The organism is Saccharothrix sp. S26 (assembly GCF_021390395.1).
Lineage (GTDB): Bacteria > Actinomycetota > Actinomycetes > Mycobacteriales > Pseudonocardiaceae > Actinosynnema.
Window position 1 is genome coordinate 115,048 of the sequence record NZ_JAJUWT010000005.1, and the last position, 57,671, is coordinate 172,718.

The window sequence follows — 57,671 nt, forward strand, 5'->3', positions numbered from 1 at the left end:
CGAGTGGTGGGTGGTCGACCCCGCCGAGGGCAACGTCAACCACCTGCGCGGCCTGCCGGACTGGGCGGTCACCGCCACCCTGGTGCGCGACAACCAGCCCGTGCTCACCGCGGTCCACGTGCCGACGACCGGTGAGACCTACACCGCGCTCGCGGGCGGCGGCGCGCACGTCGACGGCCGCCCGTTGCGCGTGTCCGACACCGCGGACCTCGGCCTGGCCGTCGTCGCCACCAGCCAGGCCAGGCCGGACGAGGCCGAGGAGGTCGTGCGGCGGGTCGGCGCCTCGATCACCTCGATGCTGCGCGACGCGCTCGTCGTGCGCACGTCCGTGCCCGCGACCCTGCACCTGCTGACCGTGGCGGCCGGCCGGGTCGACGCCTTCTGGCAGTTCGCCGGCGCCCGCGCGGACCTGCTGCCCGGCGCGTTGCTCGTGGCCGAGGCGGGCGGGCGGATCTCCGATGCGCAAGGCCGACCGTGGACCCCGGACGCCGAGGGCTTCCTCGCCGCCGCGCCGGGCGTGCACGCCGCGGCCGTCACCACGCTCTCCCGTTGAGCACCCGTGAACACCGGAAAGGACCACCGATCATGACCACGATCGCCGTGCTCGGGAACGGCCGCGTCGGCGGCGCGCTCGCCGCCGCCCTCACCGACGCCGGCCACGAGGTGGCGGTGGTCGGCCGGGGCGCGGCCGCCAGAGCCGTCGCCGGCGCACAGGTCGTCATCAACGCCACCCCCGGTGCGGGCTCGCTCGACCGGCTCGCCGCGCTGCGCGCGCAGTTGCGGGACAAGGTGCTGGTCGACGTCTCCAACGCCACCACCGACGGACCGGACGGGCTGCCGGCCGACCTGATCTACCCGGGGTCGAGCCTGGCGGAGCACCTGCAGGACGCGCTGCCCGACACGCGGGTGGTCAAGACCCTCAACACGATGCTGCACCCCGTGATGACCGCGCCCGCCTCGCTCGCCCAACCGCCGACCGCGTTCCTCTCCGGTGACGACCCGGGGGCCAAGCGGGTCGTGCGCGGCCTCCTGGCCGACCTCGGCTGGCGCGAGGAGTGGATCACCGACCTCGGTCCGATCACGACCGCGCGGGCCACCGAAGCCGCGATCCTGTTCGTGCCGCACGTGATCCGGTCCGCCGGCCTGAGCCCCTTCGCGATCTCGATCGCCCGCTGACGGGGGCGCGGTGTGACACGGGCGACAGGGCTAATTTTGATTAATTCCAGTCTTGGGCTCTAAGGTCGTGGTGTGACACCCGACTTCGAGGCGCAGCTCCGGGCGGTCTCGTTGCGCGTGACCCGGCCTCGATTGGCGGTGCTCGCCGCGCTGCGCGACCACCCGCACGTCGACACCGAGACGGTCATCTCCCTGGTGCGGGCGGACCTGCCCGCGGTGTCGCACCAGGCCGTCTACGACGTGCTGCGGGCGTTGACCAACGCCGGCCTGGTGCGGCGCATCGAGCCCGCCGGCGCGACCGCCCGCTACGAGACCCGGGTCGGGGACAACCACCACCACGTCGTGTGCCGCTCGTGCGGCGCCATCGCGGACGTCGACTGCGTCGTCGGTCACAGCCCTTGTCTCACCGCCTCGAACGACCACGGCTTCGCGGTCGACGAGGCGGAGGTCGTCTTTTGGGGCACCTGCCCCGACTGCGCGGCCGAACACACCGCCCATGAACCGCCAGTTGGAAGGAAGTAGATGAGCGACCTCAGGACAACGCCCGGCTCCGATGCTCAGGGCGTGGACCAGAAGGCCGCGGTCGGCTGCCCGGTCGCGCACGACTCCGTGACCGCGCACGGCAGCGAGAGCGAGAACCCGGCGATCGACTCGCCGACCCCGAAGACCGGTGGACGGCCGCGCAGCAACCGGGACTGGTGGCCCAACCAGCTGGACCTCTCGGTGCTGCACGCCCACTCGCCCAAGGGCAACCCGCTCGGCGAGAACTTCAACTACGCCAAGGAGTTCGCCAAGCTCGACGTCGAGGCCCTCAAGCGCGACATCATCGAGGTCCTCACCACCTCGCAGAGCTGGTGGCCCGCCGACTTCGGCCACTACGGCGGCCTGATGATCCGGCTGAGCTGGCACGCCGCGGGCACCTACCGCACCCACGACGGCCGCGGTGGCGCGGGCGACGGCGGTCAGCGCTTCGCCCCGCTCAACAGCTGGCCCGACAACGCCAACCTGGACAAGGCCCGCCGGCTGCTGTGGCCGGTCAAGCAGAAGTACGGCCAGAAGATCTCGTGGGCCGACCTGCTCGTGCTGGCCGGCAACGTCGCCCTGGAGTCGATGGGCTTCAAGACCTTCGGCTTCGCCTTCGGCCGCGAGGACGTCTGGGAGCCCGAGGAGATCTTCTGGGGCCCGGAGGACACCTGGCTGGGTGACGAGCGCTACGTCAGCGAGACCGAGATGGCCCCTGAGGTCGGCGCGACCGAGATGGGCCTGATCTACGTCAACCCCGAGGGTCCGCGCGGCAGCGCCGACCCGCTGGCCGCGGCGCACTTCATCCGCGAGACCTTCGGCCGGATGGCGATGAACGACGAGGAGACCGTCGCCCTCATCGCCGGCGGCCACACGTTCGGCAAGACGCACGGCGCGGGCGTCGCCGACGGCCACGTGGGTGCGGAGCCGGAAGGCGCTCCCCTGGAGGCGCAGGGCCTGGGCTGGCTGAGCACCTACGGCAGCGGCAAGGGCGCCGACACGATCACCAGCGGGCTCGAGGTGACGTGGACGGACAAGCCGACGCAGTGGAGCAACCGCTTCTTCGAGATCCTCTTCGGCTACGAGTGGGAGCTCACCACGAGCCCCGGCGGCGCGAAGCAGTGGGTCGCCAAGGACGCCGAGGCGATCATCCCGGACGCGCACGACCCGGCCAAGAAGCACAAGCCGACCATGCTCACGACGGACCTGTCGCTGCGCGTCGACCCGGCGTACGAGAAGATCTCGCGCCGCTTCCTGGAGCACCCGGACGAGTTCGCGCTGGCGTTCGCCAAGGCCTGGTACAAGCTGCTGCACCGCGACATGGGTCCGGTCAGCCGCTTCCTGGGCCCGTGGGTGCCCGAGGTCCAGCTGTGGCAGGACCCGGTGCCGGCCGTCGACCACGAGCTGGTGGGCGAGGCCGAGATCGCCGCGCTCAAGGCGAAGGTGCTCGACAGCGGGCTGACGACCGCCGAGCTGGTCACCACCGCGTGGGCGTCGGCCGCGAGCTTCCGGTCCACCGACAAGCGCGGTGGCGCCAACGGCGCGCGGATCCGCCTGGAGCCGCAGCGCAACTGGGAGGTCAACCAGCCCGACCAGCTCGCGAAGGTGCTGGAGGTCCTGGAGGGCGTCCGGCGCGACTTCAACGAGGCGGGCGGCGCGAAGATCTCGCTGGCAGACCTGATCGTGCTGGCCGGGTCCGCCGCGGTGGAGAAGGCGGCGCGTGACGCCGGCTTCGACGTGACCGTGCCGTTCCGCCCGGGTCGCACCGACGCCACGCAGGAGCAGACTGACGTCGAGTCGTTCCAGTTCCTGGAGCCGCGCGCGGACGGGTTCCGCAACTACCTGCGTGCCGACGAGAAGCGCCAGCCGGAGGTGCTGCTGGTCGACCGCGCGTACATGCTCGACCTGACCGCGCCGGAGATGACCGTCCTCGTCGGCGGCCTGCGCTCCCTCGGGGCCAACCACGGCGGTGCGCAGCACGGCGTGCTCACCGACCGGCCCGGCCTGCTCACCAACGACTTCTTCACCAACCTGCTCTCGCCGGGCACCCGGTGGCAGGCGTCGAAGTCCGAGGAGCACGTCTACGAGATCCGCGACGCGGAGACCGACGAGCTGAAGTGGACCGCCACCGCGGTCGACCTCGTGTTCGGCTCCAACTCGCAGCTGCGGGCCCTGTCCGAGGTCTACGCCAGCGACGACGCCCGCGAGAAGTTCGTGGCCGACTTCGTCTCGGCGTGGACGAAGGTCATGGAGCTCGACCGGTTCGACCTCGCCTGATCACCTCGCGAGCAGTGGGAGAGCCCGGCCGGTCCGTTGGTGGGCCGGCCGGGCTCTCCCCGCTCCACCGTCACCTGGCGTGACCCCGGTGATGCGCGGTCCGGTGATCACCTGCACTATCGGGGTATGCGCAGCTCACTGTTCCACCACGCCGAGCGGTCCGTCGAGCCCGGCAGCTTCCAGCTCCAGAACGACCGCATGCTGAAGGTGGACCTCACCGGCAGCGGCGGGTTCTTCTTCGCCAAGCAGGGGTCGATGGTCGCCTACCAGGGTGACGTCGACTTCGCCTACGAGGGCGCGGGCGGCCTCGGCAAGCTGTTCAAGAAGGCGTTCACCGGCGAGGGCATGTCGTTGATGAAGGTGTCGGGCAGCGGGGACGTGTTCCTCGCCCAGGACGCCGACGAGATCTTCGTGCTCTACCTGGAGGACGAGAGCGTGACCGTCAACGGCAAGAACGTCCTCGCCTTCGAGTCCACCCTGAAGTGGGACATCAACCGCGTCGAAGGCGCCTCCATGCTGACCGGCGGCCTGTTCAACACCACCTTCACCGGCACGGGAGCCCTCGCCGTGACCGCCTACGGCACCCCGGTCGTGCTGAACGTCGACGTGCCGACCTACGTCGACATGCAGGCCGCCGTCCTGTGGTCCACCACCCTCCAGTCCTCGATCCGCAAGACCGCCAAACTGGGCGCCGTCATCGGCCGCGGCTCGGGCGAGGCCTACCAGCTCGCGCTGTCGGGTCAGGGCATCGTCGTCGTCCAAGCCTCCGAGGGCCACCCCACGCCACAGGCGCAGTGACCACGTCCCAGGCGGTCACGGCGTGCACCACACTCAGGCACGCCGTGACCGCCTGCGATACGCGGCCCGCGTCCGACGACAAGTCGCCGTACGGGGTGGTGGTCGCCTCGGTCAGGAGGGGTACCGGTCGCCGTGGAGCCGCAACCCCGACACCGCGGATGCCCCCTCGGCCTCGCGCCACAGGTACTCGATGAGCGTCGCGCCCACCACGACCGGTTCCTCATCGCCCTCGGTGTAGAGGAAGACCTCGCCCGGGTGGTCCCGGTCGAAGAAGTAGAACTGGTAACCCTGGTGCATCGCGAAGAAGAACCGGCCCTCCGTGCGCAGGTCCGGTGCGGCGTCGGCGATGAACTCCGCCGTCGCCGCGGGCACCCGCAGCACGTCCGGGTAGAAGAAGGTGGTGCCCAGGAGCAACCGCCCGGCTTCCCGGCCGAGCCTGCGCAGGAACGCGAGGTAGTGCTCCGGCAGGGGGAAGCCGTTCGCCGACTCGACCACCTGGGCGACATCGTCCTCGCCGCACCCACGCAGCTGGTGCGGGTAGGCCAGCTTCATCTCCACCAGCGCGGTGGCGAACTCCTCGACGTCCACCGTCGGCTCACCCATACGTCATGACCACCTTGATGCCGGTAGCTTCCTCGAACTGGCGCCCAACGCTGACGCACGCGGCGCAGTTCTCGGTCGCGTGGTCCGCGTGGATCCTAATCGTCCCCGTCGCGCCGGGCGGGAGATCCTTGGCGAGCTGCTCGAGGATCTTGTACTCGGCGTCGTACGGGCGCACGACGGCTCCCGCCTGCGGGGTGAACCGCGGGTTGTCGGGTGCACCGACGGTGCCCTCTTTGGACTTCGCGCCGCTGTGCGCGATCAGCCTGCCCTCTTCCCCGTTGATCTCGAACCTGGCGACCGCGACGGTGGCATCAGAGCGGACCGTCCGCCCGGTTCTGGCCAGTTCCGCACGCACCTCCCGTACCTCGGCCGCGCCGTCCCAGTCTTTCAGCCACTTCGGCATGCCGCCCTTGCCCACGAGCTTGCCCAGCTTCGGCAGCTTGGCCACCAGACCGCCGCCGCCGACGATCTCCACCGCGGCCCACAGGCTGCGGCCGATGGCCCGTCCGTAGTTGCCCTGCGCCAGCTCGTCCTCGGTGGGCTTGGTGATGGCACCCCAGAGCGCCCAGGCGGAACCGAGGGGATCGCTGAGGATCGATTGGGCCGTGCTCGCCGCTCCGAGACCGCATTCCAACAGATCTCCGACGCACTCCCGAGCCGAGTCGTACGCCGCCACGGCGCTGTCCTTCGCCGCCTCGCCGAACCCCATCACGACCCCGCCGGCCTGGCAGACCCACGTCCAGGCCCAGCAGTCCGAGCTCGACTGCTGCGTCAGCCAGGCCGGCGACTGCAACGTCGCCGACACGTTCTGGATCACGGAGCCGTTCTGCTCCAGCAGGTTCGCGTACACCGCCGAGTACGAGCTGTTCACGTCATCGACCGGGTTGGCGTAGACGGCCACTTGTTGGGAAGCGACGTTCGGGGACGACGACACCGGCGGGGTGTTGTCGGTGCCGTACAGCGGTTGGGTCAGGGCCTGGGGCACGGGCAGCGGGTTCTTGCTCCCGAACTCCTTGGCCTGCTGGCGGGCGATGTCGGTCGGGCTGGGGCCGGCCTGGGCCGAGCCGCCCGGCTTGCCGCCACCGGGCTTGCCGCTGCCACCCGGCTTCACGGTCCCACCGACCTGCGACGTCTGCCCCGGCGGCGGTGGTGTGTAGCCCTGCGACGGTGAGTCGCCGTCGGGCTTCATCCCGCACCGCGAGCAGGGCGAGAACCGCTCCGGCTGCGGGGCGGGCCCTGCCTTCCCGGCCACGTAGGACGAGCCGACGGCGATGCCGACGACAGCGGCCACCACGCCGACGATGAGCCACGGGAAGTGACCGTCCGGGTCGGCGTAGTCCAGAGGTGAGCCCAGGCCGTAGGCGTAGCGGTTGGACAGGCCGGACGGGGAGCTGGACAGCGGGTAGTCGTCGCGGGAGGCGAAGGTGCCGCTGCCCGGGCTGTACCAGCGAGCGGTCATGTTGACCTGGCCCGAGTCCGGGTCGGTCCAGTCGCCCTGGAAGCCGATGGACTGCTTGGTGCCCGTGGTGGCGACCGGGCGGCCGAACGGGTCGAAGGTCGCGGTGTCCGCGGGCGCGGTCATCGGGCCGGTCGGGTCCAGCGTGGCGACCAGGTCGCCGTGCCGGTCGCTCACGGTCAGGCGTTCGACCTCGCCCCGGCCGATGGCCAGCAGTTGGTCGCCCCCGCCGCGCGAGTAGGTCGACGTGCCGTCGGAGACCAGTTCGTTGGACCGGCCGCCGTAGGTGAAGACCTGGCCGTTGCGGGTGGCAACGCGGTCGAGGCCGTCGTAGGCGTAGTTCCGCGCGCCCTGCCGGGTCATGCGGTCGAACGCGTCGAAGGAGAACGTCTCGCCGCCCGCCTTCGACGCCAGGGTGCCCCGCGCGCTGTGGGTGTAGGACTGCGAGCCCTCGGTCAGCAGGCGGTTGCGCTCGTCGTAGGTGGACGTCTGGTCGCCCGCCTTCATGCGGTTGCCCGCCGCGTCCCACTCGTAGGCGACCGTGCCGGTGGGCGAGGTCCACGACGTGAGCCGGTTCGCGTGGTCGTAGCCGTAGGTGTTCGCGCCGGCCGGGGTGGTCTTGGCGGTCAGCCGGTTCTTCTTGTCGTAGCCGTAGGTGGTCTGGCGGCCGGCGACGGTGTCGGACGCGAGGCGGCCGGCGTCGTCGTAGCCGAACACCCGCTCGCGCCCCGCGCCGTACCCGATCTTCTCCAGTTGGTCGGCGGCGTTGTAGCCGTAGGTCTGGGTCAGGCCGGTCAGGCCGTCGGTGACGGTCGCCGGACGTCCCTTGTCGTAGGTCGTCACGGTGGTGCCCGACGCGTCGGTGCGGGAGGTGGGCAGGCCGTCCGCGTCGTACTGGCGCGTCGACGCGCCACCGGGCCCGGCCGCGGTGAGCAGCGCGCCGCGGTCGTTGTAGGTGAAGGTGTTCTCGCCGCCGACGCCCTGCACGCCGACCAGGCGGCCCAGCACGTCGTAGCGGAACGCGCGGTCGGCGGTGGCGGCCTCGGCGCCCGCGCCGGTCTCCAGGGTCAGCCTGCCCAGCGCGTCGAACGTGCGCGCACGCGTGACGCCGCCGGGCGCCCGCAGGCCCACCGCGTCGCCGGCCGCGTTGTAGGTGGTCGTCCACGTCCGGTCCGCCGGGTCCGGGTGGGCCGCGGTGGCGGGCTCGACCACGGACTCGTTCAGACCCAGTGCGTTCACCGTGTAGACGGTCTTGTTGCCGCGACCGTCGGTGAACCGGGTGGTGTGGCCCGCCGCGTCGTAGCCGAACGTGGTGGTGATCGCCTGCCCGTCGGCGACCGGCTCGACCTGCCGCACGAGCCGTCCGAGGGCGTCACGGGTGTAGGTGGTCTGCCGGTTCAACGGGTCGGTGGACGTGACGAGGTTGTCGTCGGCGTCGTAGCCGAACGAGCTGCGGCCGATCAGCGTGCCGCTCGCGCCGAGCTGCCGGGTGGACGTGAGCCGGCCCGCGGTGTCGTAACCGGACCGGGAGGTGCGGCCGAGCGCGTCGGAGACGCGGACCACCCGACCCGTCAGGTCGTAGCCGTACTGCGTGGTCACGCCCGCCGCCGTGGTGGAGCGGACCACCTGCCCGAGCACGTCGTACTCCAGCGTCGCCGCGTTGCGCCCCGGCGAGGTGACCTTGACCGGCCGCCCGGCGTCGTCGTACTCGTAGTCGCTGGTCAGCGTGGTCGCCGGGTACCGCTCCAGCACGCTGGAGGTGATCCGGCGGCCGAAGCCGTCGTAGGTGGACTCGGTGCGCCCGCCGGACGGGTCCACCGTGGACAGCGGCTCGCCGGTGCGGGTGTAGGTGTGCAGCCACGAGCCGGCGGACTCGGTGGGCGCGTCGGCCTTCGGCTGGGTCCGCTCGACCAGGCGGTCGAGCTGGTCGTAGCGGAACCGCGTGACCGCGCCACGGGGGTCGGTGGTGCGGACCACGTTGCCCACCGGGTCGTAGGCGATCTCGCTGGAGGCGGTGATCGCCGTGGTCTGGCCCGGCGGCGTGTAGCCGGGGCTGTGGGCGCGCACCACGCGGCCGAGGCGGTCGACCTCGAACCGGGTGACGTTGCCGTTGGCGTCACGCGACTCGGTGACCTGGCCGAACGCGTTGTACCCGGTCTTGGACTCCGGACGGGTGACGACCGGGTCGCCGCCGCCGGACTCCACCGCCACCGGCGGCTGCTGGACGCCGACCAGCCGGCTGGCCGCGTCGTAGCTGAACGAGGTGGTGTACGCGGCCGGGTCGGCGCCGGTCTCGTTGCCGCGCGGCGAGGTCACCGACGTGATCAGGCCGCGCTGGTCGTAGCCGTACCTGGTGACCAGCGAGGAGGTGCCCAGCCGGGTGGCCTCGCCGGTGCGGCGGCCCGCGATGTCGTAGGTGTAGTCGACGACCTCGGCCTCGCCGCTGCCGGTGGTGCCGGTGTTGGAGTCGTTGCCGGTGCGGGTGACCCGCTTGACCTTGCCGTTGCGGTCGTACTCCAGCGCCGTGCGCCGGTTGAGCCCGGTCGGGTCGGCGGTGGACGCGGTCCGGCGGCCCACCGCGTCGTACTCATAGGTCGTCACCAGGCCGCCGGCCACGCGCTGCTCGGTCAGGTTGCCGGCGGCGTCGTAGGTGTTGCGCTCGAGCTCGATCTGGGGCTTGGTGCCGCCGGGCGGTGCGTAGCCGAGGATCTTGCGCGAGCGGAGCAGGTCGTCGTCGTAGTACTCGCGGACCTCGGTGCGCTGCATGGCGTCGGTGGTGCGCACCAGCCTGCCCGCGCCGTCGTAGGTGCGGGACTCCAGCACGAGGTAGCCGTCCGGCAGGGCCGGCGCGCCTTCGGGGTCGCCGTTCCAGCCGCGCAGGCGCACCTCCGACAGCGCGTTGCGGGCGGTGTAGGCGAACTCGTGGCGCACGCCGTTGGCGTTGACGGTCCAGGTGACGTTGCCGAACGCGTCGTAGCCGTGGCTGGTCTCACCGCCCGCCGGGTCGGTGATCCGCTCGACCCGGCCGTGCCGGTCGTAGGAGACGGTGTTGACGCGGGGCTCGTCGCCCCCGCTGAGGTCGCTGACCTCGATGCGGACCTGGCGGCCGTCGGCGTCGTACTCGACGTCGGTGCGGCGGGTGTGGGTGACGCCGGTGATCGCGTTGACCGTCGGCGGCTCGGTGACGCGGACCACGCGCGACAGCTCGTCGTAGACGTGGGTGGCGGTCACGCCCTGCGGGTGGGCGTCGGAGAACACCTTGGTGGTGAGCAGCCGCCCCACGGCGTCGTAGGTGTGCACGGTCCGCAGCCCGGACGGCGCGCGGACCTCGGCCAGGTCACCGGTGCGGTAGTAGGAGTAGCGGGTCTCGCCGCCCTCGGCGTCGCGGCTGGTCTTGACCAGGCCGGGCGGCTGGTTGCCGCCGTCGAAGCCCGGTTCGCCGCCGTCGGTGTAGGTGTGGGACACCACGCCGCCGTCCGCGGTGGTCTGCGAGACCAGGTCGCCGCGCGTGGTGTAGGCGTAGGCGGTGCGATAGCGGTTGTCGGTCGGGCCCGACGAGCGGGCGTCGCGGTGTTCGAGCAGGCGGTCGTTGCGGGGGTCGGTGGCGTCGTTGGGGTTCAGGTAGTAGCTGTAGTGCGCGGTCTGGCAGTTGCCGATGGCGCGGCAGGTCTTGCGGGACTTGACGTTGCCGCGGTCGTCGTGGGCCAGCACGATCTGCCGGCCGGTCTCGTCGGTGATCGTGGTCTGGAAGCCGGACTCGTCGTAGCCGAAGGTGCGCACGCCCTGGAACTCGACGTCGACGAACCCGCCGCCACCGCCGATGGGGACGTCGCAGAAGCTGCCGCCCGGCACCGGCGCGCACGTCGTCGTGGTGGTGGGTGGCGCGGTGGTGTCGGGCGGGGTGTCCTCGGACCTGGTGGAGATGCCCAACGGTGAGAGCTGGCGCAGGACGCGGCCGCGCAGCGGGTCGAAGTCGTAGAAGTGGTTGCGGTTGCCCGGGTCGGTCACCCGCACGGTGCGCACCAGGTTGGTGTCGTTGCCGGTGATGACCGGTGTGCCGAACTTCCAGGTGCCGCCGTCGCCGTCGAGGTACTCGACCACGCGGTCCTGCGCGGTGTCGTAGCGCAGCTCGGCCGCGACCCGCCCGGTCGGCAGCGTCACCTTGGCGACCTGGTCGGCGGCGGCGCGGGCGGCGTGGTGCGCGCGGACCTGGTCGAGGCCCAGCGGTTGCGCGTAGACGGCCGCCTCGTCGATGTCGCCCTGGAAGAACCACTTCGACCCGGTGCTCCAGGCGGGCCAGTCCGCGGCCGGGCTGAACGAGATGCCCGCGCCGAGCTGGCCGTGGGTGAGGTCGAGGTTGTTCACGACGCCGGCCAGGTCGCCGACCTTCGCGCCGTCGAGGTACAGCGCCTGCGAGCCGACCTGCGCCGACAGCACCACGTGGTGCCACTGGCCGTCGTTGACCGCCCCCGCGGTGGTGATGGGCGGGATCCGGGTGGTGCGGTCGGTCCAGAACTGGCCGCGCAGCTTGCCGTCGGTGCCCACGTAGAGCACGGGGACGGTGGCGGTGTGGCCGGTCTGGTCGAAGGCCTTGTTCTGGAACGCGGCCAGCGGACCGGAACCGGTGGTGCGGAACCACAGCTCCAGGCTGGCGTTGCGGTTCTTGCTGATCGCGTGGTCGGGCAGGGTGAGGCGCGACTTCACCCCGTCGAACCCGGCGGCCGTGTCGGCGGACCCGGCGAGCGCGCCGGGCCTGCTCTGCTGGACGTCGACGTAGGTGCCGAAGTCCTTGCCCACGTTGACGCCGACCTGGCTGGCGGCCTTGCCGCCGGTGTCGCCCAGCGGCCAGTACGACGACGGCCGGCTGTCCAGCACCGCGGTGCGGTAGTGCGAACCGGTGGTGTGGTCGTAGGTCGCGCACCCGTTGCGCGGGTCGCAGACCTTGGTCAGCTTGTCGCCGTCGTAGGTGTAGCGCCACGTCGGCGTGGTGCCGTTGACCGGGTTCGTGCTGACGGCGGTGACGTGCGCGCCGGTCCAGGTGAACGTCAGGTAGCGGCCGGTGACCGGGCTGCGGGCCTGGCTCAGCTTGCCCGCGGTGTCGTAGACCAGCTCGACCGAGCGCAGCGCGTTGTCGGTGATGCGGGTGAGCTTGCCGTCGGCGCGGAAGTGGTAACCGGTGGCGTTCTTGTCCACCAGCGTCCAGCCGTTGTCGGCGTTGCGGAACAGCGTGGCGTACCGGCCGGGCGGCGGGGCGTAGGTGCCGTCGCCGTGGTGGCCGAAGCGGACCTGCCCGCCGTCGGGGTAGGTGACGACGACGTTGCCGGTGCCGTCCTGGTCCTGCACCGCGCGCATGTCGAACTGGCTGGTCCAGCCCGTGCCGAACAGCAGGTCACGGCGCGGGTCGAGGCTGTTGTAGGTGCGGGTCACCGTCAGCGGCGGCCCGGTGTTGCCCACGGAGGCGTCGATGGCGCTGGTGCGGTAGTTGGCGACCTGGGCGTCCACGTCGCCGGCCTTGCCGCTGTAGGGGGCGTTGCCCAGGTGCGCGGTGATCTCCGGCTGCGGCACCGCGGTCAACAGGGCGCTGGCCTGCACCGGCGCGCTCTCCGCGCCACCGGAGTCCTTCACGTACGCGTTCCACTGGTAGGTCTTGCTCCACCGCAACGACCCGGCCGGGACCGTCCACGACGGACTGGCCTGGTAACCGGAGTCCACACAGGACGTCGTGTTGGCCTTGTCGCACACGACGAACCGGTAGGACAGGCCCGCGCCGCCGTTGTCGATGTCGAGGCCGTTGGCCCACAACGTCGGCGTCAACGTCGGCGTCGAGTAGCCGTTGGGCGGGTACTGGGCGCGCAGCACCGGCGGCACGTTCTTCATCTCCAGCACCAGCGCCGCGGGCGCGATCTGCTCGTCCACGAAGTAGGCGTGGCCCTTGCGGTGCATGCTGAACTCGAACGTGTATTGCCCCCAGTCCGCCGGCGGCAGGATCGACGCCTCCAACGACACCGAGTGCCCGCGCGGCACCTCGTTCGGCAGGAACGCGGAGTCGTTGACCTGCACCATCGGCGCGCCGTTGGCCGAGAACTGCCGGTAGGACAGCACGTACTCGCCCGGCGTCCACGTCGTCGCGCCGTGGTTGGTCACCGTGATGCCGACCTTGCCCGGCTGGCCGCCCTTGAGCAGCGGCGGCTGCGGCGTGGGCCGGTCGATCCGGTAGGACGCGTCGTAGGGGGTGTGGGTGATGAACAGGCGCGGCTTGTTCGCCGTGCCGTGGCCGTAGAACTTCTTCCAGCCGAACTGGTCGCTCTCCGACGCCCGCACCGTCAGGCCGTAGTTGGCCTGCTGACCGCTCACCCACCGCTGCACCAGGTCGCGCCCCTTGGCACCCAACTGGATGCCGGCCGTGGCCTGCGGGCAGTTCGACCGCGTCTGCCCCGGCGCGATGTAGCCGTAGGCGAACGAGGAACTCTCCAGCTCCTCCCCGTAGGACGGACCCGGGAACGTGTGCCCGCCGCTCGCCGTCCACGGCACCGTGACCGGGTGCACGGTCACCGGCCGGGGGTTGCAGGAGTAGGAGTGGAAGTTGGTCAGCGCCAACGACGCGCCGAAGATCTTGTGGTGGGCCAACGAGTTCTCGATGCCGGGGAACGACAGGTAGCTCGCCGTGTGGATGGTCACGCTGCCGTCGCGGACGGTGCCCACGCGCAGTTCCTGCCCGGCGGCGTTGCTGAAGTTCTGGTTGTTGCTCTGCCGCTGCACGTACATGCTCGCCGGTGACTCCACCGTGGTCACCGTCGGGTCCACCAGCACCGGGTAGCGCCGCGCCGGGTCGGCCAGCCAGTCGCGGTCCAGGTGGACCCGCAGCACGCCGTCCACCAGCTCGTAGCGCACGCCCGCCGAGTACGCCGGACCCGCCGGGCCGTCGTGGGAGTCCTCCATGTGCCCGGCCGGGATCACCCCGCGCCGCTCGCCCGCCGCGTCGACCAGCTCGACCCCGCCGTCGACCAGCTTCGCGGTCAAGCCCTCGAGGTGCAACGGGAAGTCGAACGAGCGGGGTGTGTCCGCCGAGTGCAGGACCAGCGTCTCCTTGATCCCGCCGGACTGGAGGTCCAACCGCAGGTCCACGTTCGGCCGCACCGCCGGGTACGTGACCCGCGAGCCCTCCGCCTGGCCGGTGCCGCGTGCCGCGTCCTTGAGCGAGAACCCGAAAACGGCCTTGTCCCCCAACGCCATCCGCACCAACGGCGAGGCGTCGGCGGTGTTCGCCAGCCGCACGTCCACGCGGTCGGACTTGTTGCGCCACCCGTCGCCGTCGGGCACCGCGGTCGGGTCCACCGGCGTCCACGAACCGTCCGGACCCCGGTGGTACAAGGGATCCTGGCTCACCTCGGTGGTCAACGTGCCGTCACCGTTGGCGAAGGTCCGCGACCGGTCGGTGCGGCGCTCCACCAACTCGCGGCTGGAACCTTCCTCGAAGCCCCGCACCTGCCGGGGCTCGGGCTCGGCGACCCGGACCTCGTTGGTCGGCGGGTTCGGCTCCGCCTGCCCCTCGATCTTCGGGAACTGCGACTGCAACGACACGGGCTCGGCCTTGTTGACCGCCTTGGCGTCCACCGATCCCGGTGCGTCACCCCACTGCTGCGCCGGGCCGTGGCCGGGCAGCGCGGCACCGGACTGCTGCCGTTGGCGCTGCTCCACGAACACGACCGCGAGCGCGGTACCCATCAGGCCGAGGACCAGGGCACCGACGAGCGCCAACGTGAGGCTACGACGGGACAGGCGCAGAGCAGCACGACGTGGTCTCACCACGTGATCCTTCCCCTGAGGGACCGCCCGGAGAGCCCGGTCCCCCTCGGACCGGTGGCGAGCCGGCGCAAGTATGTGGGCCGGATTTCGCGGGCGGCAAGGATTTGTCCCGCCGCAGGACAGCCCGCACTTCGGATCCTTGCGCGCACCGCCCACGGCGCTCATGCTTCGCCCCGGCAGCGACCGGGCTGCCCGACCTCCTTGGGGGAGCGATGCGACACAGACCCGCGCACGGCAGGCTCCTGCCCGCCGTGCTGGCGTTGACCGCCGCGCTGACGGCGACCTCCGCCGTCATCGACCCGATCACCGCGCAGGCGGCCGACTCCCTGCAGTGCCGCACCACGGCGTCGATCTTCACCGTCGTGCCCGACAGCCGGTTGTTCCTGTGGGGCCACCACGAGCCGGAGACCGGCGTGGCGAGCTGGCAGACCGGTCAGGAACTCGGGTCGGGGTGGGGGCAGTCGACGTGGGGCGGTCCCGACGGCCGGATCTACACCGTCAGCGAGACCGGTGAGCTGCACCGGCGCCGGTGGGCGAACGGTGCCTGGGAGGGCGGCGGGCCCAGCGCCTACACCGTGATCGGGACGGGGTTCACCACCTATCGCAATGCGGCTTACCGCAACAAGTTCACCGTCGACTCGCTCGGCCACTTCTACGCCGTCGACCCCAGTGGTTTCCTGCGGTGGCGCAGCTACAACGAGACCACCGGCACCTGGCAGGAGGCCGTGCTCGACGCCGGCTGGGACCAGTACGACATGATCACGGCCGCCGGCAACGGGATCCTCTACGCCCGCACGACCAGCGGCTTCCTGTACCGCTACGAGTACCACGCCGGGTCGCAGCGCCTGTCCGGTTCCACGATGGTCGGCAGCGGCGACTGGGGCGGGTTCGTCAAGATCTTCTCGCCCGGCGGCGACGTGCTGTACGCCGTGCGACCCACCGGGCAGATGCTCTGGTACCGCTACGTCGTCGGTTCCGGGTTGGCCACCGGTTCCGGCCGGGAGATCGGCAACGGCGGGTGGGCGGCCGACCCCGCCACCGTCGCCACGACCGACGACTGCAAGCTGACGACGACGAACGAACCGCAGCGCCCCGCGGTGACCGCGGACCGGGCCGCGCCCGCCGTGTTGGCCAAGACCGGCAACGGCTACCTCCAGTACGGCTACGTCAACACCGAGGGCCGGCTGGTGCACGGCGAGATCCGCGACCTGTACAACGTCAACCCCAACGGGTTCGCCGTGATCCCCGGGTACGCGGGCTTCACCGGCAAGCCGTCGTACGCGGAGAACGAGAACGGGCAGCTCCGCCTCTACGCGCACGGCACGGACGCCGACGCCCGCGGCTCCTTGCAGACCTCCCCCGGCGTGTGGAACGGGTTGTCCTACTTCGCCGGCCGGATGAAGACCAGCCCCCGCCTCGTGCGCACGACCAACGACCTGGTGACGTTCGTGGCGCTGGACGAGCAGGGCTACATCTGGGTCAAGCCGCAGCGGGTGCTCAACGCCTCGATCCACGCCTGGCGCAGGCACACCTACCAGAACCCGTTGCCGGTCGCCCCGGCCGGACCGCTGGAGGCCCGCGCCGACGGCAGCGGCATCCGGCTCACGGCGCTGGGCGTCAACGGCGTGACCTACACCTACTGGATCTCGGCCTCGGCCGAGGTGACCCTGCGCGTGCCGCCGTCGCCGTGGACCTCGCTCGGCAACCCGGCCGGCGCGCTGGCGACGAGCGTGCCGCTGCCCGACGGCGCCGGCGAGGTGTGGTTCACCCGCGCCGACGACGGCCAGGTCTGGACCAAGCGGACGGGTGCCACCGCGTGGACGGTGCTGCCGGCCACGACGCCGCCGGGCGTCACGGCGGTCGGCACGCCCAGCGCGATCATGGCCCCGAACGGCACGCTCCAGGTCGCGGTGCGCGGCTCGGACGGCTTCGTCTACCGCACCGGCCAGGCCAACCCCGGCAGCGGCACGTGGCTGCCGTGGACGGAGATCACGCAGTACGAGTACGAGAGCGCGGTGGACCCCACGCTCTCCCTCGCGGCCGACACGTGGGTAGTCGCCTTCCGCACGCCCGCCGGTGACCCGAAGCTGCGGCGCTTCCAACCCACCACCACCGCCGCCCGCACCGCCGACGCGGCCGGGACGTTCGTCGAGGTCCCGTTGGTCGTGGCGAAGTGACAGCGCGGGTCGGGGTGCCCGGTCCGCCCGGCACCCCGACCCGCCCTGCCGAGGGCTGATCTGCCCACAGCAGCGCGACGCGCGCACGGCACCGGCGAGTCGGCATCGTCGAAGGCATGAGCGACTACGACAAGCCACCCCTGTTCGACCACCGGCTCCGGGAGCGGTTCTTCAGCCGGCGGGTGCTCGTGCTCGACGGACCGCTGGACGACGACAACGGGACCGTGCTGGCCACCCAACTGCTGTCCCTGGCCGCCGAGGACCCCGACAAGGACGTCGCGCTGTGGATCCACTCACCGGGCGGGTCGGTCCCGGCGATGCTGGCGATCCGGGACGTGATGCGGCTCGTGCCGTGCGACGTGGCCACGTTCGCGTTGGGGCTCGCGTGCAGCGCGGGCCAGTTCCTGCTGTCGGCGGGCACGCCCGGCAAGCGCTTCGCCCTGCCCCACGCGAGGATCCTGATGCACCAGGGCTCCGCGGGGATCGGCGGGTCGGCGGTCGAGGTGCAGGTGCAGGCCGACGACCTGCGGCACACCCGCGACACGGTGCTCGGGCTGATCGCGCAGGACACCGGGCAGCCGATCGACCGGATCTTCGCCGACTCGTTGCACGACCGCTGGTTCACCACCGCGCAGGCGCTGGAGTACGGCTTCATCGACCACGTCGTCGACCGCCTCGACCAGGTCGTGCCGGTGCGCGCGCACGAACTCGGCCTCGGCCCGCGGACGGGGGTCCGCGCATGAGCACCTACACGATCCCCAACGTGATCACCCGCAGCGTCAACGGCGAGCGGATCATGGACGTCTACTCGCACCTGCTCGCCGAGCGGATCGTCTACCTCGGCACGGCGATCGACTCCGGCGTGGCCAACGCGCTGATCGCCCAGCTGCTGCACCTGGAGGCGGACAACCCGGACCGCGAGATCAACCTCTACATCAACAGCGAAGGCGGCGACCCGTCGGCGATGCTCGCGCTGTACGACACCATGCGCTACATCAAGGCACCGGTGGCCACGACGTGCGTCGGCCAGGCGGTCGCGGCGGGCGCGGTGCTGCTGGCGGCGGGCCGGCCCGGGCACCGCTTCGTGCTGCCCCACACCAGGGTGGTGCTGCACCAGCCGGCGGCGCAGGGCCGCGGCACGATCCCGGACCTCATCCTGCAAGCCGACGAGGTGGTGCGGGTGCGCGCCCAGTTGGAGGAGATCCTCTCCCTGCACACCGGTCGTGACGTCGAGCAGCTACGGCACGACACCGACCGCGACCGCGTGTTCGACGCGGCGGGCGCGGTCGCGTACGGGCTCGCCGACCACGTCCTGGAGCACCGCGCCTGAGGCGTCAGGCGGCCATGAGCACGGGTCCCGCCGGACGTCGCCCGACCGCGGGACCCGCGCCGGGCCGCCGCCGCACGTCGCCCGCGATGTCGGCGAGCAGGTCGCCGAGCCCGACGCCGAGCGCGCCGGTCACCGCCGCGATCATCTCGCTGGACGGCTCCTTGCGCCCGCGTTCGATCTCCGACAGGTACTGCGGCGAGATGCCCGCCCGTTCGGCGACGTCGACCAGGCGGCTGCCGCGCTCCTCGCGGGCCGCGCGCAGGCTGCGGCCCAGGACCTCGCGCCACAGCGGTTCCGGCTCGGGGTCGGGGGTGCGGGCGCGGGTGCGGTCGAAGGGGAGGACGTCGGCCATGCCGCCATCCTGACGCACGTCGGCCGGCCGTGGGCAGCGGTTCCGCTCCGAGCGGAACCCGGTCACCGGCGCGATCCGACGCTGACGAAGGCGACGGCGGCGAGCACCACGAGGCAGCCGACGAGCTGCGGCGCGCTCGGCCGCTCGTGCAGCAGCACCACACCCATGAGGATCGCGCCGACCGGTTGCAGCAGCATCATCGTCGCGCCCGTGGCGCTGGACAGCCGGGGCAGCGCCGTGGAGATCAGCAGCCAGCCCACGATCTGCCCGATCAGCGCCAGCGCGACCAGCCAGCCCAGCGCGGGCCACCCCGGTGACAGGTCCAGCCGGTCGGTCGGCACGCCGATCGCCACCGCGACCACCCCCGCAGACGCGGTGGCCAGCAACAACGTGTGGTCGCGCGCGCCGGGGCCCGTGCTGCGCCGCATCAGCACCAGGTAGGCGGCGAACCCCACGCCCGCGCCCAGCGCGAGCACCGCGCCCAGGACCGGGTCGGGCCCGAACGCGGGCGTGCCCGCCAGACCACCCGCGAGCACGATCCCGCCCAGCAGCACGGGTGCGGCGTACAGGAACCGGTTCGAGGGCCGCTCCCGGAACAGCAGGTACGCCACCGCGGGCACGATCACCACCTGCACGGACAGCAGCACGGTCGCGATGCCCGCGCCGACCAGCCCGATCGCGTCGCCCCACAGCACGAAGTCCACGCCGAGCCCGACGCCCGCCAGCAGCGGCAGCAGCACGCGCCGCCGCGTCGTGCCCCGACGGCGTTCCCACCACACCAGGACGGCCAGCACGGGCAGCGAGAACAGGCAGCGCCAGAACGCGCTCGTGCTGCCGGTCGTGCCGGACACCTTGATGAACACCGACGACAACGCGATGCAGAAGCTGCCCGCCAGGGCGAGCAGCGCCGGGTTGACCCTCGTGGCGGCGGGCGGCGCGGGACGGAGTGCGGTCGTGGTCACCGATCCACCCTCGGTGCTGCGACCATCAAGGACAAGCGAATGTTCGTGAGCGGAACCCGGTAGCATCGCTGATGTGTTCGGCTTGGAGCGGATGCGTGCCCTGCACGCCGTGGCGACCCACGGGACGGTCGCGGCGGCGGCGACGGCGCTGCACGTGACGCCGTCCGGCGTGTCGCAGCAGTTGGCGAAGCTGGAACGGGAGGCCGGGCAGCGCCTGCTGGAACCCCACGGCCGCACGGTCCGCCTCACCACCGCCGGGCACGTGCTGGCGGGTCACGCGGCGGCGATCCTGGCCCGGGTCGAGCAGGCCAGGTCCGACCTGGAGCTGCTGCGCGAGGACGTCACCGGTCCCCTGCGCGTCGGCGCCATCCCCACCACCGTGCACGCCCTGTTGCCGCCCGTGCTCGCCACGCTGCGCGCCCAGCACCCCGGCCTGGACGTGACCCTGCACGAGGGCGAGGCCGAGGAGACCCTGCCGCTGGTGGTCGACGGCAGGCTGGACGTGGCGGTGCTGGAGAGCTGGGAGCATCGGCCCACCACCGTGCCGCCGTCGACGTCGCGGACCACGCTGCTGTCCGACGTCGCCGACCTCGCCCTGCCCGCGGGCCACCGCCTGGCGCACCGCAAGGTCGTCGACCTGGCCGAGGTGGACGACCTGCCGTGGATCGCCTGGAGCGCCGGGTCGAGCTGCCACGACTGGCTCACGCACGTGCTGCGGCAGGAGGGCGTGGGCACGCGGGTCAGCTGCACCGTCGGCAGCTACCCGACGCAGCTGGCCCTGGTGGCGGGCAACGTGGGCGTGGCCGCGATCCCCCGCCTCGGCCGCGACTCCGTGCCCGAGGGTGTGCGGTTCGTCGCCACCCGCCCGGCCCTCAACCGCACGATCTACGCCGTCAACCGCGCCGAGGACGACGACCGGGGCGCGATCAGGGCGTGCGTGGACGCGTTGACCGCGGCGGCGTCCCGGTTCCACCACCTCGCGTGACGGTCGGCCGGGTCAGGACCCGGTGGCGGCGGCCGCGACGAGGTGGGCCAGCTCGACCGGCCGGGTGATCATCGGCCAGTGGCCCGAGTCGAGGTCGACGTAGTCGACGTGCCGGGCCTCGGCCAGCTCCGGCACCTCGCCCGCGTCGATCCACCCCTTGGCCTGGGCCGGGCTGTACTCGGGGCACACCAGCAGGACGGGCACGGCGAAGCGGCGGTCGTCGGTCAGCCGCACCACGCCCCGCGCCACCCCTTCGGGGACAGCGATCGCGGCGTCCGCGAAGGCGCGCTTGGCGTCGTCGTCCAGGTCGGCGGAGTCGGGCCCGTCGAACGGTGCCCAGCCGGGGAACGGCATGACGCCGTCGCGCACCTCGAAGAAGTCGGCGTACGGCGTGCCGTCGCGCGCCGGGAAGCCGCCGACGAGCACCAGCCCGGCGACCCGGTCCGGTCGGGCGTCGGCGGCCAGCCACGCCAGCGTGCACGCGGCGGAGTGGCCCACCACCAGCACCTCGCCGGGTGACGCGTCCACGGCGGCGAGCACGACGGCCACCTGGTCGTCCAGCGTGGCGGACGCGTCGCCGTCGCCCTGGCCCGGCAGGGTGAGCGGCACGGGGCGGTGGCCGAGCGCCTCCAGCGCGGGCACGACGTCGTCCCACGCGGAGCCGTCGAGCCAGAGGCCGGCGATGAGCAGGATGTCCACGGTGAGGTCTTCCTCCGGGTCGGGTGCGGTCTGGTCGGCGCACGGTATGCCCGCATCCGGACGATCCGCGTCCGGTTCGCCTCGCCGCCACCCGGCGCACCCGGATGATCCGCGCCTGCTATCGTGGGGTGGCGGATAGCCGCTCAAGGGAGACTCGACGTGATTGGTGAAGACGACATCTCCGGGTGAGCCCCGGATGTGATCGGTCACCGGCGTGTGCCGTGGCCGGCTGAGTCGTCCACCTTTCCGCTGCTGCGCGCCGTCGTGCCGCACCGCACCCGAGGTCTTTCACCCATGTCCGAAACCTGCGTCGTCGTGTCCGGTCTGTCCTTCTCCTGGCCCGACGACACCCCCGTGTTCGACGGGCTGTCCTTCACCGTCCCGAGCGGCCGCACCGGGCTCGTCGCGCCCAACGGAGCCGGCAAGACGACCCTGCTCAAGCTGATCGCGGGCGAGCTGCGGCCCTCGGCGGGCAGCGTCACCGTCGACGGCGTGCTCGGCTACCTGCCCCAGGACCTGCCGTTGAGCGGCGAACCGACCGTCGCCGAGGTGCTGGGCATCGCCCCGGTCCTGCGCGCCCTGGCGGCCGTCGAGTCCGGTGACGTCGACGAGGAGCACTTCACCACCATCGGCAACGACTGGGACGTCGAGGAGCGCACCCGCGCCCAGCTCGACCGGCTGGGCCTGGGCGACCTGGCCCTGGACCGCCGCCTGCACACGCTCAGCGGCGGCCAGGTCGTCTCCCTCGGCCTGGCCGCGCAGTTGCTCAAGCGGCCGGACGTGCTGCTGCTGGACGAGCCGACCAACAACCTGGACCTCGACGCGCGCGGCAGGCTCTACGCCGTGCTGGACGACTGGCCGGGCTGCCTGCTCGTGGTCAGCCACGACCGCGCCCTGCTCGACCGGGTGGACCGCGTCGCCGAGATCGAGGGCGGCCAAGTGCGCTACTACGGCGGCAACTTCACCGAGTACGAACGCGCGGTCGAGGCGGCGCGGGAGGTCGCCGAGAAGAACGTCCGCAGCGTCGAGCAGGAGCTCAAGCGCGAGAAGCGGGAGATGCAGCAGGCCCGGGAACGCGCCGCGCGCCGGGCGAGCACCGCGGCGCGCAACCTGGGCAACGCGGGGCTGCCGCGGATCTTCGCCGGGACCATGAAGCGCAACGCGCAGGAGTCGGCGGGCAAGGCGAGCGGCACGCACGCGGCACGGGTGAGCGCGGCCAAGGCCAAGCTGGACGAGGCCGAGCGCGCGTTGCGCGACGACCAGAAGATCGTGCTGGAGCTGCCGCAGACCGCCGTGCCCGCCGGGCGCACGCTGTTCCTGGGCGAACGCCTGCGGGCGAGCTACGGCGACCGGGAGCTGTTCGCGGGCGAGGGCGCGGACCTGGCGATCCGGGGCCCCGAGCGGATCGCGCTCACCGGCGGCAACGGCGTCGGCAAGTCCACCCTGCTGCGGATCATCCACGGCGACCGGGAACCCGACGGCGGCGACGTCAAGCGGGCCGACGGCCGCATCGCCTACCTGTCCCAGCGGCTGGACCTGCTCGACGCCACCCTCACCGTCGCCGAGAACCTGGCCGCGTCCGCCCCGACGATGCCGCCCGCGGACCGGATGAACCTGCTGGCCCGCTTCCTGTTCCGCGGCGCGCGGGCACACCTCCCGGTCGGCGTCCTGTCCGGCGGGGAACGGCTGCGCGCGACCCTGGCGTGCGTCCTGTTCGCCGAACCCGCGCCCCAACTGCTGCTGCTGGACGAGCCGACGAACAACCTCGACCTGGTCAGCGCCGGGCAGCTGGAGCGGGCGCTCAACGCCTACCGCGGCGCGTTCGTCGTCGTGAGCCACGACGAGCGGTTCCTGGCCGAGATCAACATCGACCGCCGCCTCCGCCTGGAAGACGGCCGGCTGCGGGAGACCTCCACGACCTGACGCGGCCCGCCTGGTACGCGTTCGGGGTCGAGGGTGACCGGATCACCCGCGTCCGGGCTCCCGGTGTTCACAACTCGTTGTTCAGTGCGCGAAGACCGAACCTGAACACCCGCCGCGCGGCTTGACTCGGGACCGTTCACCGAGCCCGTGCCGCGCACACCGTCCGCGGCACGGGCTCTCCCACGAACAGGGAGGTTCCGTGGCGCGAAGAGCAGTGGCGCTGGCGTTGACCGCCGTGCTGGCGGCGACGGCGGCGCCCGCCCACGCCGCACCGGGCACGACCGGTCCACCCGCCGACGTCCCGGGCGACCGGGCGACGGTCACGCTCGTCACCGGCGACCGGGTCGTGCTCGCCGGCGACCGGCTCGTCTCGATCACCCCCGGCGAGCACCGCGAGGGCGTCTCCTTCCAGGTCACCCGGCACGGCGGTCGGCTGCGGGTCGTCCCCACCGACGTGGCCGCGGCCCTGGCCGAGGGCCGGGTGGACCACCGGCTGTTCGACGTCACCGGGCTGGTCCTGGCCGGTTACGACGACGCGCGGCGCGACACCGTGCCGGTGATCGTCGCCGGTGGCCGCCCGCCGTCGGGTGCACGGGTGGCCGAGGCGCTGCCCGCGGTGGACGCGGTGGCGGCCGAGGTGCCGAAGGCGACCGGGTGGCGGGAGGTGCCCACCGGTCCCGGGAAGGTGTGGCTGGACGGGGTGGCCCGGCCGCTGTTGGACCGCAGCACCGCGCAGGTCGGCGCGCCGGCGGCGTGGGCGGCGGGGCTGACCGGCGCGGGCGTGACCGTCGCCGTCGTCGACACCGGCGTCGACGGCGAGCACCCCGACCTGGTCGGCGGCGTGGCCGCCGAGCGCGACTTCACCGCCGAAGGGGACGGGGTCGACCACTACGGCCACGGCACGCACGTCGCCGCCACCATCGCGGGCCGCCGCGCGCCGTACCGGGGTGTCGCGCCGGACGCGCGGCTGCTCGACGCGAAGGTGTGCGACCGGGCGGGGTTCTGCCCGGAGTCGGCGATCATCGAGGGGATGCGCTGGGCCGCGGAGCAGGGCGCGGACGTGGTGAACGTCAGCCTGGGCCTGACCCCGACCGACGACGTCGACCCGGTGGAAGCGGCCGTGGACGCCCTGTCCGCGAGCCACGGCACGTTGTTCGTCGTCTCGGCGGGCAACGCCGGGCCCGAGGCGGGCACCGTGCTGTCCCCCGGCACCGCCGACTCGGCGCTGACGGTCGGCGCGGTGGACCGCGAGGACGCCCTGGCCGACTTCTCCAGCCGGGGCCCGAGGCCGGGCGACGGCGCGGTCAAGCCCGACCTGACCGCGCCCGGCGTCGACATCGTCGCGGCCAGGTCGAGCGCGGGCCCACCCCTGGGCACGCCGGTCGGTGAGCACCACATGGCCCTGTCCGGCACGTCGATGGCCTCGCCGCACGTGGCCGGCGCCGCGGCGCTGCTCGCGCAACGGCACCCGGACTGGACCGGCGCGCGGCTCAAGTCGGCGTTGACCGCCTCCGCCCGCCCCAACCCGGCGCTGGGCCTGTCCGAGCAGGGTTCGGGCCGGCTGGACATCGCGGCGGCACTGACCACCACGGTCACCAGCGAGCCGTCGTCGGTGGTGCTGGGCAGGCACGAGTGGCCGCACGACGACGACGTGCCCGCCACCAAGCCGCTGGTCTACCGCAACGACGGCGCGCAACCCGTCACGCTGGACCTCGCGGTGCCCGCGGAGCACCCCGTGTTCTCCGTGTCCCCCACCCGGGTCACCGTCCCGGCCGGCGGCACCGCCGAGGTCGCCGTCACGGGTGATGCGAGGCTCAGCGGCGCGGACGGCGCGTACTCCGCCTCGGTGGTCGCCACCGCGGACGGCGCGGAGGTGCTGCGCACACCGGTCGGGCTCAACCGCGAGCCGGAGAGCTACCCGGTCACCTTCGACCACCCGGGCGCGCCCGAGGGCAGGCGGCTCACGCTGCTGGTGAACGTGGCCACCGGCGCGCACAGCTACGTGCGGGACGGCCACGCGCGGCTGCCCGCGGGCGACTACCTGGTGCAGTCGCTGCTGGGCCCGGAGCAGGGCCCGCACACCATCGTCACGCGGCCCGACCTGCGGGTGCGCGCGGCGACGCGCGTGGTGCTCGACGCCCGTCCGGCGGGGCCGATCGAGGTCGTCGCACCCGACCCGGCGGCCGTCCCCGGCGGGCACGGCCTGGTGGTCGAACGCAGGCTCGGCGCGCACACCGCGAGCGTGGCCGTGCACCACCCCGGCGGTTTCCCACCCGGCACGCGGGTGGGTCACGCCGGACCGTCGCTGCCCGCCGGCGAGCTGGACGTGTTCGTGTACGCGCAGTCCACGGGCCCGTCGGGCGACTACTGGCTGGGGTGGGCCGAACAGGGCCGCGTGCCCGACGGGTTCGTGCGCCAGCCGCGTGCCTCCGACCTGGCGACGGTGCGCACCACGATCGCCTTGAAGGACGTGGGCGGGCCGCGCGACCTGGCGGGCCACGTGGTGTCGCGGTCCGGGACGCCCGGCCCGTACTTCTACACCGACGTCACCGCCAGGCCCACCTCGACCAGGCACACCACCGCGGACGTCGGCTGGCGGACGTTGTTCTTCGACGAAGGAGCGCTGATGAGTGGACAGCAGGAGCGGTACGGCGCGGGCCGGACCTACGACCGGTCGTTCGGCGCGCCCGTCATCGGCCCGGTGATGTACTCCGGCGACTACCCGAACCTGACCCGCGCCGGGAACGAGATCGCGGTGTCGCTGTCGTTGTTCGGCGACCGGGACGGCAACGAGGGGTACTCCCGGACCACGTCCGCCCGCACGGCGCTGTACCGCGACGGGAAGCTGGTCGGCGAGAACGACAGCAGCGGGCACGGTGTGTTCGCGGTGCCGTCGGGGTCGGCGTCGTTCCGGGTGCGGACCGAGGTGACGCGCGCGCCGGAGGTGTCGGACTTCAGCACCCGCATCGAGGTGGACTGGACGTTCCGCTCGGGCACGACCACCCGCGAACGGCGGCTGCCGATGTCGGTGGTGCGGTTCACCCCGGAGCTGGACGGCACGGGCAGCACGCCCGCGCACCGGCCGCTGACCGTGCCGCTCGTGGTGGACCAGCAACGGGGCGTGGACAACCCGCCCTTGCGCAACTTCCGGGTGGACGTGTCCTACGACGACGGGGTGAGCTGGACGAGCCTGCCGGTGCTCGGCCGGGCGGCGCTGGTCGGCAACCGCGCCGAGCCCGGGACGTTCGTCTCGCTGCGCGTGCACGCCGACGACGGCGGTGACCGCGCGTTGAGCCAGACCGTGATCCGGGCCTACCGGCTCGGGTGACGGTCCACCGCAGGCGTCGGGCGGGTGTCCGCCCTCCCGCCCGACGCCGTCACGGGCACAGCGGTGGCCGCCGCAGACCCGGGAAGTGCGCCGCCCAGTCGACGTCGACCGGATCGGCGCACACCTCGCGGATCACGCGGTCGACGTCCGGCGTGAGCCGCCACAACGCGCCCCGCGACTCCACCATCAGCAGTTCCCCGCGCTCGTAGCGCACCCAGTTGAACTCCGCCCCCTGCGCGCGCAACGCCAACGGCGCACCGCCGCCGAGATCCCACAGCCACACCGAGTCGCGGTGCACCGCGGTGACGGCCCGGCCGTCGCGGGAGAACTCGACCACCGCCCGTTCCGGCACCGCGTCCGCCTCCAGCAGCGTCGTGGCGCCGTCGAGCACGACGAGGCGCTCGGCGTCCACATCGGACACCGCGAGCAGCCGTCCGGGGCCTGCCACCAGCCCCAACCGGGCGGGGCGGCTGAGCACCGGGGTCGCCCGGCCGTCCAGCGACCACACCTCCACGTGGCGGAGGTCGCCGTCACGGCGGGACAGGACCACGCCGGTGCCGTCGTCCAGCGGCACGACGTTCTCCACGCCTTCGACGGGCAGGCGGGTGCGGGTGGTGTCACCGGGCCGCCAGTGGACCGCGCCGCCGTCCTCGACGGCCGCCATGAGGGTGCCCGCCGCGTCCACGCCCTGGGGCAGCGGCCACCCGGTCAGCGTGGCGGTGCGGCGCGGGGCGTCGGGGTCGCGCAGGTCCCAGAGGTGGAGCTCGCCGGGGCCCGCCACCGCGAGCGCGGTGCGCCCGTCCGCGCTGAGCAGGGTCAGGAAGCCGTCACGCGGCACGGTCACCGCACCGGCCCGCCGTTGCTCCGGGCCGACCCAGAGGCGGTAGGTGAACTCCGTGGACCTGGCGTCGGGGCCGAGTTCGTGGGTGACCGAGACGGGGCCGGGCGGCAACGCGTAGCCGTCGCCCAGCTTGGTGGCGGTGCCCGCCGCACGGGCGAGCAGGAGCGCGTCACGGGCCTGGGTGGTGGGTGCGACGCGGTACGCGGCCAGGGCGAGCGCCGCCGCGTCGCGGGGGCGGGCCAGCAGGCCCAGGGCGGTGTCGGCGGCGCGCAACGACAGCGCCTGGTTGCGCTCGCGGGTGGCCGCGCGCTGCGCCGTGACCGCGTAGGCGGCGGTGGCGGCGAGCAGCAGGGCGAGCGCGGCCAGGCAGGCGACGAGTCGCCGCAACCTGCGCACGCCCCGCCGGCGCGTCACCTCCCGGTCCCGTTCGGCGGCCAGGCCCGCCTCGACGAACTCGCGCTCGGCCTCGTTGAGGCGGGGCAGCAGGCGGCGCGCCTGGTCGAGGTGGGCGCCGCGGTAGAGGGCGTCCGGGTCGCGGCCGTGCGCGCGCCAGGCGTCGGCGGCGCCGGTGAGCCTGCGCAGGGCCCGCAGCGCGTCGCGGTCCTCGTCCAGCCAGGACACGAGCCTCGGCCACGCGCGCAGCAGCGCTTCGTGGGTCAGCTCGACGGTGTCGCGGTCGAGGGTGAGCAGCCTGGCGGCGGCGAGCCGGTCGAGCAGCGCGTCGCTCGCCTCCAGCTCGGCGCGGGCGGCCCGGCGGCGGGTGTCCTCGGTGCCGTCGCCGGGTGCGACCAGGCGCTGGAACACCTGCCGTGCCACCGGTTTCTCGTGCTCGGGCAACGCGTCGTAGACCTGTTCGGCGGTGCGGGCCAGGGCGTGCTCGACGCCGCCCGCGTCCTCGTAACCCGCCAGCGTCAGCACCGCTCCACGGCGGCGTCGCCACGTCTCGACCAGCACGTGCGAGGCCAACGGCAGCGCGCCCGGCTGGGCGGCGACGTCCGCGATCAGCCGTGCCACCAACGCGTTCTCCAGCGAAGCACCCCGGCGGGCGGCGGGTTCGACGACCGCGCGGCGCAACTGCTCGGCGTTCATCGGGCCGACGAGGGCCTGGGAGAGGTGCAGCGCCTCGAGCAGCTCCGGGTGACGCGCGCAGTGGCCGTAGAAGTCGGCGCGCACGCCGATCACGACGCGGGCCGCGCCGGCGGCGTGGGTGAGCGCCCGCACCAGCCACCGGCGGTCGGTCTCCTCGCAGAGCGTGAAGACCTCCTCGAACTGGTCGACCACGAGCAGCAGGTCGTCGGCGGACCGGCGCAGCAGCACGCGCAGGTGCTCGGGGTCGGCGGCCAGCTCGGCGCGGACCTCGACCGCGGACCGGCCGTCGGCCAGCGCCGCGGCCAGCTCGGTGATCGGGTCCGAGCCGGGCGTGACGATGAGGTGCGCACCCCACCGGGCGGCCAGGCCCGCGCGCAGCAGGGACGACTTGCCCGCGCCGGACGCGCCGAACACCCCGACGAACGGCCGTTCGCGCACCAAGGTGAGCAGCCTGCCCACCTCCGCCTCCCGGCCGAAGAACCGGTCGGCGTCGGCGACCTGGTAGGCGGCCAGCCCCACGTAGGGCGCGTCGCCCCGGTCGGGGCCGTCGGCGGCCAGCTCGCGCCACCGGGCGGTCCACTCCTCGACGTCTCCCCCGCAGGCGCGCACGAACGCCTTCGTGACCGCGAGGCTCGGCAACCTGCGCCCCGCCACCGCCTCCGACAGCGCGGCGGGCGAGTAGTTCGCCAGGCGACCGAGCTCGCGGTAGGACGGCAGCCCGGCGTCGCGCCGCAACCGCCGCAGGTCCCCCGCGAACTTCCGCACCGGCGTGTCCTCCTCGACCAGCGGACGTTCCAGACGCGGCACCCGTGCTCCCCCTTCCGACACCCCGATTCTCCCGGTGCGGCTCGCGGCACGGCGGCCGCCGTCCGGACCAGGCCGGTGCGGCACGTGGCTGCGGGTTCCTCCGGCGCGACGACGCCCCCGTCGTGCTCGAAGGCGGTGCGCAAGCTTGCGCAAGGCCCCGGAAGGCCGCACCGGTTGCACCCGATCCGCCCCGCGCGGGCCCGGCACTCGGCCGCTTTGCCGAACCGTAACCCGAATGGCGGATGCCGACCGGGTGGCGTCCACGGAGACTGGCAACGCTCTGGGAGCGCTCCCAGAGGCTGCGGGAGCGCCCGCCCACGCGACCGGCCCTGCCCATCGTCGATCAACGAGGATTTGGCGGTACACATGCTTCGCTTCACGGACAACCCGGCTCACCGACCGGGGACGTCGAGGCCGCCCGCGCGGCCGCGCGCCAAGGCCTGGCGGGCCTCGGCGATCTTCGGCGCCTGCCTGACGCTGCTGACGACCGTGCTCGCGGTGACCTTCGGCGCGGGCAACGCCTCGGCGCACGGCGCGGTGAGCGACCCGCCGTCGCGCCACTACGGCTGCTACCAGCGCTGGCCCAACGGCCCGTCGCAGCAGATGGCCACCGAAGACCCCATGTGCTACCAGGCGTGGCAGGCCGACCCGTCGGCGATGTACAACTGGAACGGCCTGTTCCGCGAGGGCGTCGCCGGCAACCACCAGGGAGCCATCCCCGACGGGCAGCTGTGCAGCGGCGGCCTGACCTTCAACGGCCGCTACGCCGCGATGGACAAGCCCGGCGCGTGGGTCGCCCCGAGCCGGCCCAGCCGGTTCACCCTCAACCTCAACGACACCTCGTCGCACGGCGCGGACTACATCCGCGTCTACGCCACCAAGCAGGGCTTCGACCCGAAGACCCAGCCCCTGAAGTGGAGCGACCTGGAGCTGGTCGGCCAGACCGGCAAGATCCCCACGGGCACCCGCACGCCGGTCGAGGTCAACGCGCCCGGCCGCACCGGCCACCACGTGCTGTTCACGGTGTGGCAGGCCAGCCACCTCGACCAGAGCTACTACGCGTGCAGCGACGTGAACTTCACCGATGGTGGCACCACGACCACCACGACCACGTCCACGACGACCACCACCACGACAACCACGTCCAACAACCCGTCCGCGGGCTGCTCGGCCACCTTCCGGGTCACGTCGCAGTGGTCCGGCGGCTTCCAGGTCGAGGCGCGCGTGACGGCGGGCGCGACGCCGATCACCGGCTGGACGGTGAGCTGGACGTTCACCAGCGGTGAGCGGATCAACTCCTCGTGGAGCGCGACGCTGACCACGAGCGGGTCCACCGTCACCGCCCGCAACGCCGCCTACAACGGCTCGGTGGGCGCGGGGGCCAGTACGACGTTCGGCTTCGTCGCCTCGGGGACCGCGGGTTCGCCGACCCTCACCTGCACCGCGTCCTGATCGGCCGCCGGTCCGCCCACCGCCGTGCGTCGGCGGTGGGCGGACCTGGGTCGCTACGGGTGCATCCGGGCCCCTTTGAGCACCTTGTCCACCGCGTTGCGCGGCCCGTGCACGCCGATGCCGACGAGGTCGAGGGCGTCACGCGGCACGGCCCGCACCGCAGCGCGGTTGTCCACGTCGTTGCCGGTGGCGAACAGGTCGGAGGTGAACACCGCCAACGCCAGCCCGCGCGCGACGGCTTTGGCGTGCGCGGCGGTCAGCACCTCCTTGCCGCCGGCCAGGACGAGCACGGGTTGGCCGAGCATCGGCAGGTACGGGGTGCCGTCCGCGTCCTCGTAGGGCGCGCCGACGGCCTCGGGCACCGCCGCCGCCAGGCCGCTGGCCAGGAAGGCGGTCACGTTCAGCGCCTGCCACGGCGCCAGGTCGTCGCGGAGCAGGACGGCGAACTTCGTCTCGAATCGTTGCACCCCGACACCGTCGCCGCCGGGTGCGGTCGGCGTCTTGTACGTTCTTGACCGTGGGCCCCGACATCTCCGCGTGGCGGCCCGCCGTGCCCGGCATCGTCGAGGTGCTGCACGCGCGCTTCACCGACCACGCCTACCCCGCGCACACGCACGACGCGTGGACGCTGCTGCTGGTCGACACCGGCACGGTGACCTACGGCCTGGACCACCGCGAGCACGGCGCGCCGCCCGCCTCGGTCACGCTGCTGCCGCCGCACGTCCCGCACGACGGTCGCAACGCGACCTCCGAGGGCTTCCGCAAGCGCGTCCTGTACCTGGACACGTCGGTCCTGGGCACGGACCTGGTCGGGGCCGCGGTCGACCACCCGGCGTTCGCCGACCCGGCGCTGCGGCTGCGGGTGCACCAACTGCACGGCGTGCTGCGCGGCGGCGACGAGTGGGAGGCCGAGTCCCGGCTGGCCCTGGTCCGCGACCGGCTGCGCGCCCACCTCACCCGCCGCCCAGGCCCCACGCCGACCGCGGAGCCGGGCCTGGCCCACCGGCTGCGCGACCTGCTCGACGCGCACGTGACGGACAACCTGACGCTGGCCGATGCCGCCACCCGCCTGACCGCCGCCCCGGAACGCCTGGTCCGCGCCTTCACCCGCGAGTTCGGCCTGCCACCCCACCGCTACCTGACGGGCCGCCGCGTGGACCTGGCCCGCCGCCTGCTGCTCGACGGCCACCCGCCGGCCCACGTCGCCCCGGCCGTCGGCTTCTACGACCAGTCCCACCTGACCCGCCACTTCCGGCGGATGCTCGGCACCGCGCCGGGCGCTTACGCGCGTTCGGCCACCTCACGTGCCGCGCGTTGACGCACCTGCCCCCTGCTGGTTCTCGACCGATCGCACCTCCTCGCCGGGCCGAGTGGTCGCGTCGGACCCGGCGGATCCCCCGCGCTGACACCTCGCAGGCGCGCGATCCCGACCCCGCGGGCACCTCGAACCCCCGCTGGAGCCGGTCGTCCGGCGACCCGTCGTGCCTGGTCAGAAGCGCCCATCGGCGGCGGGGTCCGGTTCGCGTTAGGTTCGACGTGGGCGGTCGCATGTGGTCCGGGGTCGGTGGTGGCGCGGTGCGCCTCAAGTGGTGACGACGAGGACGGTTGGTGGACGGGCGGCGTCGAGAGTTCCTGGCGCGGGTGGTCGCGGAGTGCGAGCCGGGTCGCGGCGGTTGGGCGCGGTCGGTCTGCGTGGCGTGCGCCGGCGCCGTGGCCGGGGTGGACGGCGCGGCGTTGACGCTGCGCAGCGCGTCGTCGCGGGCGGAGGAGGTGCTCGGGGCCAGCGATCCCTGGGCCGCTGGACTGGAGGAGATCCAGTACACCCTCGGCGAGGGGCCGGCGGTGGAGGCGTTCGCGGTGGGCCGACCGGTCCTCGTCGCGGACGTCCGGCGCGAGCAGGTGCGCTGGCCGGGGTTCGCCGACGCGGGCACGGCGGCGGGCGTGGCGGCGGTGTTCGCGTTCCCGCTGCGGGTCGGGGACATCGCCTTGGGCACGTTGGACCTCTACCGCCGCCGTCCGGGCGGCCTGTCCGCCGACGCGGAGGCCGACGCGGCGGCGCTGGCCCACCTGGTCACGCTCACCCTGCTCACCCACGTCGAACGCGCGGGCGACGACGAGCTGCACCGGGTGATCTCCTACCAGGACGTCAACATGGCCACCGGGATGCTCGCCGCGCAGTTGAGGATCAGCCTGGAGGACGCGTTCGCGCGGCTGCGGGCGCACGCGTTCGCGGCGAACCGCTCGGTGCTGGCGGTCGCGCGTGACGTGCTGGCCCGCCGCATCCCGCTGGACCGCCTCGCGGGGTGACCGACCGCCACCCGGACCGGTCAGCCCTCGGCGAGCAGGTCGTTGACGAAGCGCTCGGCGAAGTCGCGCAGCTTGACGTTCTCCCGCTGGGACCGGTCGACCAGCATCGTGAACGCCTCGTCGGCGTCCACCCGGTGCACCGCCATGATCACGCCCTTCGCCTGGTCGATGACCGCGCGCGAGGTCAGCGCCTGGCGCAGCTGGTCGGCCTGCTCGCGGGCGCGCAGGTACCGGCGGGCGTTGCGCACCGCGCCCTCCGCGGCGGTGCTGTACAGCTCCACCAGCGCCGCGTCGAGCGCCCGGAAACCGTCCGCCCGCCGGCTGTAGAGGTTGAGCGAACCGGGCGTGCCCTCGTCGACGCACAGCGGCGCGGACAGGAACCCGGCGACGTCGAACCCCTCGATCCGCGCGCCGAAGTCGGGCCACCGGTCCGGCAGCTCGGCCACCACCGCGCGCACGACCTGCCCGGTCCGCGCGGCCTGCAGGCAGGGCCCCTCCGACGCCGCGTACTGCGCGAGGTCGAGGTCCAGTGCCTCCTGCCGGGTCGAAGCGCCGGTCGCCGGACCGCCCTCGGCGAGCAACGTCACGCTGACCAGGTCCGCGCCGGGGATCGCGTGGGCCACCTGCCGGCAGATCCAGTCGAGGATGACCGACAGGTCCTTCTCCCGGTCCAGGACGTCGGACAACCCGTCCAAGGCGACGGTGACCTCGTCCAGCTGCCGGACCAGCAGTCCTGCGACGTGGTCACCCGTCGCGACCCGCTGTCCGCCGCCCATCGCCACCCGCCTCCTCCGTCGCTCGCACGGCCCGCCGCGCAGGCCGCTCCCGTCACCTCACTATCGTGCCCACTTCGGAACAAAGTCACACTTGGCGGCGCTCCGCACGGGTTACCCGCCGGTCGGGTGGCCACTCCGCACGATCAGGGGATCTCACGCCGGCGTCGGCGAGGTGGCGGCACGCGGAAGTGGGCCGGCCGGTGGTTCCGCCGACCCGGCACGGGTACTCGACCGGTACGTCAAGCAGTCGGCGACCCGCAGCCCACGCCGAGCCGGACGACCACCGGCCCGACGCGCGCTTCGAACCCACTGGACTTCGCCATGGACATCACGCCACGTCCCGAGCACGGTGCGATCATCACCTACCTCAACCCGGACGTCCACGACCCCACCGCGTTCCTGCGCGGCATCGTCATCGGTGACCACGTGGTGGACCCGGAGACCTCGCACGCGTGGGTGCCGGTGCTGCTGCCCGACAGCACGCTCGCGGTGCTGGACACCAGGAACATCATCGAAGTGCGCCCGGCCGACGGGCCGTGAGGCGGCCGGCGGCACCCAGGTGCGCCGAACCTGGCCCGTGAGGCCGACAGCGCCCCGCGCCCGTGGTGCACCGACGCCCGGCCCCGGGCGCACGCGCGGGACGTCGGGCTTCGGCGGCGGCGGGAACTCGGGTCAGTGGACGCGTTTGCGCGTGCAGAGCCCGGCGGCCACGCTGACGCCACCGGCGGCGAGGGCGATCTGGATGATCAGCTCGATCCAGTCGATGCCGCGGGTGTCGCCGACGCCGAGCGCGTTGGCGATGAGCGTGCCGACGATCGCGGCGATGATGCCGACCACGATGGTCAGCCAGATCGGGATGTGCCGCTCGCCCGGCAGGGCGAGTCGGCCCGCGGCGCCGATGATCAGGCCCAAGACCAGGGCACTGATGATTCCGGGGACGGTCGCGTTCACTCCTCAGAGTCAAGTGACCTTTAGGTCCCCGATCATCGCGCGGATCACTCCTGGAACCCGGCGGGCGCTACGACGCGCAGAACTCGTTGCCCTCCGGGTCGCGCATGACCCACCAGTGCCCGACCGGACCCTCGTCGTACTCCTGGACGCGGGTCGCGCCCAGGCCCTCCAGCCTGGCCACCAGCGCGTCGAGGCCGCCCGGCTCGCTGTGCACGTCGACGTGCAGCCGGTTCTTGCCGGCCTTGGCCTCGGGCACGTCCTGGAACAACACCCGCCGCCCGCGCCCGACCCCGCTCACCGGGTCGAACGGGTCGTCGGGGTGGCGGATCCCGGCGTAGCCGCGGAAGTTCTTGCGGCCGTTGTGCTCGACGACCGCCTCCTCTTTGAGGTGACCGGCGGCCAGCAGCCGCTCGATGAGCGCGCTGGGATCTTCCACCTCGTACTCAAGCGCCGCGGCCCAGAAGTCCGCGAGGGCGGGCGCGTTCGTGCTGTCGACGACCAACTTCCAGCTCAATGCCATGTAACCGGTTATATCGGTTACACGTGGACCGACGCAACCGCGTTGGCCCGACCACGCCCCGGCAGCCCGGTGGGGAACCGGCGCAACGACGCTTTTCGGACGCGGGGCGGTTAACCCGTACGGTTGACATTGGAGATGATCTTGTGAGGTGACTGGGCACGTTCCCGCCGGCCGACGGCCGGCATTGGGCCGTTCGGCCCAGTGCCCGCGGCTACGGAGATCGGTGGAGAGGGATCCATTCGGCACGCCTTGCCGGGATGATCAGAGGTTGGTTGCGTCGAGTCCCGAGGGAAAGTCGGATCGGCCGTGGGCGGCGGCCGGACGCGGAGTTGCACGAGCGGCCGAGGAGTTGTTGCGGTGAGCCAGGCGCGGGACCAGTCCGCCGTGATCGACGCCCTGACCGCGCTGTCCCTCCTGGTCGAGGTGGACGCCCTGCCCCCGTGGCTGGTGGCGCGGGCGGCCGGGGTCGCCGACGTCGAGGGCGATCACCCGGCCGTGCGGCGAAGACAGGGCCGCCGGGGCCACGCCCGACCGGCTGACCGAGGTGGCGGCACCGTTGCGCGACACCCCGTCCGGCCGGACGTCGGACGAAGCCCGGCGGTGGCTGCGCGACCACCGGGAGTGCGTCCTCGGTGTCGCCGACGCGGCGAACGCCGCCGACCTGCCGTCGTCCGCTTCGCCCATCACCGCGCTGTTATGGGCCGTCGCCGAGGTGGCCGGGTTCGACCCCGGGTTCGTCCGGGCGCTGGTCGGGACGGCGTCGCGCGCGGCGATCGCCCGACGCGACCCGGAGTCGTTGACCGCCGTGCTGCGCTCGGCGTGGGTGTGGTTCGAGCGCCGGGGCGACCTCGCCGCCGCCGAGGAGCACGCGTCACGGGAGTGGGACCTGTGGCGGCGCGCGGGCCGGACGGCGGAGGCGGTGCGGTTGCTGTGGTGGCGGGCGGAGATGGCCCGCCGACGCGGTCGCGCCGACCTGGAGCTGCGCTGCTACGAGCGGCTGGAGTCGTTGCACGACACCGACGGCGTGGACGCGGACGAGCGCGCCGCCCTGGTGCGGGTGTGGGCCGCCACCGCTTCCGCCCTGCTCGCCCACGACCGGGCGGACCTCGCCGTGGACCGGGCGCGCCGGGCCGAGAACGCGGTGCGGGCGCTGCCCGACTTCCCGCCCGTCGAGCAGGCGTTGGTGTTCGAATGGTCCGGGCGTGCGCTGTGGGCCCGCGACTCCGTCGGACCCGCTCGACGCCGGTTCAGCGAAGCCCTGGCTTTGCTGGTTGACGTCGACGACACCGCGTCCGACCGCATCCGCGGCCTGCTGGCCCACGACCAGGGGCACCCGCTGCCGCCCGCGGAGCCCGACCGCCATCCCGCGCCCCCTCCCTCACCGCCACAGCGACAACCACGGGAACACGTGGTCTAACGCCAGGTTCGCCAGGCCGATCAGGATCGACACCACGGAGCGCACGCCGGACGGCAGCTCGTTTCGGGCGTGCGCGTCGGGGTGGTGGGACGGCGGCGGATCGCGTCGGGCGCGGGGACGAGGACTCGGTCACGTCATTCTTCCTGGAGCGGTTGTGCGGTGTCAGTCGTGCCCAGGCGCCGGTCGCAGCACCTGTCGATCGGATCGCGGCGGGGCGTGGTCGAAGACGAGCAGGTCCAACGCCTCCTCGCAGGCGAACACCTTGACCGGGTGCTCGGCGACCACGCGCAGGACGCCGTCGGCCACGAGCCTGCGCGTGATCCGGGCGCTGGTCTTGGGGCTGATCCCGTGCCCGGCCGCCAGCGCCTGGATGCTGGTCACCGGCGAGGTCGGCAGCGCGGCGAGCACCTTGCGGAGCGAGCGCGACCCCTCGGTCCGCTCGACCAGCTCGGTGCGCAGGTCGTCGAGCGCGTCGATCAGGGCGAGGTTGCGCGTCGCCTGCTCCCGCACGCCGCGGGCGAAGAACTCCACCCAGTCCCACAGCGGACCGCCCGCCACCACGGCCCTGATGCGTTCGCGGCACTCCTCGGCGTGGTCGTCCAGCCACGGCGCCGGCAGCAGCACCGGGTGGTCGACCACGCCGTGGCGCACCAGCTCGTTGCCCACGAACAGCCCGGCCAGGTAGCCGTTGGCCTTCGGGTAGGGCCGGAGCAGCACCAGCAGCAGGTAGGCCACCACGATCTTGGCCGGCCGCGGCCCGGCGTGGGGTCGGCGAGCCAGTGGTCCCACTGCCACATCGCGCGCAGCAGGGCTTCACCCGGCGGCGCCGCGCGGGCGTAGGCCGGACCACCCGCACCCGCGGTGAGGACGTCGTCCACCTGGCGCAGCCCTTCCGCCACCGATCCGACCGGCCGGCCGGTGAGCACCGCGCTGACGGCGTTGAGCGCCTCGACGCCGGTGTGCGAGCCGCGGGCGATCCCGGCGGCGAGCAGGTCGGCCGCGCGGACGTACCGGCCGACGGGCTGGCGGCGCACCAACTCCTCGAGGTCCTCGTCCGCTTCGCCGCCGCCCTCGGTGCGCAGGGAGGACGACCTCAGCGCCGCCGACCACGTCTCGGTCGGCATGGCGGTGTACCGGGTCTGGCGCGCGGACCTGAGCACCTCCCGCATCCTCAGCGAGGTCACGAAGGCGTCGACGTCGGGCACGCGCAGGGTGGCCTGCCGCAGCGCTCCCGCCGCGTTCTCGGCCAGGCACAGCGCGGAGACGGTCTCGTCCCGGCACGGGACCACGTCCGGAGGCGCGGACGGCGAGTAGGACGGCACGTCCTCCGGCGGATCTGTTCGCGTGGAACGGACTTCGACCGACCGACCCCGAACCGCGCAAACAGCGACCTGACCGCTTTCAAGATCGACTTTGTTCGACCCGACGGGCGTTGATCAGGGCTTTTGCCGTCGGTCGGCCGGAGCCGCACTACTGCGGCCGTCCGCGCGGACCCGAACGGCCGCACGCGGGTCGATTCCCGCCCACGCCCACCACCTGGGCTATTCCCACCCAGGATCGCCCCCACGGGGCCGACGCAGCCCGTGGTGACACGAATGGGTGAACTTGCCCCACGGCGGATCACGTGCTGTAGCAGTGGGTTTCGCCCGCTGGTCGCCGATAGGCTGTGGGGGCATGAGCGCGGCACTGCTGATCGTCGACGTGCAGGAGATGCTGGTCCCGCTCGTCTGGCGGGGCGAGGAGCTGGCCGACCGCATCGCCGCGTTGGCGCGGCGAGCCCGGCGGCACGGTGCGCCGGTGGTCGCGTTGCGACAGGTCGGACCCGCCGGCACGCCGTTCGACCCCGAGGAGCCGGGGACGCGGATCAGCGCCCGCCTCGGCCTCGGACCGACCGACCTGGTGGTGGCCAAGACGGCGACGGACGCGTTCTACCGCACCGACCTCGCCGCGCTGCTCGCCGAACGGGACGTGGACACCGTCGTGCTGACCGGGCTGGCCACGGACTACTGCGTGGACGCCACGGCGCGGTCGGCGTTGAGCCACGGGTTGGACGTCGTGCTGGTCGCCGACGGGCACTCCCCCGCCGCCGACGGCGACCCCGCGGCGGGCCTGACCGCCGAGCAGGTCGTCGACCGGCACAACCGGCTGCTGAGCACGGCGATCCACCCGGGCGGGACGCTGCGGCTCGTGGCGGCGGAGGAGGTCGTATTCGAGCGGGCCGGTCCGGGCCACCGCCCGGACCGGTCCACCGGGGTCAGCCGCTGACGGAGGCCGAGAAGTTGTTGACCGCCAGGCCGACGCCGCCGTTCCACGGCTCGAAACCGGCTTGGATGCTGGTCAGGTACCAGGACGTGGTGATCGCGCCGCGGTTGCGGACGTCGTTGATGAAGTCCAGCACGTTGAACGACCACGACGAGATGGGCGACGGCGCGACGTAGGAGATCACGTTGTTGGAGCCGTTGCTGCCGCGCCAGACCTGCCAGCTGCGGCCGCCGATGGTCGTGTTGCCGACGGCGCTGCCGATCGGCTGGATCGAGCCCTGGCGGTTGAACCAGATCATGATCTCCATCTGGTTGACGCCGTTGGTCTTGGGCGACGGGTCGAGCCAGATGTCGTAGGAGGCGTTGTACGTGCCGCCCACGTAGGAGTAGCTGATCGAGGACGACGCGCTGCGGATCCGGCTGACCTGCATCGGCAGGTTGCTGCCCGGCGAGCAGTTGGAGTAGTGGCAGCCGAGGTACACCGACGGGTACGACAGCGGCGCGCCGTTGGTCGGCGCGGAGCCCTGCTGCTGGGTGATGCGGAAACCGGTGGAGGTGACGTTGATGCACTGGGTGGCCGACGTGCCCCAGCGGTTGTTCTGGACCACGTAGCGGCCCTGGATGGTGGTCGATCCGTACTGGTCGCAGATCGTCGTGTCGGCCTGGGCCGGCCCGGCTGCGGCGACGACCGCGGAGGCGGCCATCAGCCCGGCGAGCACGAGGGCGCGGATGGTGCTTCGCATGGAACTCCTTCCGAAGGGTCCACGACGGCGGGGATCTCCTGGGAGCGCTCCCAGGGTAACCCGGAACCCCGCCCGCCGCATACGTCGGACAGGTGACGGCGGCGGGCGGAACGGTGGCGGTCAGCGCTCGGGCCGGTCGGAGAGCTTCAGCCAGACGACGCCCGCGATGATCACGGCGAGCCAGCACGCCCGGACCGCGGTGAGCGACTCGTCGAAGAGCACGGGTCCGAGCAGCGCGGCCCCGACGGCCCCGATCCCCGCCCAGGTCGCGTAGCCGATGCCCACGTCGATGGTGCGCAGGGCGACGCTGAGCGCGAACAGCGTCAGCAGGAAGAACACGCCCGCGACCAACGACCAGGACAGCACGGTGAAGCCCTGACTGCCCCCGACGGCGAGGGCGTAGCCGACCTCGAACGCCCCGGCGAGCAGCAGGACGAGCCAGGCTCGCGCGCGGCGGGTGGCGGCGGTGGTGGCGGTGGCGGACATGCGACTTCCTCGCTCGGGGACGGTTCCGACGGGACGGTGGGTTGCGGGGCGGGTGTCCTGGCGCATCACGCCGCTCCGCTGAGCTGGAGGCCGACGACACCGGCGACGACGACCGCGATCCCGAGCAGCTTGCGCCAGTCGAGCCGCTGTCCGAACAGGACGACGCCGAGGACGACGATCCCGACGGCCGCGACCGAGGTCCAGATCGCGTAGCCGACGCCGACGTCGAAGGTCAGCAGCGCCAGGCTGAGCAGGTAGGTGGCGATGCCGCCGCTGACGAGCGTGGCCGCGGTCCAGGCGGGCCTGGTGAAGCCCTGGGCCATGCCCGCGCAGACGGCTACGGTGATCTCGAAGACGACGGCGATGCCGAGGTAGAGCCAGTGCATGGTGTGTTCTCCGTCGAGGTGTGGTGCGCGCGGCCCCTGGTGGGCGCCGCCCCTCGATGGTGAAACTTCACACCGGTGTCAACTGCAAGGATGGACGGCGGCGGACGAGCGCGGAGGAGGTCGCATGCGCATCGGTGAGCTGGCCGACGCCAGCGGCGTGAGCACCCGGTCCCTGCGGTACTACGAGGAGCTCGGGCTCATCCGCTCGGAGCGCACCGCCGGCGGGTGGCGCGACTTCGACCCCTCCACCGTCGAGCGGGTGGTGCTGATCCAGCACCTGTTCGCCGCGGGTCTGCGCAGCACCACCATCAACGAGCTGCTGCCGTGCCTGGAAGCGCCGCCCGAGGAGCGCACCGGCGTGATGGAGCGGTTGCTCGCCGAGGAGGTCGAGCGGCTGGAGGCCAAGCGGCGCGACCTCGACCGCGAGCTCGACACCCTGCGGGCGTTGCGCGACGAGACGGCGGTGCCCGCGACGGCCCGGCAGCCGCGGGCCGCGTCCTGACCCGGTGACCGCTCAGGCGAGCCCTTGCGGGAACGCCAGGACGCGGTCCGGGTCGTAGCGTCGGGCGACGCGGCGCAGGCGCGGGAGGTTGCGCCCGTAGTAGGCGGTCGGCCAGTCGGGCATGTCGGGGTCGATGTAGTTGACGTAACCGGTGCCGTGGCCGATCGCGTCACGCAGGGCGGCCAGGAGGCGGCGGGCCTCGGCCTCGCTGACGCCGACCACGTCGACGTAGGCCTGGGCGCTGGCGATGGCGTGGCGGTGCGGGAAAGCGGTCGCGTCCGGCCGCACCCTGGCGATCGCGCCGCCGAACGTGTCGAACTGGGCCCGCCCGGTCCGCGCGCCGTCCAGCAGCGCCACCACCCCGGCCGGGTCGATCGGCCGGTGCAGCATCCGGGAGGACGCCACGAACGGCGAGCCGTCGTCCGGTTGGCACGCGGGCAGGCAGCCCGCGAAGAACCGCATGGCGCTGCCGTAGTCCATCGGCAGGACGGTGCGGCCGCTGGGCGCGACCTTGGCCGCGAACCGGGCGAGGTGGCGGGCCAGCTCCCGCTCGGACCCGAGCCAGCTGCCGACGACGCCGGACCCCGGTGGGCTGCCCGCACGCACGTTGCACGCGCTCCACAGGGCGTCCGGGGTGTCGGGCATCCACTCCTGCCACGCGCCCAGCACGTCCGCCGCCGCGCCCGCCGGGAACTCCAGCAGGAACGCGGTCACGTCCCGCGCGGGCGCGGTGTCGAAGGTGAACGACGTGACGACGCCGAAGTTGCCGCCACCGCCGCCGCGCAGCGCCCAGAACAGGTCGGGCTCGGTGTGCGCGTCGACGCGGCGCGGCCCGCCGCCCGGCGGCACGATCCGCGCCGCGCGCAGGTGCTCGCACGTCAGCCCGTACTCGCGGCCCACCACGCTGATCCCGCCGCCCAGCGCGAGGCCGCCGATGCCGACCGTGGGGCACGACCCGGCGGGCAGCAACCGGCCCGCGCGCGCCAGCTCGTCGTACAGGTCGATCATCCGCACGCCCGCGCCGACCTCGACCCGGCCGCGGTGGTCGACCCGGATCGCGCCCAGGCCGGCCAGGTCGATCACGAGGCCGTGCTCGGGCACGGAGTAGCCGGCGTAGCTGTGCCCGCCGCTGCGCGCGGCGACCGGCATCCGTTCCCGCGCGGCGAAGTCGAGGCACCGGGCGACGTCGGACTCGTCGGCGCACAACGCGACGGCGGCGGGCCTGCGGTGCGCGTAGACCGTGTTGTACGGCCGGCGCACGGTGTCGTAGACGTCGTCGCCGGGCAGGACCAGCCTGCCGGTGAGCACGCGGCGCAACCGGTCCCAGTCGCGTTCGCCCGCGCCCAGCGCGACGAGTCCGGTGGCCTGGATGAAGGTTCTGCGACCGAAGTCCATGAGCACTACCCCCGTGCCATGGTCCCGCCGCCGGCCGCCGCGCCACTCCGCCGAACGGGTTCGGTGTCAGGACGCGGCGGCGAGCAGGGTGAGCGCGGCGCGCAGGGCGTGGTCGCCCGCGTCGGCCGGGCCGTGGTGCGTGGCCACCACGGTCGCGCCCTCGACCAGCATGAGCAGTTGCCGGCCCAGCAGCCGGGGATCGGCGGCGCCGGCGCGTTCGGCGATGCCGGTGAGCGTGTCGAGGTAGCGGTCCAGGTGGCGGGCGGTGAGGGCGCGCACGGGTTCGACGTGGTGCTGGGCGGCGGCGTTGAGCATGGCGCAGCCGCGGAACCGGGGCTCGTCGTAGGTCTGCTGGAAGACGGCGAACACGGCGGCGAGCTGGTCGGCGGGCTCGGGTCCGGCGGCGGCGACGGCCTCGGCCAGCGAGCGCGTGACCCGGTCGCTCCGGGCCTCCAGCACGGCCCGCACCAGGCCGTCCTTGGTGCCGAAGTGCCGGTACAGCGTCTCCTTGGAGATGCCGAGGCGGGCGCACAGCTCGGCGACGCCGATGCCGTCGAGCCCGCGTTCGTACAGCACCGGCGTGGCCGCGTCGAGGATCGCGGCACGGGTGCGGTCGGGGTCGATCGTGGAGCCCTTGGCGACCGGCATGACGTGGATGGTACCGATCGGTTCGATCGACTGTTAGCGTGCGAGATCGTACCGATCGGTTCGATCCGCGGGGGCACCCATGTGGCAGGCGGCACGGCTCGCGCTCGGCACGGCGTCCGCACTGGGGCTGTCCCGGTTCGCCTACGGGCTGCTCGTGCCCGCCATGCGCGACGACCTGCACTGGACGTTGGCCGAAGCGGGCGCGATGAGCACCGCCAACGGGCTCGGCTACCTCGTCGGCGCGCTGGTGACCGCGTCCGCCGTGCGCCGCTGGGGCGTCGCGGTCGCGTTCCGCGCGGGCATGGCCCTCACCGCCGTCACGCTCGCCGCCACCGCGATCAGCGACGACTTCGCCGTGCTGCTGGCCCTGCGCGCGGCGGCCGGCGTCGTGGGCGCGGTGGTGTTCGTCTCCGGCGGGGTGATCGCCTCGCGGCTCGCGCACCGGGTCGGGTCGGGCACGCCGATCACGGTCTACTTCGCGGGCGCGGGGCTGGGCATCGTGTTCGGCGGCGTGACGATCCCCCTGCTGGGTCACGACTGGCGGGTCGCGTGGCTGGTGCTGGGCGTCGCGGCGGGGCTGGCGACGCCGGCCTGCTGGACCGCCGCCCACGCGGACGACGACCCGCCCACCGCCACGGCCGGGCGGGCGCGGGTGCGGGCGCTGTGGCGCGCGGCGGCGGCCTACCTGCTGTTCGCGCTCGGCTACATCACCTACATCACCTTCCTGTCGGCCTACCTGGCCGACCGGGACGCGTCGACCGGGCAGGTGGTGCTGACGTGGGTGGCGCTGGGGCTGGGCGTCCTGGTCGCGCCCGCGCTGTGGAGCCGGCCGATCGGCGCCTGGCCCGGCACCCGCGCGCTGGCCGCGGTGCTGGTCGTGCTGGGCGCCGGGGCCGGGCTGGCGCTGGTGGCCCCGGCGCCGGCGGTCGTCGTCGCCTCCGCGATCGTCTACGGTGCGACGTTCATGGGCGTGCCCGCCGCGATCACGGCGCTCATCCGGGCCGGTGTCCCGGCCGCGGACTGGACCGCGACGCTGGCCGCGTTCACCACGGTGTTCGCCGCCGGCCAGACCGCCGGACCGTGGCTGGCGGGGATGGTGGCCGACCGCACCTCGACCGACGCCACCGTGGCGTGGACGGCGGTCCTGTGCGTGGCGGCGGCGCTGCTCGTGGTCAGGGTCGGCCCACCGCGGCGGCCAGGCGCGCCGCGACCGCCGCGACGGCGGCCCGCAGCTCCGGCCCGCCCTCGACCCGGAAGCTGAACGGCACGGTCGCCAGCCACTCCTGCGCGTACATGGCCGGGTTGCCGGTGCTGCCGACGAGCACGCACCCGTCGCCCAGCGGTTCCAGGCGGCCCATCGGCGGCCGGATCCACGGCGCGACCCGCTCCGCCGGCGCGTGGAACACCACGCGGGTCGGGAACTCCCAGCCGGTGCCCAGGTGCTCCTCCACCGCTTTCACCGGGTCGAGGCCGGCGGGCGGTTCGAAGCCGTGCGGGGTCTGCCGCACCGACCGGACCCGGTCGACGCGGTAGGTGCGGATCGCGTTCGACCGGTGCGAGTGGCACAGCAGGTACCAGCGGCCGTGCCGGACCACGACCGCCCACGGGTCGACCTCGGACTCCCACTCCCGGCCGGAGTCGCCGCGGTAGGCGATCACCGCGCGGCGACGGGCCGCGACGGCGGCGACGAGCGCGCTGGTGGTGGCGGGGTCCGGTCGGGCCGCGTTGCGGTCGGGCGCGGCCGACGCGTGCTCCCGCAGCGCCGCCGCCTGCCTGCCGACGTTCTCCGGCAGCGCCCGGATGACCTTGCCCAGGGCGGCGTCCACGACGTCGTCGGCCTGGCTGTCCAGCACCGCCATGACCAGGCTCAGCGCCTCCGGCTCGGTGAACACGACCGGCGGCAGCCGCGTGCCGCGCCCGAGCCGGTAGCCGCCGTAGGGGCCCCGGGCCGATTCGACCGGGATGCCCGCGTCGCGCAGGATCCCGACGTACCGGCGCACGGCGCGTTCGGTGACGCCCAGCCCCGCGGCGAGCTCACCGGCCGTGACGCCGGGGCGTGCCTGGAGGATCTCCATGGCCCGCAGTGCCCGGGCGGTGGGGCTCAGTTCGGTCGGCACACCCGGACCTTAGCCGGTGCCGTTGAGCAGCCGTCCCGTCGTCGCGCGCGGGGTTCACCCGCCACCGCCACGCGAATGGACGTGCCGTGCCGGGCACCGCGAGTGGGACGATCGATCACTCACCGTAGTCATCGAGCACCGGGGAGTTCCGTGGTGGAGTCCGAGGTCTTGCACGCGATCGAAGCACTCGCGCCCCGACTGCGGGACGCGGCGGCACAGGCGGACGAGGAGCGGCAGCTCGCCGACGACACCGTCGCGGCGCTGCGGGACGCGGGCACGTTCCGCGTCGCCCGGCCCGCGCGGTTCGGCGGCGAGGACGCGTCGATCCGCACCCACGTGGAGGTGTCGACGGCGGTGGCCGCGATCGACGGCGGCGCGGGCTGGTGCACGGCGCTGTGGAACGGCAGCAGCTGGATCACCTCCCTGTACCCGGAGCAGGCTCAGGAGGAGGTGTGGGGCGCGGAGCCCGACGCCCTGGTCAGCGGCACGCTGAAACCCGCGGGCACGGCCGAGCGCGTGCCCGGCGGGTACCGGGTCACCAACGGCGCGTGGTCGTACGCCACCGGCATCGGGCACGCGTCGTGGGGGCTCGCGGCGGTCGAGCTGGACGGCGGCCCGGCGTGGCTGCTGCTGCCGCGAGCGGAGTTCGAGGTCGTAGACGAGTGGCACGTGGCCGGGATGAAGTCGACCGGCAGCAACCGGTTCGTGGTCCGCGACGCGTTCGTGCCCGACCACCGGGTGCTGTGGCTGGACCGGATGGTGGCGGGCGACAACGTCACCTCGGCCACCGCCGCGACTTACCGCGCCGCGTTCGTGCCCTCGCTCGTCACGATGATCACCGGGCCGCTGCTGGGGCTGGGCCGGGCGGCGCTGGCGCACGTGGTCGACGCCGCCGTGAGCAAGGGCATCGCGTACACCGGCTTCGACCGGCAACGCGACTCGGCCGCGTTCCAGCTCCTGGTCGCGGAGGCCGCCGCCGCCATCGACAGCGCCGAGCTGCTCGCCCACCGCGCCGCGGACCTGCTCGACCGGCACGCCGCCGAGGCCACCTACCCGTCCGACCTGCTGCGCGCCCGGTGCCGCGCGGACGCCTCGGTGGCCACCCGGCACGTGACCCGTGCGCTGGAATCGCTGCTGTACGCGCACGGTTCGCGCGGCTTCGCCGACTCCAGCCCGTTGCAGCGGATCTGGCGCGACGCGAACGTGGCCGCCCGGCACGGGATGCTGCTCCCCCAGGTCAACCTGGAGCTCTACGGCGCGGCCCTGGTGGGCGCGGAGAACACGGTCAGCCCGTTGCTGTGATCACGTCGATCACGTGCTTGCCGCGCACGCCGCCGGCCTCCAGCGCGCGGTGCGCCTCGGCGACCCGGGAGAGCGGGTGGACGGTGTCGACCACGGGCCGGATCGCGCCGCTCTCGACCAGCGCGGTGAGGTCGGCGAACAGGGCGGTCTTGGGGTTGCCGCTGAAGAAGCGCACGCGGCGCGGGCCGAACACCGCGGACGCGAGGAGGTAGCCGAGGTCGGCGGCCGAGCGGAAGGCGATGCCGACCATGCGGCCGCCGGGCCCGAGCAGGCGGCGGTACGCGCCGGGCGTGCTGCCGTAGGTGTCCAGCACGACGTCGTACCGGCCGAGGCCCGCCGGGTCGGTGCGGTAGTCGACCACCTCGTCCGCGCCCAGCTCGCGGACGAAGTCGAACGCGCGCCCGCTCGTCAACGCGGTGACGTGCGCGCCATAGGCCTTGCCGAGCTGGACGGCGACGCTGCCCACGCCGCCGCTCGCGCCCCGCACCAGCAGCCGTTCACCGGGGCGCAGCCGTGCCTTGTCGCGCAGGGCGGTGATGGCGGTCGTGCCGACGCCCGGCAGCGCGGCGGCCCGCACCAGGTCGAGGCCGGCGGGGCTGGGCGCGAGTTGGCGCGGGTCGACGGCGACGTACTCGGCGGCGCTGCCGAACCGCCCGCGCGGCAGCCCGCCCCACACGGGCGTGCCGGGCGCGAAGCCGGGCCCGGACACGACCTCGCCCGCGAAGTCGATGCCCACCCGCTTGGGGAACCGCGGACCCAGCAGGAGCTTGACCCGGCCGGACCGGCCCATGACCTCACCGCCGTTGACGCTGGCCGCGTGCACCCGCACCAGCACGTGCCCCGGCGGGACCTCCGGCTCGGCCACCTCGCCCTCGTACAAGACCTCCGGCGGCCCGTACCTGTCGAACAGCGCTGCGCGCATCCCTCACCCCTGCCTAAGTGGAAGCTGCCCTCCACTTCGACGCTAGCACGGTAACCGGAACGGGCCTTCCACTTGAGCTAAAGTGAGAGACGTGCCCGGAGGAACGACTCGGTTGCGCCTGGACGCGCGGCAGAACCGCGACCGCATCCTCGCCTCGGCGCGGGAGGCGTTCGCCGCCGACGGGCTCGACGTGTCGATGACCGAGATCGCCCGCCGCGCCGGGGTGGGCGTGGCCACCCTCTACCGCCGCTTCCCCACCAAGGACGCGCTGGTCAAGGAGGTGTTCGCCGAGCAGTTGGCGGCCTGCACCGGCGAGGTGCACCGGGCGGCGGAGGATCCCGACCCGTGGCGCGGCTTCTGCCGCGTGGTGGCGAAGCTGTGCGAGATGCAGGCCCGGGACCGGGGGTTCAGCGCGGCGTTCCTGACCGCGTTCCCCGACGTCGTGCCGGTGGACGAGGTGCGTGCCGCGGCCGAGGAGGCGTTCGCCGGCGTGGTCGCGCGGGCGAAGGAGGCGGGCGCGCTGCGACCGGACTTCGCCACCGACGACCTGACCCTCGTGCTGATGGCCAACAACGGCCTGGTCACCGACTCGGTGGACGCGGCGGTGGCCGCCTCGCGCCGCCTGGTCGCCTACTTCCTGCAGGCGTTCCGGGCCCGCGACCCGCTGCCACCGCCGGTCCGCCTCGGCGTGCGCGACGCGCTCGGCTAACCCTGCTCCCGCTCGACCTGCCGGTTCCACTCGCCCTTGGACGACTGCCAGCCGTCCTCGTCCGCGCCCAGCCGCCAGTAGCCGGAGATCGACATCTGCTCGCGCGGCACGCCCCGCTCCAGCTTCAGGTGCCCGCGCAGCTCCTTGACCATGTTCGCCTCGCCGTGCACGAAGACCTGGACCACGCCCTCGGGGAACGCCAACGCCCGCACCGCGTCCACCACGCGCCGGCCGCGCGGCCCGCCGCCGCGGTGCAGCCACCTCAGGTCCACCCGGCCCGCCGACCGCACCGGCTGCTCGTCCTCCGGCCCGTCGACCTCGACGAACACCTCGGCCCGCGCACCCTCGGGCAACGCCTCCAGCGCCGCCGCGATGGCGGGCCACGCGCTCTCGTCACCGGCCATCAGGTGCCAGGCGACGTCCGGGTCCGGCGCGTACCCGCCGCCGGGGCCGGCGAAGTGCAGCACGTCACCCGGCTGGGCCTTCGCGGCCCACGGACCGGCCACACCGGAGTCGCCGTGCGTGACGAAGTCGATCCACAGCTCGCCCGCCTCGGCGTCCCACTTGCGCACGGTGTACGTGCGGGTGCGCGGCCACTGCGCCCGCGGCATCGTGGCGCGGATCTCGGCCGGGTCGAACGGCTCGGGGTAGAGCACGTCGTCCAACGGGAAGGCGAGCTTGACGTAGCTGTCGGTGTAGGGGCCGACGGCGAAGTCGGCGAGCCCCTCGCCACCGAGCACCACGCGGATCATCTGCGGCGCGATCCGCTCGGTGCGCACCACGCGCCCGCTCCTGCCACGGGACCGTTCGGCCATGTCGGGTACTCCTCGGTGATTCCAACGGCGCAACCACCGCTCACCGTACGTGCCGCCGCGCCGTGACCCGCCCCGGCCGTCGGCGACGTCACGTCCGGGCGGTGGGACGTCGGCACGTCCCACCGCCCGAGCCGTCAGCGCACGCTCCACTCCCGGGCGAGGCCCGCGGCCAGCCCGAGGTTCGCCGCGGCGGCCTCCTCGCTGCGCCTCCCGTACCCGCACGCGGCGGCGACCCCGGCCGGCGGCCTGCCCAGCGCCTCCGCGACCAGCCGCAGCCCCTCGCGGGTCTCCTCCGGGTGGTCCTCGGCCACCACGCCCGCGATCACCTCCACCCCGTCGCGCAGCCGGCGCAGCGCCTCGTAGAACGCCGGGTCGGTGGGCGGCGGGCTGTCACCGCTCGTCACGGGCAGGTGCACGGTCGGCATCGGCGCGCCCCGCTCGGCCATCACGTCGGCCAGGCCGTTGAGGAACAGCACCGGCGGCTCCAGGTCGGTCGGGGTGAACACCGGCACGTGCTCGAGGTCGCCGTAGCACAGGTGCAGCACCCAGCGGGTGAGCGGCGCGGCGGCCAGGACGCCCGCCACCTGGCGGGTCAGGTCGGCCGTCAACGCCGGCCAGGCCTGCCGCGGGGTGAGGTGGTAGGCCACCAGCACGGCGGGCGTCTCCAGTTGCAGTTGCAGCCGGTCACCCCACCGGGCCACCAGCTCGGTGACCTCGTGCACCACCGCGGTCTGCATGGTGGGCAGCCACTGGCGGGCCGCGTCCATCGAGCCGAAGGCGAACACGGACAGGTCGAGGGCGTTGGGGATGCCCACCTGCACGCGCGGCGCGTCACCGGTCCGGGGCAGGGGCAGCCGGTCCAGCGCGGCGAACGCCGCCTCCGCCTGCTCGACGCGGGAGAGGCCGACCTCCTCCGCGCACAGGCGTTGACCGGGCCGGACGCGGTAGTACGGCATGTCGTCGTAGCCGCGGCTCTCCCCGCCGCGCACCTGTTCGAGCGACGGCACGGTGGACAGGTGGTGGGTGAGCCAGTCGATGATCCACCGCGGGTCGCGGTCGGACGGCAGGGCGGTCAGGTGGGCGTCGCCCCGGTGCCGGAGGAACCAGCCCATCGCGGTCGCGGGGTCGTCGCACAGGGGGCGCGGGAGCGAGCCGACGAGGTGGACGGGCAAGGGGTGGCGGTCGTGGTCACGAGCGTGCGTCTGCGTGGGTGCGTGTGCGGTCATGAGTGGTGTTCTACTTTCGGGGCAAGAGCGTGAAGTGCCCGGGAGTGCCGCAGGATCTCCGCGCCCGACTTCCCGGCGTCGCACCCATCGTGACGGGCGTGCCCCGACCACGTCCACTTAGGATGATCAACAAAATCCGACCGTGCACATCATCCACGCGATAGTGTGACCTCCTCGCGCGGCAACGGTCTTCTCCGTGATCAATAAACGAGAACGACAATCATGACTGCCGGAGCGCGTCCGCGATGACGGCCACGCCCTCGGCGACGTCGGTGGGCGAGCTCGCGCCGTAGCCCAGCACCAGCCCGGGGCGGCCGGGTTCCTGCGCGTGCCACGACAGTGGTTGCGCTTTCACACCCCGCTCGAGGGCCGCGGCGGCGAGGTCGACGTCGGAAACGCTGTCATCGAACGTGATCAGCAGGTGCAGCCCGGCGGCCGCACCGTGCACGACCGCGCCGGGCAGGTGACGTGCGATGGCCTGGACCATGGTGTCGCGCCTGCGGCGGTGGCGTCGGCGGACGAACCTCAGGTGCCGTTCCAGCTCACCGGACCCCATCAGTTCGGCCAGGACCAGTTGCGGCAGCACGGCGTTGCCCAGATCGGCGTAGCGCTTCGCTTCGACCACACGGTCGTGGTACGCGCTCGGCGCGATCAGCCACCCGACCCGCAGGGCCGGAGCGAGCACTTTGGACACGCTGCCCGCGTAGCAGACGCGTTCGGGGAGCATGGCGCGCAGGGCGGGCACGGGCGGCCTGTCGTAACGGTGTTCGGCGTCGTAGTCGTCCTCGATGACCAGGCCACCCGCGTCGGCCCACCGCATCAGCTCCCGCCGCCGGCCGCCGCTGAGCACCACCCCGGTCGGGAACTGGTGCGCCGGCGTCACCAGCACCGCAGCCGCTCCCCCGGCCCGCAACGCGTCCACCCGGACACCTTCGCCGTCCACCGGGACGGGTGGCGTGCCGAGATCCCAGTTGCGCAGGTGCTGCCGCGCCCCGAGCGACCCCGGATCCTCCACCGCGACCTCCGTGACGCCGTCCCGGCGCAGGACCTGGGCGAGCAACCCGAGCGCCTGCGCGACCCCGGCGACGATCACCACCTCGTCCGGCTCGACCAGCACACCCCGGTACCGCGCCAACCACCCCGCCACCGCCCGCCGCAGCGCCGGCGTGCCACGGGGGTCGCCGTACCCGAAGTCCACGGAGGACAACGTGCTGAGCACCGCTCGTTCCGCCCGGAGCCACGCCGCACGCGGGAACGCCGCCACGTCGGGCACCCCGGGCGACAGGTCGATCCGCGCGGGCGCGGCTCGCAGGGCATCGAACGCACCAGCCCCGAGCGGCCGCGCGAAAAGCCGCCCGAACCCGCCACCGGATCGCCCACCCGACAACCCGGCGGAACCCCTTGTGCCGCCCGACGAGCCCGCACCCGTCGACCCACCACCCGTACGCCGCGCACCGCCCACCAACCCGGCCATCCCCGGCGCGCCGCCCGATCCCCCACCAACACCCGACAACCCGGCAGCAGCCCGTGCACCGCCCGCTCCCCCACCGGCGGCACCCCGCGCGCCACCCGACCGATCCCCCACCACCTCACCCGCGAGCGGTGTCACCGCGTGCGGGGCGGCGACCACCACCGTGCCCGCGCGGCCCCGGCCGGTGACGTGACCGTCCTCCGCGAGCCGTTGGTACGCCTCGGTCACCACGCCCCGCGACACCCGCAACTCGGCCGCCAGCACGCGGGTCGGGGGCAGGCGGCTGCCGACCGGCAACCGCCCGTCCGCGATCGCCTCCCGCAGCCGGCCGGTCAACCAGTCGGCCCGACCACCCGCCGGGGCCTCGCCGACGTCGAGCTGGAGGAAGTCCGACCCGGCCGTTGTGGACCTCTCGACCGACCCGGGTTTGGACCTGTTCACGGGACCAGTCTGGCACCGAGGGTGGACCCCATGACCACCACGGGACGGACCCGGTGACCGTCGAGTTCCTGCTGACGTCGCTCGTCATCGTCGCCACGCCCGGCACCGGCGTGCTCTACACGACCGCCGCCGGCCTCACCGGTGGCGTGCGCGCCGCCGCCATCGCCGCCCTCGGCTGCACGTTGGGCATCGTCCCGCACGTGCTCGCCGCGCTCACCGGCCTCGCCGCGCTGCTGCACGCGAGCACCCCCGCGTTCCAAGTGCTCAAGTACCTCGGCGTCGCCTACCTCTTCCACCTGGCCTGGACCACGATCCGGGACAAGGCCGCGCTCGCCGTCGACCCGGGCGCACCGCACCGCGCACCGGCGCGCGTGGTGGCGTCCGGGATCATGGTGAACCTGCTCAACCCGAAGCTCACGATCTTCTTCTTCGCCTTCCTGCCCCAGTTCGCGCGCCCGGACGACACCGTCACGAGCATGGTCGAGCTGAGCGCGGTGTTCATGGCGCTCACGTTCGCGGTCTTCGTGGGCTACGGCTGGTTCGCCTCCGCCGTCCGCGACCACGTCGTCGAACGGCCCGCCGTCCAGACGTGGATCCGGCGCGGGTTCGCGGGCGCGTTCGTCGCGTTGGGAACGATGCTCGCGTTCACCTGAACCGGCGGCGGACCCGAGCGTTCAACTCGGGGATCCTGAACGTAGGACACGCGCGTTCTGAACGTAGGACACGCGGGTATTAGGCTCCCCGCATGGCGAGGTACTTCGACGTGCACCCGGTCAACCCGCAGCGCAGGTCCATCGACCAGGCGGTGGAGCTGATCAAGTCGGACGGCCTGATCGCCTATCCGACCGACTCCTGCTACGCGCTGGGCTGCCGGCTCGGCAACAAGGCGGGGTTGGACCGGATCCGGCAGATCCGGCACCTGGACGACCGGCACCACTTCACCCTCATGTGCCGCGACTTCGCCCAGCTGGGGCAGTTCGTGCACGTGGACAACGCGGTCTTCCGGGCCATCAAGGCGGCGACGCCGAGCAGCTACACGTTCATCCTCCCGGCCACCACCGAGGTGCCCCGTCGGTTGATGCACCCGAAGAAGAAGACGGTGGGCGCGCGCATCCCGGACCACCCGGTCGCGCAGGCGCTGTTGGCGCAGCTCGGCGAGCCCCTGTTGTCCAGCACGCTGTTGCTGCCCGACCAGGAGGAGCCCCTGGTGCACGGCTGGGACATCAAGGAGCGGCTGGACCACGTGGTCGACGCGGTGCTGGACGCGGGTGACTGCGGCACCGAGCCGACGACCGTCGTGGACTTCTCGCAGGGCGAGCCGGAGATCGTCCGGCACGGCGCGGGCGACCCGGCCCGCTTCGAGTAGGACCCGCGAACGGATCACCGGTGTTGCGCCGCTCAGAGGTATGGGAGCGTTCCCAGAGCCGATAGCTTCCTGCTGCCCCCTCAGCGCAGAAGGAGCTACCCGTGCGGAAACGGTTGTCCACGGCGGTCCTCGCCGCCCTGCTGTCGGTCGTCGCCCTCCCGGTCGCGGATGCCGCCGGCCCGAGCCCAGATCACCGGCTGAAGACCTGCGCCCGCGCCGGTCTGCTGTTCTGCGAGGACTTCCAGCAGGTGCCCACCGGCGCGGGCACCAGCCTGAAGTGGGGTGTGGACACCCGCAACGGCTCGCTGGAGGTGGAACGCGACCGGCACGGCCAGAAGGTGCTGCACGTGCGGACCGAGGGCAACGGCCGGGCGTTCCTCAAGGTGGACGACTTCGCCGCGCCGGGCAACAGCTTCTACGGCCGGGTCCGGGTGCGCGTCGAGGCGTTCCCGGACGCGCCGGACTGGGCCCACTACACGTTGGTCGAGGCCACCGGCGACGGCCCCGAGGTCGTGCGCCCGCTGGGCGGCCAGTACGTGCCCACGCTGGACAAGGCCCTGTGGGGCGTCGGCGCGGACGGCGGCCCGACCGGCGACTGGACGAACTGGCGCGAGTCCGCGCCGTCCAAGGCGGGCGTTTGGCAGTGCGTGGAGTGGCGGATGGACGCCTCGGACAACCGGATCACGCTGTGGTTCGACGGCGTGCCCAACCCCGACCTGACCGTCTCGACCCGCGAGCACGGCGGCAACCCGGTCGACTTCCTGTTCCCGAAGTTCGACACGGTGAAGCTGGGCTGGCAGCTCTACCAGCCCAACGGCGGCAGCTACGACATCTGGCTGGACGACATCGCGCTGGGCGCGCAGCGCATCGGCTGCTAGCCAGGCGGCCCGGACGGGTCTTCCGGCCTCGCGGGCACCACCCGTCACCGGAAGACCCGTCCCACGGCCCCAGACCCTCACGGGCCCTCACGGCCGCCCGGGATCAGCGATCCGTCAGCAGCGCCGGAGGTCGGGATGCGGCTGACCGTTCCCGCCTCCCTTGATGTAAACCACGTTCACCCACGTGCCCACGTTCCCGCTGTCGTCGTCGGTCAAGGCCCACCAGGTGTTCCAGTACCTGCCCACCGTCACCTTCTTGTCCGTGTTCTTCTGGCAGTAGAAGTACTCCCGCTGGTCATTCAGCCATCCCCAACGGTTGTTGGCATCGGGCAGGCAGTAAGTGGGCGCGGGCCTCTTCCACAGCTCCAGCGTCTTCCTCGGGTACGGGCGGTTCTGCACGCAGACGCGGTTGACCCGGTCGGCGGAGTCGGCGGAGATGCCGGAGTCGGCAGGGGCGGCGGACGGAGCCGCGGCACTGACGCCGGTCACCATCATGCCCGCGGCCATCACGGCGGCCCCGATGGTGAGGATCCTGCGGAACTTGAGCATGTGCGGTCCTTTCTCGTGATCGGCTCCGACCGCCTCGCCTCGGCGAGCCACCGGGAGTGGAACGCGGTCGGAGTTCCCGCCGAACAGTGCACGCGCCCGACACCGGAATGGAAGAACAAATCGGTGTTCTCACCCGGTCCGGAGCACCGAATACCGGAACGGCGACACTCGTCGGCACACCACGCACGGGATTTTCGATGTTTGAAGGAACGCCACACCACAAGCGAGGGAACGGTCACCCACAATTGCCACACGCACGGTCGGTCACTCACGAATACCGCAGCGGGCGGTTTGCCTGACCCGATTGCGGGACGCACGCGATGACGCCGCGCGAACCCCGGTCGACGCACTTGGATGGAGGTGACCGGAAAGGGGATCGCCATGGCGACAGGCATCAGGCCAGGTGGACGGCGCAAGCCGTGGACCGGGAAGTGGAGGACCGCGGTGGCGACCGCGGTCGTGGCGGTGTCCTGCGTCGTGGCCGTGCCCCGGGCGACGGCGTCACCGTCGTCGCTGTCGGAGTTCACGCCGTGTGCGGAAACCCCGCAGGCGTGGTGCGCGACGCTGACCGTCCCACAGCGGTGGGACGCGCCCGACGCGACGAGGTCGCTCCACCTCACCGTGGTGAAGTGGAAGGCGACCGCCACCGGCGCGGCGCACAAGGGAGTGCTGCTGGTCGACGAGGGCGGCCCGAACGGCGGGTCGGCCGACAGCCTGCGCAGCGGGTGGTACGAGCACTTCACCGCACCGGTGCGGGCGGCTTTCGACATCGTCGCGGTGAACCAGCGGGAGAGCGCGGTCCACTGCGAACCCCCTCAGGTGAGCAACACCCTGCCGCTGGCCCCGGACCCGGCCACCTTCGACGACTCCGTCAAGGAAAACGCCCGCTACGCCGAGAGCTGCCGTCCCGAGACCCTGTGGACGATCGACTCGCTCGACCGCGCCCGCGACCTCGACGCGCTCCGCCGAGGGCTGGGCGTCGACCGGGTGAGCTACTACGGCGTCTCCTACGGGACCGTCGCCGGCCAGGCGCTCGCGGAGCTGCACCCCACGACCGTCCGGTCCGTGGTGCTCGACAGCCCGCAGTACCCGAGGCTGGGCACCGCGGACTACCTCGTCAGCGCCGCGGCGGGCATCGAGGACATCGCGCACGGGTTCGCGGGCTGGTGCCAGGCGCACCGGGCGACACCGCCGGGCCAGGGGTCGTGCCGCACGCTCGTCCGGGCGATCGGGGCGGGCGGCCGGATCACCGCCCGACGCGTGCTGACCCACCTGCGGAACCTGCGGTCGTGGGCCGAAGCGGGGACGTTGTACGGCATCAACGGCGAACCCGTGAGCCCTGACGACCTGACGGACCTGTTCTCCACGATGCACCTGAGCAAGGACGATCCCCAGTTCCTGGAGGGACGGGCGGACGAGCTGGCGCAGTGGCGGCCGCGCCGCCGGGAGGCCACCGCACCCCGTGCCGTCGACGGCCTCGTCCAGGACACCCAGACGCTGTTGCGCTGCAACGACTTCTTCGACCGGACCATCACCACGTACGAGCAGTGGCAGGACCTCTGGCAGCGCAGCCAGGACGTCGCGCCTCTCGTGCGGACGTCCAGCGCGCACTGGACGTGGATGCGGGCGTGCCTGGGCACCGACCTCGGCCGGTGGCGTCCCGAGCCGTTCCCCTCGGAAGTGCCGCTGCTGGTCACCGCGATGCGTTACGACAGCCCCACGCCCCACGGCTGGGCACGACAGCTCGCGACCGACGCGGGCGCTCCCCTGGTCACCTACAACGGGTTCGGGCACGGTGCTTACGACGCCAAGCTCGCGCACACGGCGGGCCGCGAGTGCGTGGCCCGGCCGGTGGAGGAGTTCCTCGTCGACGGTGTCGTGCCGGCCGACACCCGGTGCCAAGGGGCGACGGCGGTACCCGGCGCGTGAGCGGGATCCGTGCGCGACGACCGAAAACCAGGCGCGGTGCGCGTGGTGGCGCTGCTAGCGTCACCGCCATGTCCTCGTCGTCCCCGGTCATGTCGCCCCGCCACGCGGGGCCGCCGACGTTGCGCGGATGACGAGTCCGAGGCCCCCGTCCCTGGGGGTCTCCGCCGGCCGGGAACCCCCGCACCTGGAGGTTCCGATGCCCCGCTACTACGTGACCACCGCCATCCCGTACGTGAACTCGCGGCCGCACCTGGGTTTCGCGCTGGAGGTCGTGCAGGCGGACGTGCTGGCCCGCCACCACCGCCTGCGCGGCGACCGGGTGCGGTTCCTCACCGGCACCGACGACAACTCGCTGAAGAACGTGCTGGCGGCGCGGGCGGAAGGGCTGTCGACCGGCGAGCTGGTCGACCGCAACGCGGCGGCGTTCGCGGCGTTGCGCGACCCGCTGGCGTTGTCGTTCACCGACTTCATCCGCACCAGCCGCGACGCCAGGCACCGCACCGGCGTCGAACGGCTCTGGCGGGCGTGCGCGCACGACTTCTACCGCGCGCACTACGAGGGCCTGTACTGCGTGGGCTGCGAGCAGTTCTACGCCCCGGCCGAGCTGGTGGACGGCACGTGCCCCGAGCACGGCGTCGAGCCGCAACCGGTGGCCGAGGAGAACTGGTTCTTCCGGCTCTCCCGCCACACCGACCGGCTGCGCGAGCTGATCGCGGACGGCACGGTCCGGATCGAGCCCGCGGTCCGCCGCAACGAGGTGCTGGCCCTGCTCGACGCGGGGCTGCCGGACTTCTCCGTCTCGCGGTCCCGCGACCGCGCGCACGGCTGGGGCATCCCCGTGCCGGGTGACCCCGACCAGGTCGTCTACGTGTGGTGGGACGCGCTGGGCAACTACATCTCCAGCCTGGGCTACGGCGAGGGCGGCTCGAACTACCGCCGCTGGTGGGTGGAGGGCGACCGGCGCGTGCACG

Annotated in this window: 49 protein-coding genes (2 of these 49 only partly in view); 27 read left to right on the forward strand and 22 right to left on the reverse strand. The window is 73.2% G+C overall.

From position 1 onward, the window contains the following. From LZG04_RS09520 to LZG04_RS09540, 5 genes are all read left to right on the forward strand, one after another. On the forward strand, positions 1-553 hold the 3' portion of the coding sequence (locus LZG04_RS09520) for an inositol monophosphatase family protein (RefSeq protein ID WP_233815389.1). It extends 245 nt beyond the left edge of the window; the window shows 553 of its 798 coding nt (coding positions 246-798); the start codon falls outside the window, past its left edge; it ends in the stop codon at positions 551-553. A gap of 32 nt (positions 554-585) precedes the next feature. After that, a complete protein-coding gene (locus LZG04_RS09525) occupies positions 586-1,176 on the forward strand; it encodes an NADPH-dependent F420 reductase (protein WP_233815390.1) in 591 nt (196 codons plus the stop codon). Between the two features lie 72 nt (positions 1,177-1,248). After that, positions 1,249-1,698 carry a Fur family transcriptional regulator gene (locus tag LZG04_RS09530; RefSeq protein WP_233815391.1) on the forward strand — a complete coding sequence of 150 codons (450 nt, stop codon included), beginning with the start codon at positions 1,249-1,251 and terminating at the stop codon, positions 1,696-1,698. Beyond that, positions 1,699-3,975, forward strand: a complete 2,277-nt coding sequence (gene katG, locus LZG04_RS09535; RefSeq protein WP_233815392.1) for a catalase/peroxidase HPI — start codon at positions 1,699-1,701, stop codon at positions 3,973-3,975. It begins immediately after the preceding gene. Positions 3,976-4,101: 126 nt separating this feature from the next. Further along, positions 4,102-4,773: an AIM24 family protein gene (locus tag LZG04_RS09540; RefSeq protein WP_233815393.1), complete on the forward strand. Its 672-nt coding sequence runs from the start codon at positions 4,102-4,104 to the stop codon at positions 4,771-4,773. A gap of 111 nt (positions 4,774-4,884) precedes the next feature. Here LZG04_RS09540 and LZG04_RS09545 read toward each other — a convergent pair whose 3' ends face one another. Further along, positions 4,885-5,376, reverse strand: coding sequence for an SMI1/KNR4 family protein (locus LZG04_RS09545; protein WP_233815394.1), 492 nt, complete (start codon positions 5,374-5,376; stop codon positions 4,885-4,887). Beyond that, a complete protein-coding gene (locus LZG04_RS09550; protein WP_233815395.1) occupies positions 5,369-14,638 on the reverse strand; it encodes a DNRLRE domain-containing protein in 9,270 nt (3,089 codons plus the stop codon). Before LZG04_RS09550 ends, LZG04_RS09545 begins: the two co-directional genes overlap by 8 nt. A 212-nt stretch (positions 14,639-14,850) precedes the next feature. On the opposite strand from LZG04_RS09550, the gene LZG04_RS09555 reads away from it, so the two are divergent. From LZG04_RS09555 to LZG04_RS09565, 3 genes are all read left to right on the forward strand, one after another. Next, positions 14,851-16,815: a tachylectin-related carbohydrate-binding protein gene (locus LZG04_RS09555; protein WP_233815396.1), complete on the forward strand. Its 1,965-nt coding sequence runs from the start codon at positions 14,851-14,853 to the stop codon at positions 16,813-16,815. A gap of 116 nt (positions 16,816-16,931) precedes the next feature. Beyond that, complete coding sequence (locus LZG04_RS09560) at positions 16,932-17,558, forward strand: ClpP family protease (protein ID WP_233815397.1); 627 nt, start codon at positions 16,932-16,934, stop codon at positions 17,556-17,558. Continuing rightward, on the forward strand, positions 17,555-18,145 hold the full coding sequence (locus LZG04_RS09565) for a ClpP family protease (protein WP_233815398.1): 591 nt from the start codon (positions 17,555-17,557) through the stop codon (positions 18,143-18,145). Before LZG04_RS09560 ends, LZG04_RS09565 begins: the two co-directional genes overlap by 4 nt. Positions 18,146-18,149: 4 nt before the next feature. On the opposite strand, the gene LZG04_RS09570 is transcribed toward LZG04_RS09565, so the two are convergent. Both LZG04_RS09570 and LZG04_RS09575 read right to left on the reverse strand, forming a co-directional pair. After that, the gene (locus tag LZG04_RS09570; protein WP_233815399.1) at positions 18,150-18,497 is read right to left on the reverse strand and encodes a helix-turn-helix domain-containing protein; all 348 of its coding nucleotides are present in this window, start codon (positions 18,495-18,497) and stop codon (positions 18,150-18,152) included. A 62-nt stretch (positions 18,498-18,559) separates the two neighbouring features. After that, on the reverse strand, positions 18,560-19,459 hold the full coding sequence (locus LZG04_RS09575; protein ID WP_233815400.1) for a DMT family transporter: 900 nt from the start codon (positions 19,457-19,459) through the stop codon (positions 18,560-18,562). Between the two features lie 73 nt (positions 19,460-19,532). Between LZG04_RS09575 and LZG04_RS09580 the strand changes: the two genes are divergently transcribed. Next, positions 19,533-20,444, forward strand: coding sequence for a LysR substrate-binding domain-containing protein (locus tag LZG04_RS09580; RefSeq protein ID WP_233815401.1), 912 nt, complete (start codon positions 19,533-19,535; stop codon positions 20,442-20,444). A 12-nt stretch (positions 20,445-20,456) separates the two neighbouring features. Here LZG04_RS09580 and LZG04_RS09585 read toward each other — a convergent pair whose 3' ends face one another. Next, entirely contained in the window at positions 20,457-21,143 is a 687-nt protein-coding gene (locus tag LZG04_RS09585) for an alpha/beta fold hydrolase (protein WP_233815402.1), read from the reverse strand. Positions 21,144-21,437: 294 nt separating this feature from the next. Between LZG04_RS09585 and abc-f the strand changes: the two genes are divergently transcribed. Next, a complete protein-coding gene (abc-f, locus tag LZG04_RS09590) occupies positions 21,438-23,066 on the forward strand; it encodes a ribosomal protection-like ABC-F family protein (RefSeq protein ID WP_233815404.1) in 1,629 nt (542 codons plus the stop codon). Positions 23,067-23,265: 199 nt separating this feature from the next. Next, positions 23,266-26,394: a S8 family serine peptidase gene (locus LZG04_RS09595; protein ID WP_233815407.1), complete on the forward strand. Its 3,129-nt coding sequence runs from the start codon at positions 23,266-23,268 to the stop codon at positions 26,392-26,394. Positions 26,395-26,443: 49 nt separating this feature from the next. Here the strand turns inward: LZG04_RS09595 and LZG04_RS09600 are convergent, their stop codons facing one another. Beyond that, positions 26,444-29,131 carry an XRE family transcriptional regulator gene (locus tag LZG04_RS09600; protein WP_233815409.1) on the reverse strand — a complete coding sequence of 896 codons (2,688 nt, stop codon included), beginning with the start codon at positions 29,129-29,131 and terminating at the stop codon, positions 26,444-26,446. 366 nt (positions 29,132-29,497) lie between these two features. On the opposite strand from LZG04_RS09600, the gene LZG04_RS42400 reads away from it, so the two are divergent. Next, positions 29,498-30,583: a lytic polysaccharide monooxygenase gene (locus LZG04_RS42400; RefSeq protein WP_308199024.1), complete on the forward strand. Its 1,086-nt coding sequence runs from the start codon at positions 29,498-29,500 to the stop codon at positions 30,581-30,583. 53 nt (positions 30,584-30,636) lie between these two features. Here LZG04_RS42400 and LZG04_RS09615 read toward each other — a convergent pair whose 3' ends face one another. Beyond that, the gene (locus tag LZG04_RS09615) at positions 30,637-31,050 is read right to left on the reverse strand and encodes a DUF2000 domain-containing protein (RefSeq protein WP_233815411.1); all 414 of its coding nucleotides are present in this window, start codon (positions 31,048-31,050) and stop codon (positions 30,637-30,639) included. Positions 31,051-31,100: 50 nt separating this feature from the next. Between LZG04_RS09615 and LZG04_RS09620 the strand changes: the two genes are divergently transcribed. Both LZG04_RS09620 and LZG04_RS09625 read left to right on the forward strand, forming a co-directional pair. Continuing rightward, positions 31,101-31,901 carry an AraC family transcriptional regulator gene (locus tag LZG04_RS09620; protein WP_233815413.1) on the forward strand — a complete coding sequence of 267 codons (801 nt, stop codon included), beginning with the start codon at positions 31,101-31,103 and terminating at the stop codon, positions 31,899-31,901. A 290-nt stretch (positions 31,902-32,191) separates the two neighbouring features. After that, positions 32,192-32,890: a GAF and ANTAR domain-containing protein gene (locus LZG04_RS09625; protein WP_233815415.1), complete on the forward strand. Its 699-nt coding sequence runs from the start codon at positions 32,192-32,194 to the stop codon at positions 32,888-32,890. Between the two features lie 20 nt (positions 32,891-32,910). On the opposite strand, the gene LZG04_RS09630 is transcribed toward LZG04_RS09625, so the two are convergent. Continuing rightward, complete coding sequence (locus tag LZG04_RS09630; RefSeq protein WP_233815418.1) at positions 32,911-33,666, reverse strand: GAF and ANTAR domain-containing protein; 756 nt, start codon at positions 33,664-33,666, stop codon at positions 32,911-32,913. Between the two features lie 321 nt (positions 33,667-33,987). Here LZG04_RS09630 and LZG04_RS09635 point away from each other — a divergent pair, with 321 nt between their 5' ends. Continuing rightward, the gene (locus LZG04_RS09635) at positions 33,988-34,206 is read left to right on the forward strand and encodes a hypothetical protein (protein WP_233815420.1); all 219 of its coding nucleotides are present in this window, start codon (positions 33,988-33,990) and stop codon (positions 34,204-34,206) included. A 132-nt stretch (positions 34,207-34,338) separates the two neighbouring features. On the opposite strand, the gene LZG04_RS09640 is transcribed toward LZG04_RS09635, so the two are convergent. Both LZG04_RS09640 and LZG04_RS09645 read right to left on the reverse strand, forming a co-directional pair. Continuing rightward, positions 34,339-34,617 (reverse strand): GlsB/YeaQ/YmgE family stress response membrane protein, encoded by a 279-nt coding sequence (locus tag LZG04_RS09640; RefSeq protein WP_233815422.1) that lies wholly within the window; start codon positions 34,615-34,617, stop codon positions 34,339-34,341. A 67-nt stretch (positions 34,618-34,684) separates the two neighbouring features. Continuing rightward, positions 34,685-35,137 (reverse strand): VOC family protein, encoded by a 453-nt coding sequence (locus LZG04_RS09645; protein ID WP_233815424.1) that lies wholly within the window; start codon positions 35,135-35,137, stop codon positions 34,685-34,687. Between the two features lie 556 nt (positions 35,138-35,693). On the opposite strand from LZG04_RS09645, the gene LZG04_RS09650 reads away from it, so the two are divergent. Further along, positions 35,694-36,554, forward strand: a complete 861-nt coding sequence (locus LZG04_RS09650) for a hypothetical protein (protein ID WP_233815426.1) — start codon at positions 35,694-35,696, stop codon at positions 36,552-36,554. A 162-nt stretch (positions 36,555-36,716) separates the two neighbouring features. Here LZG04_RS09650 and LZG04_RS09655 read toward each other — a convergent pair whose 3' ends face one another. Then, complete coding sequence (locus LZG04_RS09655; RefSeq protein WP_233815428.1) at positions 36,717-37,343, reverse strand: hypothetical protein; 627 nt, start codon at positions 37,341-37,343, stop codon at positions 36,717-36,719. A gap of 129 nt (positions 37,344-37,472) precedes the next feature. Between LZG04_RS09655 and LZG04_RS09660 the strand changes: the two genes are divergently transcribed. Next, positions 37,473-37,868 (forward strand): hypothetical protein, encoded by a 396-nt coding sequence (locus LZG04_RS09660; RefSeq protein WP_233815430.1) that lies wholly within the window; start codon positions 37,473-37,475, stop codon positions 37,866-37,868. Positions 37,869-38,228: 360 nt separating this feature from the next. Continuing rightward, complete coding sequence (locus LZG04_RS09665; RefSeq protein WP_233815432.1) at positions 38,229-38,819, forward strand: isochorismatase family protein; 591 nt, start codon at positions 38,229-38,231, stop codon at positions 38,817-38,819. On the opposite strand, the gene LZG04_RS09670 is transcribed toward LZG04_RS09665, so the two are convergent. From LZG04_RS09670 to LZG04_RS09680, 3 genes are all read right to left on the reverse strand, one after another. Next, a complete protein-coding gene (locus LZG04_RS09670) occupies positions 38,809-39,558 on the reverse strand; it encodes a glycoside hydrolase (RefSeq protein WP_233815435.1) in 750 nt (249 codons plus the stop codon). The two genes, LZG04_RS09665 and LZG04_RS09670, sit on opposite strands and share 11 nt — an antisense overlap. Positions 39,559-39,678: 120 nt before the next feature. Further along, positions 39,679-40,044, reverse strand: coding sequence for a multidrug efflux SMR transporter (locus LZG04_RS09675; RefSeq protein WP_233815437.1), 366 nt, complete (start codon positions 40,042-40,044; stop codon positions 39,679-39,681). Between the two features lie 65 nt (positions 40,045-40,109). Continuing rightward, positions 40,110-40,430 carry a multidrug efflux SMR transporter gene (locus LZG04_RS09680; RefSeq protein ID WP_233815439.1) on the reverse strand — a complete coding sequence of 107 codons (321 nt, stop codon included), beginning with the start codon at positions 40,428-40,430 and terminating at the stop codon, positions 40,110-40,112. Between the two features lie 124 nt (positions 40,431-40,554). Between LZG04_RS09680 and LZG04_RS09685 the strand changes: the two genes are divergently transcribed. Then, positions 40,555-40,932, forward strand: a complete 378-nt coding sequence (locus LZG04_RS09685; protein WP_233815441.1) for a MerR family transcriptional regulator — start codon at positions 40,555-40,557, stop codon at positions 40,930-40,932. A 12-nt stretch (positions 40,933-40,944) separates the two neighbouring features. Here LZG04_RS09685 and LZG04_RS09690 read toward each other — a convergent pair whose 3' ends face one another. Continuing rightward, entirely contained in the window at positions 40,945-42,327 is a 1,383-nt protein-coding gene (locus LZG04_RS09690; protein WP_233815443.1) for an FAD-binding oxidoreductase, read from the reverse strand. A gap of 66 nt (positions 42,328-42,393) precedes the next feature. Then, positions 42,394-42,975, reverse strand: coding sequence for a TetR/AcrR family transcriptional regulator (locus LZG04_RS09695; protein WP_233815445.1), 582 nt, complete (start codon positions 42,973-42,975; stop codon positions 42,394-42,396). 79 nt (positions 42,976-43,054) lie between these two features. On the opposite strand from LZG04_RS09695, the gene LZG04_RS09700 reads away from it, so the two are divergent. Next, positions 43,055-44,236, forward strand: coding sequence for a YbfB/YjiJ family MFS transporter (locus LZG04_RS09700; RefSeq protein ID WP_233815448.1), 1,182 nt, complete (start codon positions 43,055-43,057; stop codon positions 44,234-44,236). On the opposite strand, the gene LZG04_RS09705 is transcribed toward LZG04_RS09700, so the two are convergent. Then, complete coding sequence (locus tag LZG04_RS09705; RefSeq protein ID WP_233815450.1) at positions 44,148-45,092, reverse strand: YafY family protein; 945 nt, start codon at positions 45,090-45,092, stop codon at positions 44,148-44,150. The two genes, LZG04_RS09700 and LZG04_RS09705, sit on opposite strands and share 89 nt — an antisense overlap. A 153-nt stretch (positions 45,093-45,245) precedes the next feature. Between LZG04_RS09705 and LZG04_RS42405 the strand changes: the two genes are divergently transcribed. Beyond that, positions 45,246-46,394 carry an acyl-CoA dehydrogenase family protein gene (locus tag LZG04_RS42405; RefSeq protein WP_233815452.1) on the forward strand — a complete coding sequence of 383 codons (1,149 nt, stop codon included), beginning with the start codon at positions 45,246-45,248 and terminating at the stop codon, positions 46,392-46,394. Here the strand turns inward: LZG04_RS42405 and LZG04_RS09715 are convergent. Then, positions 46,378-47,316 carry an NAD(P)-dependent alcohol dehydrogenase gene (locus LZG04_RS09715; protein WP_233815455.1) on the reverse strand — a complete coding sequence of 313 codons (939 nt, stop codon included), beginning with the start codon at positions 47,314-47,316 and terminating at the stop codon, positions 46,378-46,380. The genes LZG04_RS42405 and LZG04_RS09715 overlap by 17 nt on opposite strands. 91 nt (positions 47,317-47,407) lie before the next feature. On the opposite strand from LZG04_RS09715, the gene LZG04_RS09720 reads away from it, so the two are divergent. Continuing rightward, on the forward strand, positions 47,408-48,025 hold the full coding sequence (locus LZG04_RS09720) for a TetR/AcrR family transcriptional regulator (RefSeq protein WP_233815457.1): 618 nt from the start codon (positions 47,408-47,410) through the stop codon (positions 48,023-48,025). On the opposite strand, the gene LZG04_RS09725 is transcribed toward LZG04_RS09720, so the two are convergent. The 3 genes from LZG04_RS09725 to LZG04_RS09735 form a co-directional block, all read right to left on the reverse strand. After that, a complete protein-coding gene (locus LZG04_RS09725; protein ID WP_233815459.1) occupies positions 48,022-48,840 on the reverse strand; it encodes a siderophore-interacting protein in 819 nt (272 codons plus the stop codon). The two genes, LZG04_RS09720 and LZG04_RS09725, sit on opposite strands and share 4 nt — an antisense overlap. A 134-nt stretch (positions 48,841-48,974) precedes the next feature. Continuing rightward, positions 48,975-50,066, reverse strand: coding sequence for a hypothetical protein (locus LZG04_RS09730; protein WP_233815462.1), 1,092 nt, complete (start codon positions 50,064-50,066; stop codon positions 48,975-48,977). A 220-nt stretch (positions 50,067-50,286) separates the two neighbouring features. Continuing rightward, positions 50,287-51,978, reverse strand: coding sequence for a PLP-dependent aminotransferase family protein (locus LZG04_RS09735; RefSeq protein WP_233815464.1), 1,692 nt, complete (start codon positions 51,976-51,978; stop codon positions 50,287-50,289). 53 nt (positions 51,979-52,031) lie between these two features. Between LZG04_RS09735 and LZG04_RS09740 the strand changes: the two genes are divergently transcribed. The 3 genes from LZG04_RS09740 to LZG04_RS09750 all read left to right on the forward strand — a co-directional run bounded on the left by LZG04_RS09740 (position 52,032) and on the right by LZG04_RS09750 (position 54,222). After that, positions 52,032-52,631 (forward strand): LysE family translocator, encoded by a 600-nt coding sequence (locus tag LZG04_RS09740; RefSeq protein ID WP_233815466.1) that lies wholly within the window; start codon positions 52,032-52,034, stop codon positions 52,629-52,631. Between the two features lie 92 nt (positions 52,632-52,723). Continuing rightward, positions 52,724-53,344: an L-threonylcarbamoyladenylate synthase gene (locus LZG04_RS09745; protein WP_233815468.1), complete on the forward strand. Its 621-nt coding sequence runs from the start codon at positions 52,724-52,726 to the stop codon at positions 53,342-53,344. A gap of 101 nt (positions 53,345-53,445) precedes the next feature. Continuing rightward, on the forward strand, positions 53,446-54,222 hold the full coding sequence (locus LZG04_RS09750) for a hypothetical protein (protein WP_233815470.1): 777 nt from the start codon (positions 53,446-53,448) through the stop codon (positions 54,220-54,222). 114 nt (positions 54,223-54,336) lie between these two features. Here the strand turns inward: LZG04_RS09750 and LZG04_RS09755 are convergent, their stop codons facing one another. Then, positions 54,337-54,771 carry a hypothetical protein gene (locus LZG04_RS09755; protein ID WP_233815472.1) on the reverse strand — a complete coding sequence of 145 codons (435 nt, stop codon included), beginning with the start codon at positions 54,769-54,771 and terminating at the stop codon, positions 54,337-54,339. A 381-nt stretch (positions 54,772-55,152) separates the two neighbouring features. Here LZG04_RS09755 and LZG04_RS09760 point away from each other — a divergent pair, with 381 nt between their 5' ends. Together LZG04_RS09760 and metG are read left to right on the forward strand one after the other, a co-directional pair. Then, positions 55,153-56,700, forward strand: a complete 1,548-nt coding sequence (locus LZG04_RS09760; protein WP_233815474.1) for an alpha/beta hydrolase — start codon at positions 55,153-55,155, stop codon at positions 56,698-56,700. Between the two features lie 196 nt (positions 56,701-56,896). Beyond that, positions 56,897-57,671, forward strand: the 5' portion of a protein-coding gene (metG, locus tag LZG04_RS09765; RefSeq protein ID WP_233815477.1) for a methionine--tRNA ligase. The gene runs 719 nt beyond the window's last position; only the first 775 of its 1,494 coding nucleotides appear in the window; it begins with the start codon at positions 56,897-56,899; the stop codon falls past the right edge of the window.

Coding starts and splice junctions, on each gene's coding strand:
- LZG04_RS42400 (WP_308199024.1), top strand. CDS start 29,498: ATGCTTCGCTTCACGGACAACCCGGCTCACCGACCGGGGACGTCGAGG.
- LZG04_RS09730 (WP_233815462.1), bottom strand. CDS start 50,066: ATGACCGCACACGCACCCACGCAGACGCACGCTCGTGACCACGACCGC.
- LZG04_RS09635 (WP_233815420.1), top strand. CDS start 33,988: ATGGACATCACGCCACGTCCCGAGCACGGTGCGATCATCACCTACCTC.
- LZG04_RS09525 (WP_233815390.1), top strand. CDS start 586: ATGACCACGATCGCCGTGCTCGGGAACGGCCGCGTCGGCGGCGCGCTC.
- LZG04_RS09630 (WP_233815418.1), bottom strand. CDS start 33,666: ATGGGCGGCGGACAGCGGGTCGCGACGGGTGACCACGTCGCAGGACTG.
- LZG04_RS09745 (WP_233815468.1), top strand. CDS start 52,724: ATGGCGAGGTACTTCGACGTGCACCCGGTCAACCCGCAGCGCAGGTCC.
- LZG04_RS09690 (WP_233815443.1), bottom strand. CDS start 42,327: ATGGACTTCGGTCGCAGAACCTTCATCCAGGCCACCGGACTCGTCGCG.
- LZG04_RS09685 (WP_233815441.1), top strand. CDS start 40,555: ATGCGCATCGGTGAGCTGGCCGACGCCAGCGGCGTGAGCACCCGGTCC.
- LZG04_RS09725 (WP_233815459.1), bottom strand. CDS start 48,840: ATGGCCGAACGGTCCCGTGGCAGGAGCGGGCGCGTGGTGCGCACCGAG.
- LZG04_RS09645 (WP_233815424.1), bottom strand. CDS start 35,137: ATGGCATTGAGCTGGAAGTTGGTCGTCGACAGCACGAACGCGCCCGCC.
- LZG04_RS09540 (WP_233815393.1), top strand. CDS start 4,102: ATGCGCAGCTCACTGTTCCACCACGCCGAGCGGTCCGTCGAGCCCGGC.
- LZG04_RS09670 (WP_233815435.1), bottom strand. CDS start 39,558: ATGCGAAGCACCATCCGCGCCCTCGTGCTCGCCGGGCTGATGGCCGCC.
- LZG04_RS09665 (WP_233815432.1), top strand. CDS start 38,229: ATGAGCGCGGCACTGCTGATCGTCGACGTGCAGGAGATGCTGGTCCCG.
- katG (WP_233815392.1), top strand. CDS start 1,699: ATGAGCGACCTCAGGACAACGCCCGGCTCCGATGCTCAGGGCGTGGAC.
- LZG04_RS09755 (WP_233815472.1), bottom strand. CDS start 54,771: ATGCTCAAGTTCCGCAGGATCCTCACCATCGGGGCCGCCGTGATGGCC.
- LZG04_RS09680 (WP_233815439.1), bottom strand. CDS start 40,430: ATGCACTGGCTCTACCTCGGCATCGCCGTCGTCTTCGAGATCACCGTA.
- LZG04_RS09570 (WP_233815399.1), bottom strand. CDS start 18,497: ATGGCCGACGTCCTCCCCTTCGACCGCACCCGCGCCCGCACCCCCGAC.
- LZG04_RS09695 (WP_233815445.1), bottom strand. CDS start 42,975: ATGCCGGTCGCCAAGGGCTCCACGATCGACCCCGACCGCACCCGTGCC.
- LZG04_RS09560 (WP_233815397.1), top strand. CDS start 16,932: ATGAGCGACTACGACAAGCCACCCCTGTTCGACCACCGGCTCCGGGAG.
- LZG04_RS09565 (WP_233815398.1), top strand. CDS start 17,555: ATGAGCACCTACACGATCCCCAACGTGATCACCCGCAGCGTCAACGGC.
- LZG04_RS09675 (WP_233815437.1), bottom strand. CDS start 40,044: ATGTCCGCCACCGCCACCACCGCCGCCACCCGCCGCGCGCGAGCCTGG.
- abc-f (WP_233815404.1), top strand. CDS start 21,438: ATGTCCGAAACCTGCGTCGTCGTGTCCGGTCTGTCCTTCTCCTGGCCC.
- LZG04_RS09555 (WP_233815396.1), top strand. CDS start 14,851: ATGCGACACAGACCCGCGCACGGCAGGCTCCTGCCCGCCGTGCTGGCG.
- LZG04_RS09715 (WP_233815455.1), bottom strand. CDS start 47,316: ATGCGCGCAGCGCTGTTCGACAGGTACGGGCCGCCGGAGGTCTTGTAC.
- LZG04_RS09700 (WP_233815448.1), top strand. CDS start 43,055: ATGTGGCAGGCGGCACGGCTCGCGCTCGGCACGGCGTCCGCACTGGGG.
- LZG04_RS09760 (WP_233815474.1), top strand. CDS start 55,153: ATGGCGACAGGCATCAGGCCAGGTGGACGGCGCAAGCCGTGGACCGGG.
- LZG04_RS09545 (WP_233815394.1), bottom strand. CDS start 5,376: ATGGGTGAGCCGACGGTGGACGTCGAGGAGTTCGCCACCGCGCTGGTG.